This is a genomic window from Mycobacterium sp. PO1 (assembly GCF_017312405.1).
GTDB lineage: Bacteria > Actinomycetota > Actinomycetes > Mycobacteriales > Mycobacteriaceae > Mycobacterium.
Window position 1 is genome coordinate 1 of record NZ_BLTG01000026.1, and the last position, 43580, is coordinate 43580.

Annotated in this window: 39 protein-coding genes and 1 riboswitch; of the genes, 19 read left to right on the forward strand and 20 right to left on the reverse strand. The window is 64.2% G+C overall.

What is annotated here, in order from left to right:
* Positions 1–39: 39 nt before the first annotated feature.
* Entirely contained in the window at positions 40–993 is a 954-nt protein-coding gene (locus J3476_RS11700) for a hypothetical protein (protein WP_207066650.1), read from the forward strand.
* Positions 994–1103: 110 nt separating this feature from the next.
* On the opposite strand, the gene J3476_RS11705 is transcribed toward J3476_RS11700, so the two are convergent.
* Entirely contained in the window at positions 1104–1502 is a 399-nt protein-coding gene (locus J3476_RS11705) for a RidA family protein (protein WP_207066651.1), read from the reverse strand.
* A 68-nt stretch (positions 1503–1570) separates the two neighbouring features.
* Here J3476_RS11705 and J3476_RS11710 point away from each other — a divergent pair, with 68 nt between their 5' ends.
* Positions 1571–2599 carry a TIGR03617 family F420-dependent LLM class oxidoreductase gene (locus tag J3476_RS11710; RefSeq protein WP_207066652.1) on the forward strand — a complete coding sequence of 343 codons (1029 nt, stop codon included), beginning with the start codon at positions 1571–1573 and terminating at the stop codon, positions 2597–2599.
* A gap of 56 nt (positions 2600–2655) precedes the next feature.
* On the opposite strand, the gene J3476_RS11715 is transcribed toward J3476_RS11710, so the two are convergent.
* The gene (locus J3476_RS11715; RefSeq protein WP_207066653.1) at positions 2656–3267 is read right to left on the reverse strand and encodes a TetR/AcrR family transcriptional regulator; all 612 of its coding nucleotides are present in this window, start codon (positions 3265–3267) and stop codon (positions 2656–2658) included.
* An 88-nt stretch (positions 3268–3355) separates the two neighbouring features.
* On the opposite strand from J3476_RS11715, the gene J3476_RS11720 reads away from it, so the two are divergent.
* The gene (locus J3476_RS11720) at positions 3356–4099 is read left to right on the forward strand and encodes an SDR family NAD(P)-dependent oxidoreductase (protein ID WP_207066654.1); all 744 of its coding nucleotides are present in this window, start codon (positions 3356–3358) and stop codon (positions 4097–4099) included.
* A gap of 123 nt (positions 4100–4222) precedes the next feature.
* Complete coding sequence (locus J3476_RS11725; RefSeq protein WP_207066655.1) at positions 4223–5155, forward strand: alpha/beta hydrolase; 933 nt, start codon at positions 4223–4225, stop codon at positions 5153–5155.
* A 46-nt stretch (positions 5156–5201) separates the two neighbouring features.
* On the opposite strand, the gene J3476_RS11730 is transcribed toward J3476_RS11725, so the two are convergent.
* The 3 genes from J3476_RS11730 to J3476_RS11740 all read right to left on the reverse strand — a co-directional run bounded on the left by J3476_RS11730 (position 5202) and on the right by J3476_RS11740 (position 8403).
* The gene (locus tag J3476_RS11730; RefSeq protein ID WP_207066656.1) at positions 5202–6383 is read right to left on the reverse strand and encodes a hypothetical protein; all 1182 of its coding nucleotides are present in this window, start codon (positions 6381–6383) and stop codon (positions 5202–5204) included.
* A 92-nt stretch (positions 6384–6475) separates the two neighbouring features.
* Positions 6476–7468: an AraC family transcriptional regulator gene (locus tag J3476_RS11735; protein ID WP_207066657.1), complete on the reverse strand. Its 993-nt coding sequence runs from the start codon at positions 7466–7468 to the stop codon at positions 6476–6478.
* Complete coding sequence (locus J3476_RS11740) at positions 7465–8403, reverse strand: SDR family NAD(P)-dependent oxidoreductase (protein ID WP_207066658.1); 939 nt, start codon at positions 8401–8403, stop codon at positions 7465–7467. The genes J3476_RS11735 and J3476_RS11740 overlap by 4 nt, the downstream gene beginning before the upstream one ends.
* Before the next feature lie 172 nt (positions 8404–8575).
* Between J3476_RS11740 and J3476_RS11745 the strand changes: the two genes are divergently transcribed.
* Complete coding sequence (locus J3476_RS11745; protein WP_286182918.1) at positions 8576–8884, forward strand: hypothetical protein; 309 nt, start codon at positions 8576–8578, stop codon at positions 8882–8884.
* On the forward strand, positions 8881–9141 hold the full coding sequence (locus tag J3476_RS11750; RefSeq protein ID WP_207066659.1) for a hypothetical protein: 261 nt from the start codon (positions 8881–8883) through the stop codon (positions 9139–9141). The genes J3476_RS11745 and J3476_RS11750 overlap by 4 nt, the downstream gene beginning before the upstream one ends.
* 1 nt (position 9142) lies before the next feature.
* Here J3476_RS11750 and J3476_RS11755 read toward each other — a convergent pair whose 3' ends face one another.
* Positions 9143–9445: a hypothetical protein gene (locus J3476_RS11755; RefSeq protein WP_207066660.1), complete on the reverse strand. Its 303-nt coding sequence runs from the start codon at positions 9443–9445 to the stop codon at positions 9143–9145.
* Positions 9442–9762, reverse strand: a complete 321-nt coding sequence (locus tag J3476_RS11760; RefSeq protein WP_207066661.1) for a hypothetical protein — start codon at positions 9760–9762, stop codon at positions 9442–9444. The genes J3476_RS11755 and J3476_RS11760 overlap by 4 nt, the downstream gene beginning before the upstream one ends.
* 367 nt (positions 9763–10129) lie before the next feature.
* On the opposite strand from J3476_RS11760, the gene J3476_RS27935 reads away from it, so the two are divergent.
* The 4 genes from J3476_RS27935 (at position 10130) to J3476_RS11780 (ending at position 11881) form a co-directional block, all read left to right on the forward strand.
* A complete protein-coding gene (locus J3476_RS27935) occupies positions 10130–10657 on the forward strand; it encodes a hypothetical protein (protein WP_286182920.1) in 528 nt (175 codons plus the stop codon).
* Entirely contained in the window at positions 10650–10913 is a 264-nt protein-coding gene (locus tag J3476_RS11770) for a hypothetical protein (RefSeq protein WP_207066662.1), read from the forward strand. Before J3476_RS27935 ends, J3476_RS11770 begins: the two co-directional genes overlap by 8 nt.
* A gap of 146 nt (positions 10914–11059) precedes the next feature.
* On the forward strand, positions 11060–11422 hold the full coding sequence (locus J3476_RS11775) for a hypothetical protein (protein ID WP_207066663.1): 363 nt from the start codon (positions 11060–11062) through the stop codon (positions 11420–11422).
* Between the two features lie 63 nt (positions 11423–11485).
* Entirely contained in the window at positions 11486–11881 is a 396-nt protein-coding gene (locus tag J3476_RS11780) for a DUF6188 family protein (protein WP_286182923.1), read from the forward strand.
* 48 nt (positions 11882–11929) lie between these two features.
* On the opposite strand, the gene J3476_RS11785 is transcribed toward J3476_RS11780, so the two are convergent.
* Entirely contained in the window at positions 11930–13585 is a 1656-nt protein-coding gene (locus tag J3476_RS11785; RefSeq protein WP_207066664.1) for a nuclease-related domain-containing DEAD/DEAH box helicase, read from the reverse strand.
* A 141-nt stretch (positions 13586–13726) separates the two neighbouring features.
* Here J3476_RS11785 and J3476_RS11790 point away from each other — a divergent pair, with 141 nt between their 5' ends.
* Positions 13727–16258, forward strand: a complete 2532-nt coding sequence (locus tag J3476_RS11790) for an SEC-C metal-binding domain-containing protein (RefSeq protein WP_207066665.1) — start codon at positions 13727–13729, stop codon at positions 16256–16258.
* A 13-nt stretch (positions 16259–16271) separates the two neighbouring features.
* Here J3476_RS11790 and J3476_RS11795 read toward each other — a convergent pair whose 3' ends face one another.
* A complete protein-coding gene (locus J3476_RS11795; protein ID WP_207066666.1) occupies positions 16272–16664 on the reverse strand; it encodes a type II toxin-antitoxin system death-on-curing family toxin in 393 nt (130 codons plus the stop codon).
* Positions 16661–16867 carry an antitoxin Phd gene (locus J3476_RS11800; protein ID WP_307726947.1) on the reverse strand — a complete coding sequence of 69 codons (207 nt, stop codon included), beginning with the start codon at positions 16865–16867 and terminating at the stop codon, positions 16661–16663. The genes J3476_RS11795 and J3476_RS11800 overlap by 4 nt, the downstream gene beginning before the upstream one ends.
* Positions 16868–17406: 539 nt before the next feature.
* Between J3476_RS11800 and J3476_RS11805 the strand changes: the two genes are divergently transcribed.
* Positions 17407–17844: a Uma2 family endonuclease gene (locus J3476_RS11805; RefSeq protein WP_286182926.1), complete on the forward strand. Its 438-nt coding sequence runs from the start codon at positions 17407–17409 to the stop codon at positions 17842–17844.
* Here the strand turns inward: J3476_RS11805 and J3476_RS11810 are convergent.
* On the reverse strand, positions 17841–18212 hold the full coding sequence (locus tag J3476_RS11810; RefSeq protein WP_207066667.1) for a hypothetical protein: 372 nt from the start codon (positions 18210–18212) through the stop codon (positions 17841–17843). The genes J3476_RS11805 and J3476_RS11810 overlap by 4 nt on opposite strands.
* A 214-nt stretch (positions 18213–18426) precedes the next feature.
* Here J3476_RS11810 and J3476_RS11815 point away from each other — a divergent pair, with 214 nt between their 5' ends.
* Together J3476_RS11815 and J3476_RS11820 are read left to right on the forward strand one after the other, a co-directional pair.
* Complete coding sequence (locus J3476_RS11815) at positions 18427–20019, forward strand: MFS transporter (protein ID WP_207066668.1); 1593 nt, start codon at positions 18427–18429, stop codon at positions 20017–20019.
* Positions 20020–20177: 158 nt separating this feature from the next.
* Positions 20178–21104, forward strand: a complete 927-nt coding sequence (locus J3476_RS11820; RefSeq protein WP_207066669.1) for an RNase H family protein — start codon at positions 20178–20180, stop codon at positions 21102–21104.
* Positions 21105–21300: 196 nt separating this feature from the next.
* Here the strand turns inward: J3476_RS11820 and J3476_RS11825 are convergent, their stop codons facing one another.
* Complete coding sequence (locus tag J3476_RS11825; RefSeq protein WP_207066670.1) at positions 21301–21972, reverse strand: SIMPL domain-containing protein; 672 nt, start codon at positions 21970–21972, stop codon at positions 21301–21303.
* A 371-nt stretch (positions 21973–22343) separates the two neighbouring features.
* On the opposite strand from J3476_RS11825, the gene J3476_RS11830 reads away from it, so the two are divergent.
* The 3 genes from J3476_RS11830 to J3476_RS11840 all read left to right on the forward strand — a co-directional run bounded on the left by J3476_RS11830 (position 22344) and on the right by J3476_RS11840 (position 25235).
* Positions 22344–22922 carry a hypothetical protein gene (locus J3476_RS11830; protein ID WP_207066671.1) on the forward strand — a complete coding sequence of 193 codons (579 nt, stop codon included), beginning with the start codon at positions 22344–22346 and terminating at the stop codon, positions 22920–22922.
* Positions 22923–23499: 577 nt separating this feature from the next.
* Positions 23500–24456, forward strand: coding sequence for a metallophosphoesterase (locus tag J3476_RS11835; RefSeq protein ID WP_207066672.1), 957 nt, complete (start codon positions 23500–23502; stop codon positions 24454–24456).
* Between the two features lie 38 nt (positions 24457–24494).
* Positions 24495–24607: riboswitch (SAM riboswitch) on the forward strand.
* A 34-nt stretch (positions 24608–24641) separates the two neighbouring features.
* The gene (locus tag J3476_RS11840; protein WP_207066673.1) at positions 24642–25235 is read left to right on the forward strand and encodes a hypothetical protein; all 594 of its coding nucleotides are present in this window, start codon (positions 24642–24644) and stop codon (positions 25233–25235) included.
* A gap of 7 nt (positions 25236–25242) precedes the next feature.
* Here the strand turns inward: J3476_RS11840 and J3476_RS11845 are convergent, their stop codons facing one another.
* Complete coding sequence (locus tag J3476_RS11845; RefSeq protein ID WP_207066674.1) at positions 25243–25920, reverse strand: NUDIX domain-containing protein; 678 nt, start codon at positions 25918–25920, stop codon at positions 25243–25245.
* A gap of 70 nt (positions 25921–25990) precedes the next feature.
* Between J3476_RS11845 and J3476_RS11850 the strand changes: the two genes are divergently transcribed.
* Positions 25991–27445, forward strand: coding sequence for an ADP-ribosylglycohydrolase family protein (locus tag J3476_RS11850; protein WP_207066675.1), 1455 nt, complete (start codon positions 25991–25993; stop codon positions 27443–27445).
* 224 nt (positions 27446–27669) lie between these two features.
* Positions 27670–28503 carry a zeta toxin family protein gene (locus J3476_RS11855; protein WP_207066676.1) on the forward strand — a complete coding sequence of 278 codons (834 nt, stop codon included), beginning with the start codon at positions 27670–27672 and terminating at the stop codon, positions 28501–28503.
* Positions 28504–28631: 128 nt separating this feature from the next.
* Here the strand turns inward: J3476_RS11855 and J3476_RS11860 are convergent, their stop codons facing one another.
* The 7 genes from J3476_RS11860 to J3476_RS11890 all read right to left on the reverse strand — a co-directional run bounded on the left by J3476_RS11860 (position 28632) and on the right by J3476_RS11890 (position 43509).
* Positions 28632–28913 carry a hypothetical protein gene (locus J3476_RS11860; protein ID WP_286182929.1) on the reverse strand — a complete coding sequence of 94 codons (282 nt, stop codon included), beginning with the start codon at positions 28911–28913 and terminating at the stop codon, positions 28632–28634.
* A gap of 71 nt (positions 28914–28984) precedes the next feature.
* Positions 28985–31402 carry an AAA family ATPase gene (locus J3476_RS11865; RefSeq protein WP_286182930.1) on the reverse strand — a complete coding sequence of 806 codons (2418 nt, stop codon included), beginning with the start codon at positions 31400–31402 and terminating at the stop codon, positions 28985–28987.
* A gap of 531 nt (positions 31403–31933) precedes the next feature.
* A complete protein-coding gene (locus tag J3476_RS11870; protein ID WP_207066678.1) occupies positions 31934–32578 on the reverse strand; it encodes a hypothetical protein in 645 nt (214 codons plus the stop codon).
* Positions 32579–32664: 86 nt separating this feature from the next.
* Complete coding sequence (locus J3476_RS11875) at positions 32665–36048, reverse strand: TM0106 family RecB-like putative nuclease (protein ID WP_207066679.1); 3384 nt, start codon at positions 36046–36048, stop codon at positions 32665–32667.
* Positions 36049–36404: 356 nt separating this feature from the next.
* Positions 36405–38861, reverse strand: a complete 2457-nt coding sequence (gene brxL, locus J3476_RS11880) for a BREX system Lon protease-like protein BrxL (protein WP_207066680.1) — start codon at positions 38859–38861, stop codon at positions 36405–36407.
* Positions 38858–41176 carry a BREX-1 system phosphatase PglZ type B gene (gene pglZ, locus J3476_RS11885; RefSeq protein ID WP_207066681.1) on the reverse strand — a complete coding sequence of 773 codons (2319 nt, stop codon included), beginning with the start codon at positions 41174–41176 and terminating at the stop codon, positions 38858–38860. Before pglZ ends, brxL begins: the two co-directional genes overlap by 4 nt.
* Entirely contained in the window at positions 41173–43509 is a 2337-nt protein-coding gene (locus tag J3476_RS11890; RefSeq protein WP_207066682.1) for a hypothetical protein, read from the reverse strand. The genes pglZ and J3476_RS11890 overlap by 4 nt, the downstream gene beginning before the upstream one ends.
* Positions 43510–43580: the final 71 nt, after the last annotated feature.

Below are 43580 nucleotides of genomic sequence, written 5' to 3' on the forward strand. Positions count from 1 at the left end.
CCAAAGCTAAATGTCGGTGGTCACTCGTACGGTGTGCGCATGGCGGGGCGGGGAGGCTCGGACGGCGGCGGATTCGTCGCCGTCTTCCTGGTGCTACTGGGCATCAGCCTGGTGGTCAAGTACATCTGGTGGTTCGTCGCGGCCGCCGCACTGGTCGGGCTGTTCTTCGCGGGGCGGGCGCTGGCGCGTCACCTCGAGAAGCGACGGGAGCTCGCCGAAGAGGAGGAGTTCGCGTTGCGGCGACGGGCCGACCGTCAGCACCGGTGGATGCTGTCCGGTGACAGCCGCGCCGTGTACGGGCCCGAAGGCGCCGGGGCGATGCGGGCCCTCTCACCGGACGAGGACGACGACGCTCGGCCGCTCGCCGCGATCGCCCGCACCGACGGCGAGATCGCCGCGCTGGTACGGGACAAGCCGCCCTGCTGGGAGCAGGCGCTGTTCGCCTCGGTGCTGCTTCAGCGTCAGGCCCCGCTGCTGCCCCGACTACGCGACAGTGAACTCGGCTTCACTCCGGCGCACACCATCCCGGTGTTCAGCGGCCCGGACCTGGCGAGCCGTCTGTACGGGCTCATCGACGACATGCTGCTGACGGCACAGCAGCTGGAGAGTTTCACAGCGGCGCCGGCGTTCATGGCCGCATTCGGTGAACCCCACGATGAATCCGGCGCCGACCCGGCGGCCATCAAGCACATCGCCAACCGGCTGATGGACTATCACGAACGGCTGCTGGACATTTCCGAGCGATGCCGGGAACTCGCGCCCCCGTCGCAGTACGCCGGTGTGCTCGCCGACTGCGCCCGGCTGCTGGACGCTCCGCTGCAGAGCTACCGCGAGTTCATCACCGAATACGTCGAGATCGTCGAGTCGCTGCCGCGGATCTTCGAGCATGCCAGCGGAACCGTGCACCTGGGGGCCGTCGTGCTGGACATCGATTTCGACGAGCGGTTGCACAAACGGGTGTTCAAACGGTTGGCGGCGATCAGCCGGACCTAGCCGGTGGGCATACCAGGCCGCCAGGCGTAACGGCGTCGAAATTGCCGCCAAGGCGGTGATTTCGCGGGGTTCGCCGCCACCACGGCAATCTCGATGGGATGGCCAGCGAATCAGGGCACCCGCACCACCATCTCGATCTCGATGTGCAACTCCGGGCCCGCGAGCGCCTGCACCCCGATGCCGGTGAGGCTGGGGTAGGCGTCGCCGAAGAACTCGAGCAGCGCCGGGAACGCCTCGTTGAGTCGCTCCGGCGTCAGGTCGACGATGTAGACCCGCGCCATCACGATGTCGTCGCGCGTCGCGCCGACCGAGTCGAGACACACCTGCAGGTTCGCGGTGACCAGCTGCGCCTGCTCGGCCAGCGAGTCCGGCGGCGCGGTGTGCTGTGGACTCCACGCAACCTGTCCGGAAAAGAAGGCCAGCTTGCCGGTTTCGACGATCGTGCCCTGTGAATGGCCGTTCGGCTTGGAGTCGAACAGCTGGGACGGGTTGATGCGCTGGATCGTCACGGCGGCTCCTCGTTGTGGGGGTGTGCAAGTCCACTGTGCCGCAGCAGCGCCTGTCGTAGGGTTCGGCCATGCACGTCGACGTGATGACCACTCCCCAACCGCTGCGGCGTATCGGCGACCTGGCCCAACGGACGCAGGCCGCGCACTTCTCGGGGATGTTGTTCACCGAGACGGGTCGCACCGCCTACCTGAACGCGGCGGTGGCGGCGCAGGCGGCGCCGGGCTTGGAGTTGTCGACGGGTGTGGCGGTGGCTTTTCCGCGCAGCCCGTTCGTGACGGCCGCGGCGGCGTGGGAGCTGCAGGAGGCCACCGGCGGGAACTTCCGGCTCGGGCTGGGCACCCAGGTGCGCACGCATGTGGTACGGCGCTACGGCGCGGAGTTCGAGCGCCCCGGCCCGCGGCTACGCGACTACGTGCAGGCGGTCAAGGCGTGCTTCGCGGCGTTCCGGACCGGCACGCTGGATCATCACGGGGACTTCTACAGCCTGGACTTCATCACGCCGCAGTGGAGCCCGGGACCGATCGACGCACCGGACCCGAAGGTCGACATCGCCGCGGTCAACCCGTGGATGTTGCGAATGGCCGGCGAGGTGGCCGACGGCATCCACGTGCACCCGCTGGGCGAACCGGGCTACATCACACGCCACGTGCTACCGAATCGCGCTGAGGGAGCGGAGAAGTCGGGCCGTTCTGCGTCCGATGTGGCGGTGATCGTGCCGGTGATGACGATCGTCGGCGACACCGACGAGGAGCGTGACCGCGAGCGGGAGCTGGTGCGGGCCAGCATGAGCTTCTACGGCAGCACTCCGAACTACGCGTTCATCTGGGACGAGGCCGGGTTCGAGGGGACGACGGCGCGGATCCGGGAGAAGCAGAAGGCCGGTGACTACGCGGGCATGGCCGCACAGATCACCGACGAGCACATCGCGATGTTCGCCACCGAGTCGACGTGGGACGAGTTGGCCGATGCGCTGATCACCAAGTACGGCGGGGTGGCGGAGCGCGTCGTGTTGTACAACGCGCTGGCCGACCCCGACCGGTTCGAGCGTTACGGCGAGGTGGCGCAACGGATCACGGGGGCTTCACTCTCCGGGTGATTCGCCGCAGGCCGCGCCGGTGATTCACTCAGGCCGCTCCCCGGCCGATGAGGGCCCTATCCCGATTCCCGCGCGAGCACGTTCGCGAGACCGGCCAACGCGACGTCGACGACCGCGTCCAGTTTGGCCTGCGACGCTCCGGCGGCCGCGTCCACGGCCAGCCCTTTTCCGATCGTGACCGCGTATCCCGCCAGGGCATCGGTGTCGATACGGGAGGCATCCTCGGTCGCGGCCAGGGCGGCGGCGACGGCGTCCTCGATTCCGCCGCGGTAGTCGGCAAGCAGCTGGGGTATGCGGGTGTTGTTCGGTGCGCAGGAGAGTCCGCCCTGGATGGACAGACACCCCGGGGCGATCCCGGCACGCACGGCCACCGCGGTGTCCCGGAGATAGGACTCGATCACGTCGTAGGCACTCGGCTGCGACAGCAACGCTTTCAGGTGTTGGTGGTAGCACTCGCCGTAACGTTGGAGGGCACGTTCGAAGAGCTTCTCCTTGCTGCCGTACACGGCGTACAGGCTCGGCTTGTTGATGCCCATGGCCTGCGTGAGCTCGGCCATCGACGCGCCCTCGTAGCCGAGACGCCAGAACGCCTCGATGGCGCCATCGAGCGCCAGGCCCTCGTCGAACTCGCGCGGCCGGCCTCCTGCATTCCGCTGCGCTTCCACCATGCGCACGAGTCTAGCGGCGCCCCTACCGAACGGTACAAAACTGGTAGGGTCGACGCCGCCAACCGATCGGTACAGAAGTGGAGACTTCATGACAGACCTGACGGGAAAGACCGCACTCGTCACGGGAGCAACGTCGGGGATCGGCCTCGCCGCAGCACGGACTCTTGCCCAGCAAGGCGCCTACGTCTTCCTCGTCGGACGCCGCCAGGACGCGCTCGAAAAGGCCGTGGCCGATATCGGTGCAGATCAGGCCAGCTTTGTTCGCGCTGACGTGACCGAGCAGGCCGATCTCGACCGCGTCCGATCCTCTGTCGAAGCCAGTGGTCGCCGCCTCGACGTCGTCTTCGCCAATGCGGGCATCAACGAGTTCGCGACATTGGGCGATATCACGTGGGCACATCACCGCAGGATCTTCGACACCAACGTCGGCGGCATCGTCTTCGCGGTGCAAGCCGCCCTTCCCCTGCTCGGCGAGGGCGCTTCGATCATCCTGTGCGGTTCCAACGGCGACGTGAAGGCCGCCCCTGGAGCGAGCCTGTACGCCGCGTCGAAGGCCGCGATCCGGTCGCTGGCCCGCTCCTGGGCCGCCGAGCTCGTCGACCGCAGGATCCGCGTCAACGTCGTCGCGCCAGGGCTCACCGAGACGCCGGGCCTGGCCGATCTCTTCTCCGGATCCGACGGCGCCCTGGAGGAGCTGACCGCCACCGTCCCTCTGGGACGCCGCGCGCGTCCCGAGGAGATCGCCGGCGTGGTCGCCTTCCTCGCCTCCGACGCCAGTTCCTACATGAACGGATCAGAGATCTACGTCGACGGTGGAGTCAGCCAGTTCTGATTCTGATCCCACGATGTTCAGCCCTGTCAGCCGAGGCGTCGCACCACGTGTTCGTCGTCGCGGTGAATGGATTCACCTGACCCGTGGTTGTACGACGCGGATCGACCCGAAAGGTAACCAGCAGTGACAACCAAGCCCATGAGGATCCCCCGCGGATCGTTCGACCTCGCGGCCGTGCTTCACCTCCCCGACGACGTCGCCGGCGCTCCCCCGCTCCCGGTTGTCGTGCTGTCGACTCCCGGCAGCAGCGTCAAGGAGCAGATCGGAGCGAACTACGCATCCCGGCTTGCCGCACGCGGAATCGCCGCGCTCGTCTTCGATCCCGCCTACCAGGGAGAAAGCGGTGGCGAGCCAAGGGATCTGGAGGACCCGTACCGTCGAGGCGAGGACATCTCCTACGCCATCGACGCGCTGCAGGTGGTCCCCGACGTGGATCCCGAACGTATCGGCGTGCTCGGTATCTGCGCCGGTGGCGGTTATGCGGTGCATACTGCCCGCACCGATCATCGAATCCGGGCGGTCGGCACCGTGGTCGCCGGGAACATGGGAGACTCCTGGCGTTCCGAGGCGTTCGCGCCCGATGGCCCCGCCGCGGCCCTGGACCGTCTGGCCGCCGACCGGACCCGCGAGGTCCGGACCGATGAGCTCGATCGACTCAACTGGCTGCCCGACACCCCCGACGATGCCGCCGCCGCCGGCATCACCGACATCGACAACACTCAGGCCATCGGCTACTACCGCACACCGCGTGGCGGGCACCCGCGTTCCACCAACCGCAGGTTGGCGCGCAGCGACGCACTTCTGTTGGGCTACGACGCCTTTCATCTCGTCGATCCGCTGCTGACCCAGCCCCTTCAGGTCATCCTGGCCGGCCGGCGAGGGGTGACCGGGTCGTATGAGGCGGGTATGAAGCTCTGGCAGCTCGCACCGAACCCGGTCGATCTGATGATCGTCGAGGGTGCCGGCCACTACGAGATGTACGACGTAGCCGAATACGTCGACCAGGCAGTCGATCGGCTGGCCGACTTCTACCAGGAGCACCTTCCCGCGCGGTGACGCTAGGTGAGCCGGCTCGTAGCTTTCGATGCACCGGCCTGGCAGCTCATGGTGAGTCAGTGCGGGACGTTGCTCGTGCGTCGATTGCGGCGAGCGCCTCGGCGGTGAGTGCGTCACGTATTCCACTGCGGGCGTGTGCGAACGGGATGAAGGACTTGAGCAGCTGAGGCGTTTCGAGTATCACCGCGAGCGGCTCGTCGCTGTCGTCGAGGCCGTGGCGGAACAGGCGCTCGATTTTGGTCACACTCCACCGCAGCGGGTCGCCCTCGCTGAGCAGTCCTTCGAGCAGCACTCCGTGCCGACGACGGGTGAACCGGGCACCGTCCTCGGAGGCGAAGAACTCGTCACACAGTTCGCTGAGGTCGCCGGGATCCCACTCCGGCGACTGGTACGGCGTCCCGCCGGCAGGTAGGCGGCGAGTCAGCCAGTGCAGAAGTGGCCGGCAGGCGGGCCAGGTGTCGGATTGGCCGGTGAACACGGGGTGTTGCGACAGTCCGTGCTCGAGCCATGCCCGCGCGTCGGCCGGATCCATGTCCACCAGGCTGATGTCGGGATCGGTGTTGCGCTCTTGCGCCGTCCGGACGACCGTGTCGATCGAATCAGGTATCACGAACGCGTCTTTGACGACGGAGAACGTGTGGTGGTCGATGAACGCGGCGCACGTCAATTCCTCGCCGGTCGACAGCTTGGCGCCGAGGATGATCTCGTCATCGTCACCGAGTACGTGCGCCCTCTGCACGGTCCGGTAGACGTCGATGTCGGCGAGGCCGGCGATCCACGGGGGCATGCTGTGTCGTCGATCCGCGACTTCCTGGCGGCAGCGTTGTTGCATGTCGGGGTCATCGAGGAGTTCACCGAGCACAGCGAGCAGCGCCGTCGTCTCGTCGGTGTGGACATCGATGAAGCTGTCCACCAGGCGGGCCAGGTCAACCGTCTCGCGCTGGGGACGCCCCGGTAGATATGCGAAGGGGTCGGGTGTGGTGGCCTCGATGAGCATGCCTGCCATGCTGAGCATTTCGAGCGGATGACCGTCCAGCGCCTGCCGCACCTCGTCCAACAACGGCGTTTCATCCGTGGCCGTTTCGTCCAACGGCGCTTCCTCCGTCACGGGCACACCAGCCAACGGCCCCTCGGTCTGTGGGTTGTCCTGCGGCTGCCGCGCCCGCGTCCTCCGCTGCGCATCGCGGCGCGCTTGCTTGGCTTTGCGACGCTTGCGTGCCTCGTTCATGGTCGCGACGTTACCCGCGGACAGCGACAGGTCTCACCGGTGTTTTCGGGCTATCCACAGATGCCACTGGCCAGCAGAGAAGTTATCGGATCTCAGCCCGCGGCCTCCCGGACACCCAGCGGCGTGCGCCCCGTCCATTGATTGAACGCCCGGTGGAACGAATTGGCGTTGTCGTAGCCGAGCAGAAACGCGATCTCGGTCAGCGACAGACTGGACTGCGTCAGGTAGTGGTGGGCGAGTTCCTCACGCAGGTCGGCGAGAACCTTCTGAAACGTCACCCCTTCCTCGCCCAGGCGGCGCTGCAGCGTGCGGGTACTGATACCGAGATGCTTGGCGACACCCTGAGCCGTGCCGGAGCCGGCCGGCAGCAGTTCGATCAGCGCGGCGCGGACCTTGGCGCCCAGCGATGCGTCGTCGCCCAGGTCGTTGAGACGACGCCGCAGCTCGGGTTCGAAGAAGTCCCACATGCCGGCGTTCGCGGTGAGGAACGGACGGTGAGCGTCGAGAATCGAGAACCGCACGACGGTCGTGTCACCGCACTCGGTACGGGCGCGGAACCACGTCTCGAGCGCGTCGACCTGCGTTGTCGGCCCGGGCAGCACGACGCGTTGGGGGACGACGAGGGTCCGGGTCCCGAGACGGGCCAGGGCGACCCAGAACGCCACCTCGAACCTGGAGAGTACCGCTGGCACCGGATCTCCTGGCGGCCAGATGATCTCGATGTCCAGGCCGTCGGCGTCGGCGGTGACGCGCAGTCTCAGGGGGCCGAGTAATCGCTTGTGCACGGCGATCCGTTCCGCAGCGACCTGCAGGTTGGGGCTGCACAGCGCGGCGAAGATCGGCGGGTCGAACACCTCGGGACTCAGCTTGTCGGCGATCGCCACCGCGAGGTCGCGGTCACCGACCAGCTGATCCAGCGCTTCGAACAGGGCGTAGTGCTGCCGGGGCGGCAGCAGCGCCTCGTCGCGGGTGAACAAGTCAGCGGGCAGTCCCGCCACGCGCAGCACGTCGGCCGGCCGGATGCCGAGGTCGGCGAGGACCACCCGAACCAACGGCATCGACAGCCGATACGGCGCGATGTTCACGACGTGGCAAGTGCCGCAGCGACATCGACCTTCAAACCGGTTTCACGTTCGGCGACCTGCCACAGCGCCTTGACCGCGGCGTCGCTGCCGGGACGGACGAGCGGCTTGCGCACCGGCGGCCCGTTGGTCACGAACAGCGGGCCGTAGAAGCCGCCGCCGGGTGCCTTGGGGTCGGTGGCCGCGCGCAGCTGGCTCAGCGCGCCGCGTTCGGTCGACATGCCCATCGTCTTGGTCTGCCATTCGAAGAAGGCGCCCATCGGCCCGGCGCCGCCCTCGGCGTGGGTGGTGGTCTGCAGGTCGGAGTTGGTCAGTCCCGGTTGGGCCGACAGTGCCTTGGCGTCGACCCCGGCCCGCTCGAACTGTGCCTGCAGCCCGACCGCGAGGTGGCGCATGGCGAGTTTGGTGTTGCCGTACATGCGCCACGCGTCGAAGTTCTTGCGCAGGTGCGGATCCGCGGGCTCGATGGCCCGGCCCATGTGCTGGGCGGTGCTCGACAGCGTGACGACGCGCGCCCCCGGGGTGGCGACGACGATGGGCAGCAGGTGCGACAGCAGGGCCCAGTGGCCGAGCACATTGGTGCCCATCTGGGTGTCAAAGCCGTCCTCGGTGGTGCCCTGCGGCATGGCCATCACGCCGGCGTTGCACATCAGGATGTCGATGCGCTGGTGCTTGGCGGCGATGGCGTCGGCGGCGGCCTTGACCGATGCGAGCGAGCCGAGGTCGAGCTCGACGATCTCCAGAGACGCGTCCGGGTGCGCGGCCAGGATCTCGTCCCGTGCGCTGGCCGCCTTGGTCTGGTTGCGGGCCGCCATGACGACGTGGGCGCCATGGCCGGCGAGCGCCTTGGCCGAGGCCAGGCCCAGACCGCCGTTGGCGCCGGTGACGACGGCGGTCTTGCCGTGCAGGTCAGGGATGTCTTTGGTGGACCAGCTCATGGTGTTCCTCTGTGGGTGCCGACGGAGTTTGTTGACTCGACCATACGTCGGCGACCGCGCTCAACGGCTCGCAATTCGCGCCAACCGGCTCGCAGTTTGCGCCACGGCGGCCGAGGTGCTGGCGCGCGATTGCCGCGCTCGGGGACGACGGGCAGGGTCCACAATGAGAGACGTGGCAGCGAGCGATGGAGGCGTCCCGACGATGAACTGGACTCGGGCCACCGTCATCGGGGCCTTTGCGGGTGGGACGTTCTGGGCGGTTGCCCTCTACACCCTGCTCGCGTCCGGTGGCGCCACTGCGGCGTGGACGGCCGTCGGCCTCGCGGCGGTGGCGCTGCTGGTAGCCGGTGCGCTCCTCTCGAGAACCACGTCGGGCAGCAGCTGGGGAGTTGGGCTGATCCTGGCTCCGCTGACAGGGGTGGTGCCGGTAGCGGTGTTCGTCGCGGCCGGGGTGGCGGCAGACGTGGGGACGTCTCTGTGACGAGTCGGGCAACCGTTGTGGGTCCTGGGGTGTTGTTGGCGGGGTTCTTCGTCGGCTTCGCCTCGGTCTCATTGACGTTCGGCGTGTACTGGCCGTTCGCTGCCCTCTTTCCCGCACTCGTCGCCGGGGTGGCCGCGATCGTCCCGGTCAAGCGACATCTCGAGTTCGCGAAGGGCGCGCTCATCGCGGCGATGGGCGTCGTGGTCTTCGAGTTCGTGTTCGTCGTCGTGATGTTCGCGGCGGCTGCGCTGCACTGAGTCAGACCAGGCCGAACGCTTGCGCGAGGAAGAAGCCCGGCAGGAACACCACCAATGTGGCTGGCGCCGCAATCAATCCGATCAGCATCCCCCGGCCGACCTGCGACAGGGTTCCGCTACGCGACGTCAGGATCGCGGCCACCACGACGTCGACGACGACGACGAGCAGAGGCACCACGAAGACCGCCAGCGCGATCCACGGCACGGTCAGCCACAGGGCGACTTCGACGATCAGGATGTTGACGAGCGCAGCCACGAAGGTGGCTGGTCCGTAGCTGACCGGTTGGGGCCGCGCGTCGTTCACCATGGGAGCATCCAGATTCCGTAGAGCGTCGCGCCGACGAGCACGACGACATAGGACCCCGCCACGCTCAGGGCCATCCCGCGCGCCCGCGACGACGTCGATCTGATCAAGACAAACGTCGCGACGGCGCAGAGCACGAAGACACCGATGGCACTTGCTGCGAAAAGTGGCAGAGCCGGACCAGGAAACCATTTCCCGAGCAGCCACGCTGACGCGATCAGGAGCGCGAGGATGAGCTGGGTGACCAGGGGCGCCGACCATGTCGCCGTCGCCCAGGCACGCTCGTCCAGGCTGCCCGCATTCCCCTGTACTGCCACAAAGACTCCCTTCAACCCGCGATGGCGACAGTAGCGGGCTGCTGACCGTCGAAGGTACGAGCATGACCGGAACGACAGGCCTGTCATGTTCGCCGCCCGGCTCAAATCCATGAGGCGACCCTCCCCGTGAGCCGTCGCCGAGGGCCTGGGCGTCGATGCCCGCGCCTTTCAGGAGACGCGCTCTCCGGAGGTCGAATACATCGTTCGTGACCTCGAGGAGCTGCAACAAGCGACGAGGTCCGTCCTGGACGGATGTGCTGAGCTAGCCCAGTCGTGCGCCGACTACAAGACGGCGCTCGACGATCTCCGAACAAGCCTGGAAGGGATCCTGGAGGATCTCGCTGTCGAACTGGCTACCACCGCTGCGGTGGGTGTCGCCGCGTCGTTCGTGTCGTTCGGCGCAGGGGCGGTCGCAGCGACGGCGAAGGCTGCGCATTCAGTCACCAAGTACGCACGCATCATCGCGGAGGCGGTGAGCGCCTGGAAGATCTCGAAGAACATCAGCAAGGGAGTCAAGAGCGCCCATGACGTTGTCGGTGTTCGGCACAGACTGCAGCGCATCAAGAACCTGGGACGGAAGCACAAGCCGGAGGAGAAGCCGCCGCGTCCCGAGGTCAAGATCCCCGATACAGCTCCAAGAGCGATCAACGGCTACACAAAGCACGCCGAGGATCAGATCGCGGGACGCGACGGCGGAATTGGGGTCAATAGACAGGCTCTAGAGAACGCCTTCAATAACCCTGTTCGGGACGTCGAACGACTCGTCGACGGCCAAGGACGGGTCAGCTACAACTACTTCGGAGAGGAAGCAACCGTCGTCGTCAACGAACAAGGCAGAGTGATAACCGGATGGGGCAACAAAGCGAGCGGAACGGGAGGAGCCAGTGGTGGATAGCAGTTTCGATTTTCTCAGTGACGCCGAATCGGAGATGCTCCGCGCGATTGTCTCTCGGCGCAAGCCGGCTGTTTACGAGCACCTTCGGCTTGGCACCGCGGTGTCGCGAGCTGACGCCGAAGAGATAGTAAATGCGCTCGGCGATGAGCTGACCAACAACCTGGATGACGATTGGGAGCCGACCGAATACGGGCTCGCGGTGAGTGCACTACTCGGGCGATTCAACGCTGCCCGCATTGCCAGATGGCCTTCGTAGTCCGATTCGCCGCGAAGCGGGGCTCGTGGGTTGCATTACGACACAAGGCCTGAGCATTTGGATCATGTAGTCGCATAAGGGCGCAAGCAGGACGGCGTTGTTCACAGTTGAGGAGACCTAAGAATCTACGATCTCGCATTCATTCCATGACAACACGTGATTGGCGACCAATAGCGCCCCACGAGTCGGCGACGGTGCGGGCCATTGTGTCCGCCCCGAGCATCGCCGACGGCGACCTGCTTCTCCGCGACCTGAAAGGTGCGTTTGTGAGGAACTCGGCAGCCTGGATACTCGACGTTAAGGCGATGACATCTGACACACCTGGCGCCGGTATCCCTGACAGACCGTTCCCCCTACGTGCCTTCGTGTCGAACAAGGGTAGCTATCAAGGCGAAATCATCGTCTGGATTACCGCGGGTCGCGTCTCGGGTTTGGAGATCGCATGGGTGAGTGATGCACCATCCTACGGATGGCCGCAGCCAGAAGAAATAAATATCGAGGTGCAATGATTGCCGGACGGTGGATCACCGAATGACTCATCCCCCGGCGTGTTACGTCTATTAGCGGAGGCGATGACAGACTTGCTGGACTTAGGGCTGAATGGCACAACTGTGAAATCCGTGTTGATCGAGTACACCGTCATAATGCAGATGTCGGACCTGTCGGTGATAGTCATCGAATCGCCCATCACGATCAAATCTGATGGCATCGCGTCTTTCTCGCCGGATTCAGATTGCGAGGAAGCTTTCGACCCCGTACGCCGACTGGTGGGCAAATCCATCGAGCACAGTGTCGCGGAAGGCCCGGGCGGCCTTCGCGTCGGCTTCACCGATGGGACCTGCCTGCACGTCCACCCCGACGAAGCATACGAAGCGTGGACGGTTTCTCGGCCGGACGGCAGGCTGTTTGTCTGTTTACCCGGTGGAGAAATTGCACGCTGGAATGCGTCACCGCACCCGCACTCGTGACCCTCGATTGCGGCGGGATCCGGCTATTCGTGTCCGCGTGAGCAGCGACTAAACCCGGATGTTCAGCCGCCGAGCCAGATCCGGCCCCCCGACCTCCCGGATGAACTCCGGATCGCCGCAGACGACGAGTTGGTCGCGGGCCCGCGACAGCCCGACGTAAAGCCGTTCCCGCGAGCGGTCGAACGCCGACTCCTCGTTGACGACGAGCACGACCGCGCGCCGCTCCAGACCCTTGAACCCGAGGACGTGGCCGTAGAACACCTGCTCGGCGTCCCAGAAGCTGTCCCAGTAAGCAGAGCTGCCGGCGGCCTGGCGTTCGCGCTGTTCGGGATGTCGGCTGCCGGTGGTCAGCAGCGCGACGTCCTCCGGGCGCCACCCATCGTCGAGGAGGCGCTCGACTTCGTCGTCGCCGACATTCATCGCGGCCTCGCGTGGGCAGGCGACGTACCGCACCGCGGGTCCCTCGCCGCCGAGGAAGCGCATCGGATGATCGACCAACGGCTGGAACGCGTTGGCGATCTGGCGGGTGTTGCGCAGGTTGTGGTCGAGGATCAGCGGCACCAGGGGTACCGGCGGCGAGCCATACCGATTGAACACCCGCTGCCCCTCGTCGGTGAACACGTAGATCGCGCCGGTCTCCTCGTCGGCCAACGCGGCCAGCAGCGGATCCCACCACGCGTCGGCGAAGTCCTGCGCTTCGTCGACGACGATCGCGTCGAAGCGGTGTCCCGGCTCCAAACCCGCTGCCAGATCGGCCATCTGGGCGGGCAGGTCATGCTCCCAGAACTGCACCGTCGCATCGGTTCGCAGCGACTCGTCAGGTCCTTCCGGCGCACCCCATTTCTTGCCGAGGTCGTGGAACTCCCCCACGTAGGCGGGTTGCTGACGACGGTTCCAGGTTGCGGTGATGCGCTCGAGGTAGGACGCCAGGCCGTGCGAGTAGCAGACCAGCGCCACCCGCTTGCCGTCGCGGGTGAGCCTGCGGGCCTGCTCCATCGCCAGGAACGTCTTGCCGCTGCCGGCGCCGCCGCGGATCTCGACGCGGTTGAGCAGCTTGATCGCATCGAGGATGACCGACTGATGCTCGGTGAGAATGTCTGCGGCGTCCTCGTTTTCGAGGGCGCGGGCGACGACGCTGCGCTGCGGCAGACCGCGACCGCTCAGCGCGTCGGCCAGCTGCTCGATGCCGTCGCGTGTCAGCAGGGGCCGGTCCAGTTCCTGGCCGAGCAAGACCTGGCGCAGCTTGGCGACGATGTCGGGCAGCTCGGCGCGGTCGATCACCTTCCAGCGCGGGCAATCCGGCAGCGCGAAATCGTCGGCGAGGTCAGTGTTGGGCAGCACGACGACGTGGTCCCAGCGCAACCGGCCCTGGCTCCAGCGCGGGTCCTTCTCGACGAAGTCGCGCAGCGCGTAGCAGGCCTCGCGGGCCTGCCGGACCGGGTCCATCTTGTGCTCGTGGCCCCGGCGCTTGATCCACCACGTCTCGCCGTCGTGCCACACCTCGCCGCCCTTGACCTCCACGCAGACGATGCCCGCGCCCTCGATCGCGACGAAGAAGTCGACCTCGTGGTCCTTGAGGTGGTCGGTGACGCGCTTGCCGGGGATGACGAGGTCACCGGGTTCGAGCTGGTCGATCAGCGCCTGCCACACCTTGCGCTCGGCGCCGTTGGCCAGCCGCGGCGTCTCGGCGACAGTGATGGTCATCCGACGTCCTCCCCTCCGTCCCTGGGATGGTATCGGCAAGCATGGACATCCCGGCCACTGCAGCCACGGCGGCAGAATCGCCGGAAATCCCGCCGCCAGCGCAGCCTGAACGCCGGAACCGACGCGCGTAGGGTGCCAACCGTGGCAGATGACGACGTCACCGACGTAGCGCGGATCCTCATCGAGGATGGCCCGCTGAGCAAAGACGACATCGTCGCGCGACTGCAGGCCGAGGGCGTCCCAGACGCCGTGAAGGTCGCGACCGCGGGGCTCGCCGAAACGGACCACCCGGTAGTGGATTTGAACGACGGGCGCTGGGTGTGGCAGCCATACGTGGTCCTCGGCCGGATACTCACCCACCGCGTGGACGCCGAAGAGGTCACCGCCGACGCACTCGTCGTCGACCCGGACCTGGATCCCATTACTGGGTTGTGCCACCACAGCCGTTTTCAGCGCCTCGCCGACGGTTCGGCCGTGAGCCTGGCGATGCCCGGCTGGGACGACGATCTCCTGCTCGAGCGGGGTATCTCCCCCGAGTCCGTCCCTGAGTCGGGCGTGCTTCTCTTGAAGCCTGGGACCCTGCGTGCGCTGAAAATCGCCGACGGGGATCTGGTCGGCGTGCGGCTCTCCGCTGCCGGCGTGTCGCTGGAACGCGTCGAGACGACGCGGCCGGCGACCGACGTGGGCGCGACGCTGGCGGAGTCCCTGCCCGCCGACGAGCCGTCGTTCCTGGGCTCCACGGTCTTGGAACTCTGTGTCGCGAACCCGTTGCTGTTCACCGAGCCGATGCCCCCGCTGACCGACATTGTCGAAAGTCAAGGCCTGGTGCGCCGCTACGGCATGGTGGCACGGCCCGACTTCGATTTCGATCAATGGCGCTTCGAGCGCGACTGCGACCGGCTGGCCCTGCGCCATGACATCGAGCCCGACGATGCACTGGCGCTGCGGACCCTCATGACGATCTACGACCAGATGTCGGACATGCTGACCCAGCTCGTGGAAGTTCCCGATGAACCTGTCGAGGACGACGCGCCCACCGCGGATGACAGCGGTTACGGCGACTTGATCGCCGAGTTCGGTGCAGCACTGGCCGAGCCGCTGCTCGCCGAGCTGTTCCGCAACGAGACCGTGGGTCACGGGGGATCTCCCGCCGCGTTGGGGTTGTTCGCCGAGACACTCGAGCCACAGGTGCCGCGCAGCGCACGGGTGGCGTTGCGGTGGTTGCGCGCCGTCGCGCTGGAGCTCACCGGCCAGATCGAGGAGGCCGAGCAGGAGTACCTGGCCGCCGAGTCGATGGACACCGAATGGCCGCTGACGTTGTTCGACCTGGCCCGGTTCGCCTCGGACCGCGGTGACGCCGAGCGGGCGTTGGCTCTGTTGCGCCGGGCCGGCACCGAGCCGGATCATCCCTTGACACAGCTTCTCGAACAACACCGCCCCGCCCCGCGAGATGACCTCGGACGCAACGACACCTGCTGGTGCGGTTCGGGACGAAAGTACAAGAAATGCCACCTGGGCCGTGAACAGCTGCCGCTGGCCGATCGCGTGGGTTGGCTGTATTTCAAAGCGTGCCAATATGTTTTCGTGACGCCGTGGCGTGAGCTGTTCATAGACGTCGCCGACGTGCGGGACGCCTACTTGGGCGAGGACGACGAACTTCCGGAAGATCCCCTCTTCATCGACGCGGTCCTGTTCGAAGGCGGCGCGTTCGCGGACTTCCTGGCCACCCGCGGTGTGCTGCTGCCCGACGACGAGCGGCTGCTCGCCGAGCAATGGCAGTTGTCACCACGCTCGTTGTTCGAGGTGCAGGAGGTGGAGTCCGGGCGTCGGGTCCAGGTGCGCGACGTCCGCACCGGCGATGTGTACGACGTCCACGAGCGGACCGCCAGCCGACAGCTGCGGCCCGGGCAGCTGATCTGCACCCGGGTGGCACCGGCACCAGAAACCTATGAATTCTTCGGCGGGATAGAGCCTGTCGCGCTTCACGAGCGCGACCAGCTGATCGACGTGCTCGACTCCGACCCCGACCCGGTGGACCTGGTTGAATTCTTGAGCCGTCGCTTCGCCCCGCCGACGATGGTCAACACCGAGGGTGATCTGCTGACGCTCTGCGAAGCGACCGTGCGTGTCAACGCCGATATCGAACCCCTGCTCGACAACGCGTACGACCGGGTCGAGGAGGACACCCCGGCGTGGCTTGACCACGTCATGACCCACGGGAACAGCCACATCAGCGCCACGCTGACCCTCGATGGGGACAGGCTTGCCGTGCAGACCAACAGCGAGCGGCGGATGGACCGCGTGCTCGCGGCGATCGCAGATCTCGACCCGTCGATGACTGTGCTCGACGATGTCCGCCGGCCGCTGAGCGACACCGCGGACGTCGCCGAACTGGCGAGCACCATGCCCGGCTCGGCGCCGTCCGGGGTCGATCGTGACGATCCGGCCGTCGTCGCGGCAATGGACGAGGCCATCCGCCGGTACGAGGCGGCGTGGCTCGACGAGCCCATACCGGCGCTGGACGGCTACACCCCGCGGCAGGCGGCTGACGACCCGACCCGGCGCGGCGACCTGATCGCCCTGCTCGACACCTTCCCGGTTCTGGAGGGCGCCGTCGGGATGGACGCGGAGCGGCTGCGCGCCGCGTTGGGGCTGGCGGAGCCGGGTCCATGACAGCCTCGTGATGTCACGGCGATTTGTCGGCTGCGAAGTCCTGGAGTGCCCGGGCGAGTTCGACGAGCTCCAGATCCCGTTGGGTGGCCACGGAATTCATGAAGTCCTCGGCGTGATCGATATCGAAATCGGGCGGGAGTTCGATGCCGTTGATGAACAGGAACGTCCACGCCGCGGCCCATGCTGTTCGCTTGTTTCCGTCGACCAGCGCGTGGTTGCGGGCGAGTGACTGCAGAAGCGCAGCAGCCTTGGTGAACAGATCGGGGTAGGCGTCGAGCCCGAACGCGGTCGCCTGCGGCCGTGCCACGGCAGCGTCGAGCAATCCGTAGTCGGCGACACGCACCTCGATGCCCACGGCCGCGGCTCCGGCCATCAGAACGTCTTCCCGATCGAGGTACTCGGTCACGCCAGGCGGCGGTTGAGTTCGGCGCTCCGTTCGGCGACGATGCGGGCGGCCGCGCGGACCCGACGTTTGTGGTCACTGGCAGCATCCAACGCAGCTCGGTGCACAAAAGCTCGCAATGACAGCTCCCCCGACGCGGCAGCGGTGCGTAGCTGCTCCATCTCTTCGTCGGTGAAATTGACATTCAAAGCCGGCATGCCAGCCATGGTACCAAGATCAGTACTGATTCAGGTACCGCCAGCCGAGCGGCGCCGGCTTCTCACCTCGCTATGTCGATAGCGGTCAGGCCGACCTGGCGTTGGCTCCCCGCAGCCGACCACACTCAGCGACGAACCTCGCCCACTCGGGGGCCGTGGCGCGGACCGCACAGTTCAACACGGCGTCCTCGCCGACCACCATCCCGGGCGCGTGGGGCGCCAGATTCCAGCGAGTTTGACGATCTGTCCGGCCGGACTGTCCTCGAAGCGTTGGAACACCCGCTTGCCGACCCAGTCCGGGACATTGTCGATTCCGGCCGCCACATCCAATTCAGGGACGCGCAGTGTCGATCTACGCGTCGAGCATGCGACAACCCGCCCAATGCGACTAATTCAGCTGCCAGTCCTGGTCTTTGACGATGACGAAGTTCGCCCTGTTGCCCATGTCGGCCCCCATCTGTCGTGTGCGCGACTGGGGTCGCACCCGTATCAGTTGAGCGTCCGTCGCGGGTAATCTGCACTGAACGAAGTGCGAAAGGAGGTGCGCGATGTCTGACATCGCCCACGTCCCTCCTGGGCTGCTGATCTGCCCCACGGTTTCGAAGCGCTTCCTGAGATCGAGGTCATCACCCGCGCGGCGTTCCCACCAAGTGTGCGCGACCTCGACATCGTCGTGGTTCCGGACCGGGTCTTCGGAAAATCGTCCCGCCCGGGTCGCAGCGACGGACGTCGTCCTCGTCGTCGAGATCGTCTCACCGGGCTCACGCGGCACCGATCACGTGATGAAGCTGCACGAGTACGCGGCGGCCGGCATCGCGCACTATTGGATCGTCGACCCCGACGCGCCGGCCGACGACCGCTTCCTCGCCTACCGACTCGACGGCGACATCTACCGCCGAGTGAGGGCGCTCGACGCAGGCAGAGTACGCCTGAACGAGCCGGTGACGATGGACTTCCTCCTCGAGGACCTGACGGGTCGCAGCTAGCTTTCTCCCAACTCGGTGCCGGTGGTCTCCCGCAGCTCGAAACCGACATCGTCGCCCGCGGCGGTGGCCTTCTTCTCAGCGACGATCTCCTGGATCCGCCGGCCGGAGGCTCGCCACCCCTTGACCTTCTCGCGGGCGACCTCGTCCCCGTCGCGTTCGGTGACCACCTTCCACGGCACTCCGCACAGCTTGGCGAGCAGCCAGATCGGCCACGCAGCCAGCAGCGGCAGCGCGAGCAGGAACAGCACCACGCCGAAGGTGCTGCTGCCATGGGACGCCATGTCGATGGCGCCCAGCAGTGGCCACTGGGCGCGACGCACCCGCCACGTCACTCCATCCGAGTCGCGGAATTCCGGCCACCGGATCATTCTGCCGACCCGCCTGATGGTGTGCAGGTCTGCCCTGTCGTGGCCACATCGACTCCACGGCTGCGTGTCGGCGGTATGCCGGTGTGCTGGCAGCCTCTGCGTCGATCTGGGCAACAGCACCAACGAAGAATGGAGCTCGCCGCACCGCTCGGCCCCGCATCTGCAGGCCTCGACGCCGATAGATTGACCGGGTGACGTTGTCCGCGGGAGCACCATGACCACCACCCAGCCCGTGTCGACGTGGGCGCCGCTGCAGTCCCCGGTGTTCCGCGCGCTGTGGATCGCGCAGTTCGTCTCCAACCTGGGCACCTGGATGCAGACCGTGGGTGCGCAGTGGATGCTGGTCGACGATCCGCGCGCGGCGGTGCTGGTGCCGCTGGTGCAGACCGCGACGACGCTGCCGGTGATGCTGCTGGCGCTGCCGTCGGGGGTGTTGGCCGACCTGATCGACCGGCGCCGGCTGCTGATCGCCACCCAGGGTGCGATGGCGGCGTCGGTGGGGCTGCTCGCCGTGCTGACCGGGGCGGGGCTGACCACGCCGACGGTGCTGTTGCTGCTGTTGTTCGTCATCGGCTGCGGGCAGGCGCTCACCGCGCCGGCATGGCAGGCCATCCAGCCTGATCTTGTTCCGCCGGCGCAGATTCCGGCGGCCGCCGCACTGGGCAGCATGAGCATGAACGGCGCGCGGGCGATCGGGCCGGCGATCGCCGGGGCGCTGGTGTCGCTGTCGGGGCCGACGGTGGTGTTCGCGCTCAACGCGGTGTCGTTCGTGGGCATTGTCATCGTGCTGGTGTGGTGGCGCCGGCCCGCCAACGAGACCAACTTCCCGTCGGAGCGGGCGCTGTCTGCGTTGAGCGCCGGGGGCCGGTTCATCCGCAGCTCACCGATCGTGCGGCGGATCCTGCTGCGCACGGCGTTGTTCATCGCCCCGGCCAGCGCGCTGTGGGGTCTGCTGCCGGTGGTCGCCGACCGCCAGCTGGGGTTGACGGCCTCCGGGTACGGGTTGCTGCTGGGCGCGCTCGGGGTGGGCGCGGTGCTCGGGGCGTTCGGGTTGTCGCGGCTGCGGTCCCGGTTCGAGGAGAACACGCTGCTGTTGATGGCCGCCGCGGGGTTCGCGATCGCGACGGCGGTGCTGGCGCTGGTGCACGTGTTCGCGATCGTGCTCACCGCGCTGGTGCTCGGCGGGACGGCATGGCTGCTGTGTCTGTCGACGCTCAACGCCGCGATGCAACTGAGCCTGCCGGGCTGGGTCCGCGCCCGCGGGCTGTCGGTGTATCAGCTGATCTTCATGGGCGGCCAGGCGCTGGGCTCGCTGCTGTGGGGGGTGCTCGCCGGGGCGACGTCGCCGGTGACCAGCCTGCTGGTCAGCGTCGCGATGCTCGGGGTGTGCGCGCTGTCGCTGCTGTGGTGGCCGCTGCACGCCAAGACCGGCGCCATCGACCTGACGCCGTCGTCGCACTGGCCGGAGCCGACACTGCTGTTCGAGCCCGAACCGCTCGACGGGCCGGTGTTGGTGATGACCGACTACCGCGTCGACCCCGAACACGAGGAGGAGTTCCTGGCCGCGATGGCCGTGCTGGGACGGTCCCGGCAACGCACCGGAGCCGCGCGGTGGCGGCTCTACCGCAGCGTGGAACGCGAGCACACCTTCGTCGAGACGTTCGTCGTGCGGTCCTGGGGCGAGCACCTGCAGCAGCACTACACCCGGCTCACCGGGCAGGACCTACTCATCGAGCAGACCGTCGAACGGATCGTCGGGGGCATGCCGGTGTCGCATCATCTGATTGCGGTGAACAAGGGGCGGTAGCAGGTGCGTTCAGACTGCAGCCACGGCGGGGATACCGCCCGAAACGCCGCCGCCGGCACAGTCTGAACGGACCCAGCCGCTCGCGCTGAGGGGCCCGGACTTGTCGGGCCTGCCGAATACAGTGCCGTCACACCTATCCACCTGGGGAGGAGACGGATATGGCACCCAAGCCCAAGGCCACTTCGCGGCCGATCGACATCGTGCCGGCGCGGCGACGTCCGATGCTCTCGGTTGCGATTGCCGTCGCCGAGCAGGGGGCCTCGCAGTACCGCTACTCGGCGCGGGGTGGCGAACAGCGCTGGACTGGGATGCTCGAGGCTGAGAACCGAGACAGCGCGCTGCTCGACGTGATCAGTCGAATCCGTGAGACCTGCGACGTGGAGCGGATCCGGTTCGTGGTGCAACTGTCCCCGCGCAGCATGCTGTGGGCCATGCGCGACGAGATCGCGCTGCTGATGCCCGGGGTGTGGATCGAGCGGCCGAGGCTGTCCGACGAGACGCTCATCCGGCAGGCCTGCATGGGGCTGCGTGAGGCGGCGCCGGTCCCGACAGGTCCGGTCTGGGTCGCCACCGACGGCTCGGTACGGGGCAGGTTCACCGGCTACGGGTGGCTCGCCTCATCGGGTGAGTATGGGCTGCAGGGCTTTCGGCATTCGGTCAAACTCATCGGCCCCAAAGTGGTTCTTGTGGCCGAGCTGCGCGCGATCGGATCTGCGGTGCAGAAGCTGCGGGGACGCGACATCACGGTGCTCAGCGACAGCAAGCACGCCATCGCCATGGTGCATCGGTGGATGGCCGGCCATGACGTCCTGCCCGAGGGCTACGCCACCTACCGGGAAAGTGGACGCACACCGGGGCTGGTTCGCGCACGGGAGATAATCCATCAGGAGCGTGACCGACTCACCCTGGTCTGGGTGAAGGGCCACCGAGGGGAGCCGCTCAACGAGGGCGCCGACGCGCTGGCCCGGCTGGCGTCACGGTATGCGTTGGGCGGCAGTGGCCTTGACAGCGCTGAGTATCGCCGCCGTGCCGACGATCTCGCGGCGACGTTCTCGCGGGAGTTCAATCGCCAGCGGACGGCCTGACGGGAGTTGATCTGCGAGCCTCGAATGGATAGCGATCTGGCGTGGTGAAGCCGATCATCGAGCCGCTGGGTCGGTTAGCACTGCTTCGGCCTGGAGTGCCGTTCGGGTCCGACCGCTAGAACATGCCTCGGCCGGTTCGGTGAGGTCGCTTCTAGAGCTGATGGGTCGTCGTGCCACACCTTGGTACTTGGAGTGCCTAGGAGGGGGGTGCGATGAATCGCGCATCAACTGTCGCCGACACGCTGATGTCTTTCGGTGCGAGCTCAACGTCCGGGCGGCCGGCAGATGACCCCGGTGCCGCGTCCATGTACGCCATCCCGTCGCCACCGTGGGACTGCGCTTGGGACCCGAGCATCCCAGGATCGGCGATCGCGACGGCACGAACTTTTCCGAGATCGAGGGCGTCGGCGTACAGCTGCGCGCGGGCTGCCGCATCCTGTACGGCCCGGCTACGAACTTCCGCGACCAGTCGGTCCCGGCTTTCTGTGGTGAGCACCCACTTCACATGCGAGAGCTCGAAACCTTCGGTTCCGGTGATGTGCCCTCCAACCCATTGCGACAGTGCGATGAAGTCGCAGAACTGCACCTCTACGCCGACGCTGGCGACATGGACGAGCGGGAGTTGTTCACCTTCCTCATTTCTGGGCCGATGAGACCACGTACGCAACTGTGCCGCCGACCACTCCGTGACGGCACCGGCGTCCTCGAGCCGGGAGATCGATTCCTTGACGACGGCGAGGTCACGCGCCACCTGGTCGTAGACCCAGTCCTTCTCGGGGCCGTGATAGCTGATAGATGCGTGCACGGTTCCCCGCTCGGGCGGCCGGAAGGCAGAGAACGAACCCCGGACTGTGATCTCAGTTGACATTCGGGCAACGCTAGTGGGAGGCACCGACACCGTCGTGCAGAACTGATGGCGTAGACGTCCGACCAGGACTCGATCCGTCGCTGCAACACCGAATTGGCGAGAGGTGTTGTTCCATGGGCTTTCGTGCGCATTGTTTCAACAAGGTGCCCGAGTGGGCTCTTAGGTTTTTTGAGGCGCTGAGCTTGGGTTTGCCATGTTCGCGCAGTTCAGGCGTCGAATCCGCACAACGAGGTATCAGGACGAAAGACACTTGCATCCGACGTCGGCGGGATAACGTCGGCGAGGACCAGGCAAACATGGTGATTGCGCACTTACTCCAACATCAACCGCAGGGGTGGGGTGAAGTTCCGCCCAGAACCGAAAGGATTGCAGTGCCTCTGAACAAAGAGGGCGACAAGGTTTCGATGCAGGAGGCGTTCGACGCATGGCAGCCTCACGCGGTGGCGCTGCTGATAGAAACCGCCAAGCGGTACAACGGCTTTGTGACGTACTCACAGCTGGCTGAGTTTGTCCAAGCACAGACCGGCATCACGCACAGAGGGCTCGTGATGAACTGGATCGGCGACGTCCTCGGCGGGGTCATTTCTGTATGTGCGAGCAACGGTTGGCCGCAGCTGACGTCATTGTGTGTGACTTCAGATGGAACTGTCGGGGCTGGATACAGGTTTGCAGTTCTCGCTGCGGCAGGCACGGACTCCAGCAAGGAGCATGCGGGGGATCCACAGAGCCTCGACGATCTCGACGAACACGCCGCCCGCATGCGCCTGGAGTGCTACAGGTTCTTCGGAGCTGACCTCCCACCGGACGGTGGCAAGCCAACACTGACGCCAAAAGCACACGCGAAGAAGGAGTACAAGAAAGCTCAGGCCAAGCTGGATGCACCGTTGAACTTCTGCTCCAAGTGCAACGAGGCACTACCTATGACAGGGCAGTGCGACAACTGCGACTGAGCCACGGACCGTTCGCCCGCTGAGGGAGCCGAAGTAGAGGCGTGCCGTGAAGCATGTGGCCTCGAAGGTCGGTCATCAGTACCTTGCGTGAATGATGATTATTGGCGAAGCTCGCAAGTCGAGCTACTCATCCACGAATCGACCGACGGCTTCGACTACTGGTTCAGGTACGGCGCAGCAAATCTCGAATGAGTGCTGGCATTGAGAACGAGACTTTCAACGCGCTCGCGTGGGCATTGAGCGCAGCGTCGATGGTTCGGCCCTCGATTTTCCCGCGGCATGCGTTAGCCGATTCACGGAGCGAAGAATCGGCGAACCGCGCTACCACCTCGGCCGCTGAGTCCGCATCGTCGTAAATTACCGTCCTGCGGCTACTGAACGCCCCACTACAGACGATGAACTCGGCCGCTTCGTCATCCGGGCCACCCATCAACATGCGTTTGGCGCGTCATCCAGGCAGAGCTTGGCGACGGCGTCTCTTGAAGCTGCCCGAACAACCGATCGGCAGCCTGATCACCTTCCGAGCCAAGTAACGACTTTCGGTCAAGGTGTCATACCCCAGTGCGATGATCGGTTCATGGAGGGTTACGACGTCATCGGGGACATCCACGGCAGCGCGACGAAGCTCGAGGTGCTGCTCAACAAGCTCGATTATGAGTTGGACGAGGTGACGGACGCCTACCGACACCCGCAGCGCACCGTCATCTTTGTCGGTGACCTAATCGACCGAGGCCGCGAGCAGCTACGCGTTCTCGAGATCGCCAAGGCCATGGCCGACGCCGGCACCGCCCAACTGGTGATGGGTAATCACGAGTTCAATGCGATCGCGTACGCCACCGAGTGGCCCGCCCGCAGCGGGAAGTTCCTGCGACCACGCACCGAGAAGAACGACCATCAACACCACGCCTTCCTCGAGCAAGTCACCGGGCCGCGGTACGCGCAATACATCAGCTGGTTCCGCTCGCTCCCGCTGTGGCTGGAACTGGACGGGCTTCGTGTCGTGCATGCCTGCTGGCATCAACCGTCGATGGACATCGTGACAACCGCGCTCGGCGGGAACCGCTTCACCAGCGACGATCAACTGGCACGAGCATCCGACCCCAACGATCCGCTGTTCACCGCAGTCGAGGTCCTGTTGAAGGGGCCCGAGGTCAGCCTGGTCGACCACGGCCAGCCCGCCTACCTCGACAAGGACGGAGTCGCGCGCGAACGCGCACGCATCCGGTGGTGGGCCGCCGACGCCACCACGCTCAGGGATGTCGCGATGCTGGATCGCACCTTCACCACGGCGGACGGCAGTGCCTATCCCGACCTGCCGCATCTCCCGGTGCGGGCCGAGTCACGGTCCTACGTCTACGACGGTGACGTGCCCGTGCTTTTCGGACATTACTGGCGCACAGGCACTCCCGCCCACCTCGAGGACTGGACGGCGCGCACCGCATGCCTGGACTTCAGCGCGGTCAGGGACGGCGACCTGACCGCGTACCGCTGGTCCGGCGAGCCCGAGCTCCGCGAGGAGAACTTCGTTCAGTAGCCGCCGCACTGTCGGTGCCCGGGGTTATCCTGAACTCGGCTCAAGAGCGGACGGCTGTTCGGGTACCTGGCCCGCCGTCCCGGCAACCGCGTGACCACCACACGGTGCCCCGGGGGAAGAGCAGGCACGCCCCGGCGTGCAAGCGGTGGGCACCCGAACGCGGTGTCGCCAGAAATGGCGGAAAGATGACCGAACACGATCTCAGTCCAACCGATGCGGCGCTGCGCGAACGCATCATCGTCCTGTCGGTACACATTCCGTGCGGCGGTATTCGGGGGCCGATTCAGCGGGCGACGCAGCGCAAGTTCGCGATCTGGCAATCCTGCAGCTGCGAAGACGAACCGGAGAAGTGGGACTGGGTCGACGTCTCCCGCCTGTACGACCTGTGCAGGATCTGCCTGCGCGCCACGGCGGGCGGCGTTTCACGCTTCTCCTGGATCGCTTGCGAAGACTGCCGGGCCATCAACTCCGCCGTCCACAACGCCTGGGGCTTCCGGCCCTTCGCACTCGGCCGGCACAGCCTCATGAACGGCATCGGTGTTCAAGGCGGCGCTCCACGGCAACTCCAAGAAGAACAACTCGCACGGTTGACGGAGTTCGCGCGGGGAGACAGCCGCCTATGGGAGTGGCGGCAAACCGAATATCGGCGGCTGGCAGCGCACTTCGATCCGCTGGCCGATGTGAAGCTGCGCATCTGGCAGGAGGTGCATCCGCCCAGTCGCGAGGCGTCCCGGGATGCGTTCGCCCGGTTGGTCGGGCCAGGCTTTCCACTCGACTGACGGGTGGCTAGCCGCGCGTGCCGGCTCCCGCGGTGCCGCGACGACGAAAAAGTTCGGCGGGACGACCGCGGGTGCCGGTAGCCATCAACCCGGTCGGCTCCAGTTGCGGGTCCATGGTGCGGCGGAACCAGTCCCGCTGCATGGCCCGACCCGTGATCCGCTCATGGGCAAGCCGCAGCTGCAGGATGGTGAACTCGTCACCGAGCAGTCCGTCGGGGTCGGGGCGGTCGGAGTAGCGCGCCCGTAGGTAGTCGACTGCCCGTTCGATAATGTCGGCGTGGTCGTAGGGCAGCCGGCCGGGCCGCTCGACCGGCATCAGACGGGTGGTCGACGGGGCGCGGGACTGGATCCGTTCGGGTCGGACGACGTCGACGTGCCCGACGGACAGGACCCACCCGCGGTCGTCACGGTCGGGAGCGTCGAACACATGCAGCTGTCGAGGGTTCAACCCGCTCACGCCGGCCTTCACGTCGAGAGAACGCCGCACCGCGTCCGCCAGGGTCTCCCCTTCATGCAGGAACGTGCCGGGCAACCCCCAGCCGGCGCCGTTGGTCCGCCGCACCTCGAGAACCACCAAGCCGACTTGCTCATCGAGAGTCAGTACGGCGGTGTCGACCGCGACCGACGGTCGTGGATAGTCGGCCAGTGTGCGGCCGCTGCTGTCGCGGTATGGGTTGGTGTTCATGTCGGAAGCAGATGCTACTCTGGTATCAGTTAGATCATATTTGCGCTAATTCAACGGAATGGGGGTTTCGATGACAGCGAAGCAGGATCGAATCGAAGGTGTACTACTCGGCACAGCCGCGGGCGACGCGCTGGGTGCACCGTATGAGTTCCAACCACCACGGGGCCCGGAGCTCGAGGTCGTGATGAACGGGGGCGGGCCGTGGGCGCCCGGTGAGTGGACCGACGACACCGCCATGGCCATCGCGATTGCCGAGGTCGCCGCGACGGCCGTCGATCTCCGCGACGAGTTGGCACAGGACCGCATTGTGCTGCGCTGGCGTGAGTGGAGCCTCGGCGCGAAGGACGTCGGGATCCAAACGCGTCAGGTACTGGGCGAGGCATCGCGGCGGGGTGCCACCACCGCCGAACGTGCTCGCGCAGAATCCGCTCGGCACCATGAGCGGACCGGCCGCAGCGCCGGCAACGGGTCATTGATGCGGACGGCTCCGGTGGCGTTGGCGTACCTGCACGACGAGGACGCGTTGACCGAGGCTGCCCGCGCGATCAGCGGACTCACCCACTTCGATGCCGACGCCGGCGACGCATGCGTGCTGTGGTGCACCGCCATCCGCCACGCAGTGCTCACCGGCGGACTCGACGTCCGAGTCGGGTTGCGGCACCTCGCTTCCGACCGGCAACAGGTATGGAGCGAACGCATCGATGAAGCCGAGAACGCCCCGCCGACAGCGTTCCCGAAGAACGGCTGGGTGGTGCAGGCGCTGCAGGCCGCCTGGTCGGCGATTACGGCGGCACGGAGTGCCGACGACGTGGCGTTCCCGGCCGATCGGTTTCGCCGCGGCATCGATGCGGCGGTGCGGGCGGGGTTCGACACCGACACCGTGGCGGCGATCGCCGGCGGTCTGTTGGGGGCTGTGTACGGAGCGTCCGCGGTGCCGTGGGAGTGGAGAAGCAGGCTGCATGGTTGGCCGGACCTCACCGCGCATGACCTCGCCGGTTTGGCCGGCAGGATCGCGAGCCGCGGGCGGGCGGCCAGCTTCGACCCGATGTACCGCGGCTACCGCATCGACGCGCTGGCACCGCACCCCTACGACGATCGGGTTCTGCTGGGCGGCATCGGAGCCCTGCACAACCTGCCCAGCGAGGTCGACGCCGTGGTGTCGCTGTGCCGAATCGGGGACGACCACGTCCGACTGGACATCCCGCACGTCGAAGTCCGGCTCATCGACAGGGCCGATCCCGACGAGAACCCGCACCTGGAATTCGTGCTGCTGGAGGCGGCCCGCGCCGTCGAACAATTGCGGCGCGACGGCAGGACGGTCCTGCTGCATTGCGTAGAGGGTGTCAGCCGCACGCCGACAGTCGCAGCGCTGTACGGCGCGTGGGTACGTGGGGTGGGTACCGAGGAAGCGCTGAATGCTGTCATCGAAGCACTGCCCCGCGCGGTGCCCAATACCCGGTTCCGGCAGGCGCTCGCCGATCTCGACACCAATAACGCGGGTGTGACCACTGAGGAGGTTCGGTGACAGCAGCCTTCAGCTTCACTGACGACGAGTATCGCGAACACATCGCAGTGCTCGAGAATCAGCTGAACCTGTTGCGGAGCAGAGACATCGACTCCCGAACGCTGTACGGCGTCACGACCCGCGGATGGGTGCTGTGGTCCGCGGAGCGCCGTGACGCGCATCGGCGCCTGTTACGGGATCTATGGAACCAACATGCCGTGACCATCCCCCGAGAGGCAGGAGCCATGTTGGTGGCGGGGGTAGACGGCGCCGGGAAGACGACAATGCGGAGCAACCCGGACAACGGGTTAGGCGCCGACCAGTACTTCGTCATCGACCCCGATGAAATCGAGGAAGCGATGGCGCAGCGAGGAATGATTCCGCATATCGACGGGCTCTCCCCGCTGGAGGCGAGTCCGCTGGTGCACGAGGAAGCGTGGGAGATCGCCGAACGATTGGCGCAACTCGCATACCGCGAACGGTGCAACGTGCTGTGGGAGATCCCAATGAACAGCCCGGATGCGGGACATCGGATCGCCGAGCTGAGCGCGATCGGTTACGAAGTCAACGGCGGGTTCGTCGATGTGCCGGTCGATGTCGCGCGCGAGCGCGCGGTTCTTCGACATCGTCACAACGAGGATGCGTACCGCAACGGGAGCGGGTACGGAGGTCGGCTGCTTCCTATGTTGGTTCATGAATCCTGTCGGCCGTCGACTGAATCGGAGCCTCAGCAGGCTGCTCCGCGCGTGTCGGCTTCGCCTGTCGACGCGGTGCGCGCGCTCATCGATCGGCATGAACGTCGGGTGCTGGACTTCGAATCACTGGTCGCGGGCGTGATGCGCCGTTGGCAACACCGGGACGACGTCGAGCAGACACCCGCCGAATGGCCTGATGTCTACCGACGTTGCGAGGAGGTTCCCGATGACGACGACGTCTTCTGGGTCAGCGTGGCGGAAGACCGCGGATCGCTGACTGTCGGGCAGACCGAGAAGGTGTTTACTGCGCTCGAGACGGTTCTCAGCACCAACGACGATCAGGAGCGGCGAAGCGGGACGCAGCGGGACGGTATTCATCCCTAGGTGTTGGATGTCTTGGTGACGTTCGTCCGGGCCACGTCGCGCAGCTGGATGCACATCGACTTGCACGCCACCGAAATGAGCGCGCTATGTGTCCGATCGGCGGGCGACGGTCGCGAGCCGGAAGTGCTTCATGATTCCAGAGCATCAGGAACCCGCAGCAGGGACGCGACGAGCCCGCACAGATGCTGAACTTCGGCGGCGGAGGGCTGTAGCTCGAACGCGTGCACGTGACACGCACTGCTGAGCCGGTTCCAGGCGATCGCCGCAGAGTCGGCAGCCTCCTCATCATCCAAAGAGCGCAATACCGCCAGTTTGGTGCGCATGCTCGCCCAGGCTGCTGGCGCCCCTAGATCGGTACATCGTTCGTCCACGATCACTTCTAGCGCCTGGCGCGCGAGGAATGCGGCCATTCTGGAGGACAGACCATCGCGTCGCGGTTCCCTAATGACGCGTTGCGCATGCCCCAAGAGCGTCACTGCGCTCATCGCGGCCCCACTAGATCCTCGACCGTTCGTTCAAGGTCGCGCACATCTTCCTTCGACAACTCTCCGACCTGCCCATGAGCACCAGCATTTCCGATCTGCAGCACGTTCATTCGACGCTTCTGGGCCCCTAACCAATCGGTTACGTCCGCTTTCTCGTCGCCCAGGACGGCAAGCGCCAGACGTTGGCGTGTGGTCTTCGCCGACTGCCATTGTCTCTCGGCGACTGAACGTGCTGTTCCCGCAATCGACTGGCGCGCGTAGTGCGATTGGCGAGCAGCAGTTTCCAGCGCCATGCGGAACAGATTCGGCGCAACGCGGCCCTTCACCTCGTCGGCGAGGTTCTTGTCCTGGATCATCGCGAAGGCATCGTCGATGAGCCGACGAGCCGGGTCGATATTCAGGCGTGTCCTAACCTTGGATCCCGAGTCGCGAACCACTTCGATGAGCCGGGCGTCCACGCCGGTTTCTCGGATGACGGACGCCAGCCGGTCATCATGGGAGAAAACGACGATTTGGTGGGTGCGCGCGATCTCGGTCAGCACGCGGACGAAGCCGTCGATCTTCGACGGATCCATGGCCTGGATCGGATCATCAAGCACCACGAACCGAAAGGGACTCTTCACCGATGTCGCACGTGGGAGGAACAGCGCCAGCGCGACGGCGTTCTGCTCACCCTGGCTCATCACGGACAACGCCTGGGTGGGTTCCCCATCCACGGAGCCGCTGAGCACCGCCTTCCGTTTCGTCGCAGTCCCGGTGAGCGTGATATCCCCGAGATCGACGTTGCTTTCCTGGCGCAGTTCGCTCCAGATCTGACGTGCCTGCGCTGCGATCGGCTTAAGTCGCAAATTCCGAAAGTCAGTACCCTGTTTCGTGGCCCAACTACGGGCGGCATTGATTGCTTTGTACTGAGCGTCTAACTGCTGCGCCCGTCGCTCCTGCGGTATCCACGCCGCGACTTGTGCCGCCAACGGACCCCAGGCGTCCTCCCGTTCGGCCATCGCTGCGCCTGCTTCCCCGCGCAGTGTCTCCGCGACTCCGATCGTGTCCAAGACGGCGTCTTCAAGGTGGCTAACGCAGGCGTCGTGCTCAGCAGGCACCCCGCGGGCACGCTCAACTGCCCTGTTGTAAGCATCGAGCGAGGGCAACTCGATACCGGCCACCGCGGATATCGAATGCAGACCGCCGACCAGAGCATTAGCCTCGGCGCGCGCCGATTTCAGTTCGTCGGAGGCTGCGCGGTATTCGGCGACTGACGCCTCCCCTTCGGCGACGCTGGCACGTGCTCTTTCCGCCCATGCGGAATCGAGACGCCCCTCACCGCACACTGGACAGTCGGCGTCGCTAGACCGCGCGTGATACAGCAATGCGCTGTGCAGCAGATCAATCCGTTCCGAGGTCAGCGCCACCATGCCCATCTCGCTGCGCCGTGCGGCGTCAACCGCCGAACGCAACCTTGTCGCGCAGGCTTCGATATCGGCAACGGACGGCAGTTTCAGCTCGCTGATCGCTGCGAGTGCGCGGACAACGTCCAGACCGCTGTCTGCGGCACCGGTCACCACCGCCTGGATCTCCTCAACAGGCCGCACGTGCTTTTTTAGCAGCTTCACCAACCCGACGGCACGCTCATCGGTTGAGGATGTCAACGTCGTGATCGCCTGCTTCCGCGCGTTATCGGCCGCATCACGTACCACTTTGACATCCCGCAAATCAGCGGCGAGCTTTCTCTCTACCGCGGACAGAATCTCCAGCCCAAGCAGTTTGGCGAGAGCGTCGTACAGGGCCGACGGTCCGCCGTCGAAGAGCCGGCCGAGCTCCTCATAGGTCAGCACGGGCCGATGCAGCTCGAGCGGTTTCGCCCAACCCAGGCTGTCGAGTCCTTCGGTGGACGTCTCCCCCAGCCGCTGTGTCCAGAGGGTGCGATCGGCCAACTCGGCGTCGGCGTCCCAATCCACGCCGACTTTGACGACGCCCTGGCGCTCCTGCGCGAATTCGACGCGAAGCGCGCAGGGATTCGGCTTGTGCAAGTTGCGCCACGATTCCGACCACAGCGCTTGCTTGTCGCGCCAACGGTAGCTGGTGCCGGTCAGCGCCAGTTCGACCGCCTCGGCGAAGCTGGATTTCCCGGAGCCGTTGCGACCACTAATCACGGTCAGGCCCGGGGCGGGGTGCAAGTCGAGTTTCGTGGTCGACCCGATGCCGCGGAAGCCGGACACCGTGATGTTGGTCAGGTACGTCGGCGACCAGTCGGTTCCTGCGTCGTCGTCGGACTCATCCACGACGTCGGCGAGCGCCCCCAACACCAGCTCGCGGGCCGCCTCATCCAATGCGCTGTCGGCATCGAGCAACTGCAGGATTGCGTCCTGAACGGACTGCTCGGCACTGTCTACATCCCCGTGTTCAGTCTCCTCCACGAGTTGATTGAACTACGGAACACCGACATCCGGGTTCGGATTTGTTTTGGTCGCGGTTGATAACCAGCGCGATGGTGTGTTTGTACTTGGCTCGGGTGACAGCAAGTTCGGGACTTACCGCATGAGACGATCGCCCCACTGCTGGCTCGGTCAGCGGGTGGATGCGGTCCTAAAGACTGGCCAGCGGACCGCAAACGTACAAGCTGGCCTGATGGCCCTCATCGAGCGCTGCATCGAGAACCTTCCCGAGGATCCTGGCGACACGGTGCGCGTGCCCGGAGTTGCCTCACCGAGTTTTGGAGGCCTACTAGCGACAGGTCCGGCCATTCGACGGGCACGAGCTTCGCCAGTCGACGCAACCGCGCACCCAAATTCATCGTCACCGCCCAGTCGCGCGCCAGCGGGCCGAGCTGAGTCGGTGGAGATCGTCGCGTATGCACGTGCCTGCCGAGTACCAGACCGCGATCTACGGGATTGTCTTGTGCCCGACGTAGAAGCCGCTAAGACGTCACAGCATCGCGACCCTGTCAGTTACTGCTGCTCAATGGTGTACTTGCCGGCAGCCACTCGGTCGTCGAGCCAGGTCTGGAAGTCCTCTGACGCCTTGCCCGCACCATTGCCGGAGAGGAATTCGCGCAACAGGTCATCAATGTCAACGCTCCACCCGTCCGCGTCGTAATACGGCGTGGACCGCCTTGATCCGGAGCCTAGATCGAGTAGCACGAACTGCAACAGCGCTTCGGCGAGGTGAAGCCACGCCTTGGGATGGGTTGGGTCACCGCCCAGCGTCGGCGCCATTTCGGGGAGTACGGCATGTCCTTCTAGTTCGAGATCACTCCATGTGAACGTCAGCATTACGTCTTTGCCGTCCGGCCATGCCATCACACCGCGCACCGGTGAACTTGACATCACCGACAACCCTTCCGTGGTCGAGCTGATGTCCTCATACCAGTCGGCGGTAGTTCCACCGCTCCACTTGAAGGAGACATCGTGGGCTACCGGGTCGCCACCCAGGGCTGCGGTCCATAGAGTCAGCTCTATTCGTCCAGGTTCGACGACCTCCTGGAGCTGCGCTGCCGGATCTTCCTCCCATGGTTCGACGTAATGTTCGGCCTCGTCCGTTTCCTCTTGCGCGACCACACGATCAGGTATCGCGTCTGCCGATTCATCCCCCACTCTGGCTCCTTTGTCGTGGGTTCATTCTGCACAATGCCGGCCGCCTCAAGCGGCCAATGTTCGCTCCCATGAATGCATCCTCTTGTTCATCTGGTATCTGCGTACTCAACGAAGGCGTTGAGGCTCGAGATCAACCGCATGTCCTCCACCGAGCGAGCCCGTGCGCGCAGCAATTCCTCGGTACATACGACGTATGCGAGGCATCGAGCACGGCTGAGTGCAACGTTTAACCGGTTGCGAGAGAACAAGAAGTCCGCACCGCGAGTCATGTCCGCTGAACTCGATGTCGTCATGCTGTAGAACACGACAGCGGCCTCGCGTCCTTGGAATTTGTCGACAGTGCCAACCGGCACATCGCACAGCCGGCCATCGGTTCCGAGCCGCTCGCGGATCAGACGCACCTGGTCGTTATACGGCGCAACCACCATGAAGTCGCCTGGCCCAAGTTGCGACGTTTCACCGTGATGATTCGTCCATGGCGTGCCCATCAAGTCAGCGATTCGATCGACAATCAGATCGGCTTCCTGCTGCGATGACGTCTTATTCCCCACGTGGTCAGCGAGGATCCAACGCAGACCGGTGCCCTGGGCCGTCGATTGCCCTTCGCAGGAAGCGTGGCTCCCGAGCCGGCCGTCATAGAACTGCTGCGAGATGAACGCGGTCACATCAGGATGCATACGTCTGGTCTCAGGGAGGAACACGCCGCGGTCGGCACTCAATGTCGCGTGCTCGCCGATCACATGATCGAGAACGCTGACGCCAGAACTGTTGGGATGTATTGCTTGAGCTACTTGCGGGAGTTGCTGCGGGTCGCCGAGCAGGATCAGGTTCCGTGCTGCAGTCGACGCCGCAAGGGCATCAGCCAGCGCCATCTGGCCAGCCTCGTCGATGAACAGGATATCGACTGGCGCTGCCCGCATGTCCGGGGAAGAGAACAGCCACGCTGTTCCGGCGACGAGGTTGTAGTCACCGCCCGCACACCCGGGATTGTTAGCGCAGTGTGTGACGTAGGGAAGGGAAGCCGCACCTTCGCTGGGCTTGCGCACCGCACGGAGGGCTTCGATGTCGCCGCACTCCTCAAAGGCTTCAACAACAGCTTCAAGTAGGTTGCCAATCGCATGATGGCTGGTGGCTGTGATCCCGACCCGCGCACCCGCGACGACAAGCGCATGGATCAACTGAGCCGCGGTATACGTCTTCCCAGCACCTGGTGGCCCCTGTACGGCGACGTAGGACCGGTCCAGTCGGGTGGCCCATTCCCGCATGTCTGCGAGATCGGCTGAGAAGAGACCCCCAGCTGGTCCCGCTCCGATGAACTTCGGCAGATCGCGCCGAAGCAGGGCCATCGTCACTTCGTTCGGTGGCCGCCGATCGAGGATGTCATCCGTGAACGCTTGCAGAGCAAATGCCTTCGGTTTCGCGTCGACCCACTCGTAGAGCACAACCGATCGGGGCGTCATCTCGGCTTGCTGCAGCTTCTCACCCCAGACGAGCTCGACGGCATGCTCTTCACGGTCCAGCCGAGCGACGGACAACATCCATGTATTCGCTTCAGGGCCGAGCATGGCGACCGTCCCGCCATCGCGGGGAAAGCGTTCCAGGTTCTGCGGGGGGAAGAGGAAGCGCATAGTAGGCGTGATCGGCGTACCTTTGGCACCGAGCCGCTCGACGAGACCTACTGGCTGAAGCCCGGCGATGCTATCCGGGTCGTCAATCACCTCCTCGATCTCCTGCTGCAACCTCGCCTTGATCGGCGTGTGATACGCCATGTACTCGCGCCACCAATAGCCGAGAAGATCGCCAAGGAAGCGTTCAACGCTGCCGGCCGGGTAGGCATGCAACTTGGGCACACGCTCGTCAAGCGCAGGGATGCCAGGTGGCGGTTCAAGATGCGAGTCACGCCATTCGAGGTCGGGCGACCTTTGGTCGACCAACCAGTCGCGTAGCGCCATCGTCGCACGTACGTCGTCTTCGTTGTAGGCGGCGATGGGGGTGAGAATCGATGCGTCACCGTCGCGCATGTACTCCTCGTACTGGACGACGGCGCCGGCGCCCTTGTCGATGTCATGACTACGCCGAAAATCGGTGAGTCGCTCCAAGTGCTTGAGTCCATACGACTCGGTACCCACCTGAATGCTATTGCGTGCAACAAGATACAGGTCGACGAAGGTACCCGTCCTGATGAGCTCCGACAGAACCTCTTCGCCGACACCGTGTGTCTCGGCCATCGTCCTGAGTGCTGTCCGTTCGGTGTGGTTGTAGTGGTAGACGTGCATGTTCGGGAATCGCACGCGACGCTGAGACAGGTGGTCAATCAGCTGCTGAGCTGCCGCCGCTTCCTGCGGCAGGTCGTGTGCCCACCACGTTCGATAAACCCAATCTGCTTTCTCGTCTCGTTCGATCAGACCGAAGAGGAAGAACAATCCAGTGTCGGCTCGCCAGAACGGGTGTCCTTCGAAATCGAGGAAGACATCCCCGTCGTCGGGAGAGGGCATCTCTTCGAAACCGTGTCCCCACACTGGATCGTCGGACGGGGTGACGACCTCGTATGGCGGAACATCCTGTAGACGTGCCTGCACTTGAAGTTCCGCCTGACGGATCAGGCGATTCAATCGCTCGGCTCGAAGTCCGTCCGGCCTGGGCGGCCGCGCCGCCAGGTCTGTCAGCGTGGTGGTGCCCGACCCGACGAGGGTGTCCACCTCGGTCTGCAGGATGCCGGCAATGTAGATAAGCGAGTCCGCGGCGCGCAACTCGTGCTCACACATAGCGTTAAACTCACAAAAGGGGCAGTGGTTGCATCGACGCGGTGTGGTTTCGGCCGACGGGCTCGCTGCCAGCGCTTCGAATAGTTGGCTGCGGAGTCGTCGCCAGTACGGTTGGAATTCGTCGACCGGCAACGACTCACGGCAACCCGATCCGAGCCAGATGTGCATCTGCTCCGGGACGGCACCGGTGAGATGAGCGATCGCTTCCGCGTAGAAGCACAGTTGCAGCACGTGGCCGGGCTTCGCTTCTGTTCGGGTGAGCTTCGCATCGACAGGCTCGAAAGATGTATGACCGTCGGGCGTAGTTACACGTTCTACGAAGTCGGCGATACCTCGAATGCCGTCGTGGACAAATGGCATCTGATAGACCACGTCGTAGTCCATCGCGAGCGGATTCCCGATGCGCTTGACCCAGGCGGTAAAGGTTTCACGCTCACGGCGAGGCGGTACCTCGAACACTGTCTTGTCTCGGCGGCGATATTCGTCGAGGCACTGTTGCTCGTGAACGAGCCCCTTATCCGCGAGGAGTTGGGCGAAGCTACCGAATGTCGGAGTAGGCCGGTCCAGCAGACCCTCGTCGACTCGGCTCGTGAGCGTTATGTAATGCGGGCACTCAAGCCAGGCGCTGACCTTGGAAGGCGTCACCACCCGCTCAACCGCCGGCGACAACGTCTTCTTCGCCCCCTCGACCTCTCCCCCTTGCATCAGCACCACTGTAGGCGCCGGAGGTGACAGGAGCGAAGACTAGGTTTCGAGATTCGAAGTCACAGGTCTTCCGCGGCCGCGGAAGTCGGCCCGCGGAAGTCACCGTTCTTCAACTGACCGCCAAGCCACGACGATGATCGGTGATAACAGCATGTCAGCCGCGTGACATGGCTTTCTGAAGCGTCCTGGGCTGGTGCACATCAAGGTCTCTACCCAGGCCAGGACGGTTCAGACCTCCACGGCCAGAAGCGCGCCACTCAGACCAAGGCGATCCGGAAGGTAGCTGCCACGTCACTCAAATTGAATGTATGCACGCGCGAACGCATCGATCCTCGAAGAGAGGCCCTCCGATACTCCTACAACCATGACCTCGCGGTTTCGAGGGCAGCCTTCATTTCCGCGGCCGTTTGAAAGCGTTGCCGTCGATCCGACCCGCACGCTTTCAGTAGGAAGTCTGCTACCGAGGGCGGGAGGTCTGCGCGAAACTGTCGTGGATCAGTTGGTTCGACGCCACCCATTGGCCGTGCACCAGGATAGGGGTGCTGGCCATCGCAGAGGAGTTCGTAGAGGGTGACTCCGACGGCGAACAAGTCGGTGGTGACATCCCAGCGCGTCAGGTCAGCGTCCGGAGGTTGGTAAGGCGGAGTGCCCGATACCGTGTAAACAGGGTCACCCACGCGGGAGGCGATATTGAAGTCCAGAAGCTTTGCGCCTGATCTGGTGAGCATGATGTTCTGCGGCTTAATGTCGCGATGCACCAGCGCCTTTTCGCTGAGGCTCATCAGCTCCTCGTACTCCGCAGCTGACAGCTCGTCCTCCCGCTTCTTGAGATCGAGTTCATCAAGCCGTGCGCTGTCTGGGTGAATTGCAATGAGTGCGTTAAGTACGTCAAGTGCGACATCGATCGCTTCACGGTCTCGCAACTGCTTTTTCCCAGTCGCATAGTCAGCGAGCAATTCCCCGTTGACGTACTCCATCACGAGATACCACTCGCCCTGATCTGTGCTGTCTGCCCAGATGACCTTAACGATGTTCGGGTGCTGGGCCTTTCGGAGGGCGCCGATCTCTCGCCGAACGGCGTCATATCCGGCTGCCGTTTCGAACAACTTGAGTGCTCGCTGCTCGCCTTCAACGGTGTCGAGAACACGGTAAACCTTCGAAAATCCGCCGCTTCCGAGAACTTCTTCAACCTCGAAGCGGCCACCAATGCGGTCGCCGACCTGGTAATCCCGCGCCGCGACACGCGCCGAGACTTCGTTCGCGTCAGGTTCCGGAAGAGCTTCACGGCCTGAAGCGTCGTTACTTTCCTGTGCGGCTCCACTCTCGAGGCGCAGCCGGTGCTTAACGGACTCGTCGCAATACACCACGGTCTCTGGCGTGTCACCGACGCGATAGCTGAGGTCTACCTTTCCGAACTCGGCTGCACCGATGAATGCCTGTTGCTCTTTGACCCGTCTACGCATCTCGAGCGCCAATTCCGCCGCCCAATCCAGTGCGTCGTCGGGCACCTGCATGGTTGGGTCGGGCCACAGCAATTTGAGAAGGCCATTCACGGTATTGTTAGCCGCTTTTCGATCACGGCCGCTCAACTGACTTCCCCACTCGAGTCGGCCCTGCGTGGCTTCAAGGCGCGAAGTTCGACGGAGCTGACTCCAGCACTCGGCCAGGAAGTCGCTGACGAAGCCGAAGTGCTTGGTGAAGTATGAGGGATCAAGTTTGGGGACATCCCATCCCGGCAGATAGGCGTGGATTCGATCATGGAAGGCGGTGTCGTTGCGCATCTCCTTGGGCATGGGCCCGAACAGGTGACCGCGCCGAAGTTCTTCCAGGACGTCGACATCGAAGTTGCCGACCATCACGATGCCACCCTCCGCACGGATGCTTTCTTTTCCGCGGCTGAATTCTCCGGACTCCATGTAGCCCTTGAGGATGTTGACACCCTCCTTTGTGTCGAACGACACGCCGGACACCTCGTCGAAACAGATGACGTCGTACTGCGCGACGAGACCGCGCCGACCGGTTGCATTGTTGACGAACATGTTCGCGATGGTCGCCTTGCCGCCCGAGACCAAGTGTGCGTATGGCGAGATCTGTTGGTAGAGATGCGACTTCCCGGTTCCCCGCGGCCCCAACTCCACTGCGTTGTAGTTCGGGACGACGAAAGGAACCATCCGCGCAAGGAGGACGTCTTGTTCTCGGGTCGAGAATCGAGCGGGTTCGAACCCCACACTGCGCAACAGCAAGCCCCGCCATTGGTCGAGGGTGAAGTGCTTGCGCCCATCAATTAAGGTGTCGACCGCATCGCGTGTAGACATTTGAATTGGACGCACTGACTCTACGCGGAACGGCTGCCCACCGGGATCTCGGCCCAGAGCGGCAATATACTCGAGCGATACTTCGGCGTAGAAGCCGCCCGTTAGCATACGGTCGTGTTCGTTGACCAATTCATCGGCAATATGGATGTCACTCAGCTGCAAGCTCGGCAGCTCGGCCTTGTAGGAGTCAGATCTCGCATCTAACCGCGCCCGAAGTAAGTCGATGATCTTTACGCGTCCCTTTTCCCGCGCGCGTGACTTGAACAATTCCTCTTCGCCCGCGCGGACAGTCCGCTCTTTCATCGACCGTTCGACGATTGCCAAACCCTCGGCGATCTCGTCGGGGTCGGTGGTGGCACAGTATCTTCCGAGCAGAAACTCGCCCACATAAGTCGGGACCGGATACTGGCCCCGAAACTGCTGGGCCAGATCTTTCCGGACGAGGTAACCTTCGAAAACCCTCGCCGCCAGGGAGTCGAGGTCATCAACGGCACTCATCGATTTTGCCCAACTCTGACCTCGCGCTGCGCAAGCACTTGACCGTCGGGGGTGGCGAGGACAACGAATGCTCGCTCGCCTTCGTGATCCTCATCGGGAACCACCAGGGAGATCCGGCCGGGCCCTACTGTCTCCTTTGCCTTTTCCGCGATACTTGTATTGGCAGCACCGGGTAAGGCGCGGATGTCCGCAACTAGCCCGTGCGCGAAACCGCCTACGTCGATTCGGCACAGCTGGCCGAGCCACCTAACCATCGTAATCTCAGGACTACCGGCTGCGGCGGTCGTACTACTACCCGCCCGCACCGAGAGCCTAGGAGCAAAGCACTCCTGCGGGCTAACCCCACCATGCTCATACTCCTTGCCCGCTTCGAAACAAGACACACCCGGAGCCAACGCAATGCGGACGTCCGGATCCCAGAACCATGGCACGGTAGGGGCATCCACGACCGCGCCATCTTTAAGTCGGGCGCATCTGCCCTTCTTCACCTCCGTCGCTGATTTAGGCAGCTCCGCCTTCTCCAATCCACCCGGTAAGAGAATCCAGCCGTGGTCGGTGACGATCTCAACCCGCTGCCAACCCGCGTCGAGTAGCTCGCGCGTCCGGTTGGCGATGCGTTGGATTTCTTCATTGAGATAGTCGACTATGCGAACCCCAACGTCATGTCCACGATGATCAATGTCGCCCGTTTCGGTCCAAGCTGACCCCGCGGGGTCACCCTTGTCGACTGGACCGAGAGTCTGAATGCCGGCCGCTTGCATAAGTGCTCGAAGCACTTGGATCGTCGCTCTCGTTCCGGTCGACGCATCTGCGGCGCAGAGATCAGGACCTGGACCAAGCGCACCGGCCGCGACCGGTACAAGGGCTGCCTTAGCCGTTGGCGTGACTGTCGGCAAGGCAGCGAGACTCGTCTGAATATCGGCCTCGAGTCCGAAATCAGTCAATCGATCGTGCACCCGTCTCGCGACATCGAGCCGTAAGCCGTCAATGAAAACCATGACAACACCGGGCTCTGGGGTGATCGCCGTCTGCGGCACATACGTTCCGGCATTGACCATTGGGCCGATGGCCTTCTGAAGGGCTTTGGCATTCCGGTCCAGCCAGGGGTGATAAATTGTGCGTACTGCGGTGCTTACGGCAGCCCGGTCGGCATCGGTTGATGCGGTCGAGAGGGCATGTACTACTGCCGCATCCGCTCGCCATCCTCGGTTCTCGTAATCAGAGCGCAAGGGGTCAAGCTTCTCGGCGACATCACTACTGGACACGATTTCGACGAGAGCCACGAGTTGTTCGAGCGCAAACGCTACCGGCGCTTGATCAAGAGTTGCCCAGACCGTAGCGCGCCGCCATGCATGAGACGCCTCCAGCTCCGTGACTTTGCTCCACGCCTCAGAAGCGGTGAAGGCGGCGAACTTGTTAAAGGCGTTCCGCAGCTCCGTTTCCGCAGCCTCGTTTTCTTGCGGCCACACATCACGGTCATCAACGAATAGCTCGTCCGGCCGCGCTCTCCTCAACTGCTCAGGGATTCCCGGATACCTCTCGGGTGTATCCGCGAAACGCTTCCACACCTTCGACCAGGCGCCGATACGCGAGGCGAGTTTCCGTGCCGCGATAATTTCGCCGTCGGACGTAGGGTCGAATCCCAGATCAGCCTTGCACTGTTGGGTGAAAGCGAGGAACCTCGGCTCGTCGAAGCGCTCACGATAGCTGCTCGGATCATCGAGCCAATCCAAAACGCTTCGCACAGGGTCAGGGTTGACGAGCTGATTGAAGTAATCGACATCGAGCACCTGCCGCTTCACTCGGTCCATCGGTTCGTCCAACAAGAGCTTGAGCGCAAGTATCAACGCCGATCCGGTTTCGGCGTCCTCAGCGATCTGAAGGCCAATGCCCCGCGTAGCGTGCGCCAACAGGGCCCGCGGGGTCCAGTCACGTGAGTTGGGATGGGAGAACCATTGGCTCCGGTACTGCAACTCGGCAATCGGCTTAAGCGAGGGTGGACAAGATTCGACCGCGCGCAGTGAATTGCGTCCCACTCCAGGCAAATACAGAATCGGCACACCGTCCGGAAGTGCAAGCGGATAGGTGCCGGCGATTACGCATCGCATCCAGTAGCCCGGTCCACGCCGGCGATCAACATCAAAATCACCGAGCGAGATGACCGGCAGCCGTTCGCCGATTCGCTCGATGATGGTTGCCCATGCCCTTGTCTCATCGGGCCACAGCACAGCAACCGGTGGGGACTGAGCGTTATGGTTGTAGTCGGAGGCCGCATCCAGACATGACACCAGTGCGTCGAAAACGGTCTCACTCATACGCGCCCTTCCGACCGCCGTGCGTTGTCCTTGTCGGCGAGGGTGAGATGAATATCGTTGTGCCGCTCGGTGCCGTCGGGGTTCTTGCCTCGGTCTTTGCGCCAGTGGATGTTGAACGCTGAGCGCAGCACTCCGGCCTCGACGAACGGACGAATGTTCAGACGCACGCCATCGTTGAGGTCGGGTTCCCAACCGATCGGTTGTCCGTGCGTTTCTTTCCATCTGACGTAGATGTCGTAAGGGGCTTCTCCCTCCAGGATCAGCTCCAGTCGACGCTGCAAGTCCGTCGCCGCGGCCAAACGGGCCTCGGCCCCGGCGACTTCGTCTCTAACCTCGGCCTTTTGTCGCTCCACCCAATCGGTTCCCAGGTAGGTGTAGGTCAGCTTTTCAAGCGTTTTGCGATCCAACTTGTGGTAGTTCACCAACGCAGAGAAACCGTCCCGCTGTCCGTCCCAAATATGCCAAACGAACGGCCGATTCCCGAACACTGCACAGTGCTGTTTGAAGAAATCATCGCGAAGCCAATCTGCGATGCTCTTTTTCTTGCTACCCGCTCGCTGCAACTCTTGCGTAATCACCGACGGAGACCACCGATCCCCGTATGCAGCAGCCAACAACTGTTGCAGCCGATCTGCTGCCGGCGCTTCACCGGCGACTGAAGGCAAACACACAATTCCATCCGCATCCGGAAACGCTTCTAAATCATCTGATTCCGCTTGTTCCGGCCACCGATATCCCACCAACCGAGCCACCGCCACCTGCAATGGTGTATTCGAAACCTCCGGACGACCCTCGAATAACCACTGCGTCGGATCATCCGACCACGGTTCCGGCAATCCATCCGGGAATCTCTGCTTAGCGACCGAATTCCAGTAGCCTGGATCGAACGGCACCTTCAGGAGAGTTTGGTTCGTTACCTTTAAGGACCGGTCAAGAAGTCGCACGCTCGTGCTGTAGCTAGGGTCGGAAATAAAGCACCACAGAGCCGGCAAAAGTGCTTCATCATGAGGCCACACCACTGCGCAGTTGTTATCGAACGACTCACCGGTGTATCGCGTAACAGGCAAATCGCCCATAAGCGATACGACAATGCCGCCTTTGCCCCAAGCACCTTCTCCTTGGAGACTCGCTATCCCTGCTTTCGCCAATTCTGCAAGGACTCCATCGCCGCTTTCCCAAAATAAAACGCTTTCTCGACCGGAAAAGTGATTCGTCTCCAATGTCGTGCCCTGATGATATCTCCATTCACTACCAATGCTGCCCAGTTCCCAAAAGTAGCGAATTAGACGAGCGCCATCTCCAGTACGCAGACCATACAGACTGGACGCCTTTTCCGACATCAACGGCCCTGAGGGTAGATCGACCGCAAGAATGCGCGCATCGGGATTCTCGAGAGATTTCGTTTGCTTGTGTGCCACACCTTCAGCTTTAGTCAGGCGTTCAACTTTTTCAGCGATAGTTCTTTGAGAACTTACATCGAACGCTACCCATGAGTCATCGTATCCATATTTCTGCGGCTCACCGAGCCATAGGATCACATTGACGACTTCGCCTGAGATGGATCCAAAAGCTCCGGCGCCGAGAAAAGCTATGATCTTGATCGACCAATTGCGAAGAAGTTCACTCCGCAACGATTTATAACGGGAAAGTTGAGTCCATCCTTGTGGCAGAACCGTCGCTGCCGTGCCCTGGCGACTGAGGCCTCCGATCCGTTCCAGCATCACCGTCGCCAGATCGTGCTTCGATAGAGGATATAGACGGTCGCAAAATGACCGCAAAATGTCCGATTGATTACTGCGCGACAAATAAGGAACATTGGTAGCTACGAGCGTGTAGCGGCGGGAGAGGTAGTCAGCTGCGCGCACGATGCCTGCAGCGTCGGCGCCGAGGACTGCAGTGACGGGGTCGGCCACCTCGGTCTCGACGGCCTTTTCAAGTATTGGCGCAAGGTCGTCCCACTCGACATCTTCAAACGAATGCTGAAGCCCAGAGGGGTCGGTGAGTTCCGCAGCTTGTTTGGGATCAATGAGACTACCGAGGGTGTCGGCATCGCGGAACAAAATGTGCAACCGCACCAAGGCGTTTTCCAGCCGCTCATCGCCACCGGCAAGCTTTGTCCACTCCGCCACTGACGCTTTCACCGGAATCCCCGAACAGGCGACGTTCGGCACCGGCACCTGACGCCATCCACCGCCGGCCTTCCACGCTTGAAACGCCAAAGCGAACATCGCAATCTGCACACACCGTGGATCCAGTTCAAGACCGAACAAGTTGTCCCGCAGCACCGCGTCCTGCGCCTCGACTGGATCTATTCCCTCTTCTTCGGCGCGCATCCGCCACAACATCGCAAATGCCTCGACTAGAAAATGCCCCGACCCACAACACGTTATGCGCTGTATTTGGG

What these genes read in the sequence shown, in the direction of transcription:
- J3476_RS11815 (WP_207066668.1), top strand. Translation starts at nt 18,427, where the DNA reads ATGACCACCACCCAGCCCGTGTCGACGTGGGCGCCGCTGCAGTCCCCG.
- J3476_RS11875 (WP_207066679.1), bottom strand. Translation starts at nt 36,048, where the DNA reads ATGCAAGGGGGAGAGGTCGAGGGGGCGAAGAAGACGTTGTCGCCGGCG.
- J3476_RS11715 (WP_207066653.1), bottom strand. Translation starts at nt 3,267, where the DNA reads ATGGTGGAAGCGCAGCGGAATGCAGGAGGCCGGCCGCGCGAGTTCGAC.
- J3476_RS11800 (WP_307726947.1), bottom strand. Translation starts at nt 16,867, where the DNA reads ATGGCTGGCATGCCGGCTTTGAATGTCAATTTCACCGACGAAGAGATG.
- J3476_RS11860 (WP_286182929.1), bottom strand. Translation starts at nt 28,913, where the DNA reads ATGGCCGCATTCCTCGCGCGCCAGGCGCTAGAAGTGATCGTGGACGAA.
- J3476_RS11775 (WP_207066663.1), top strand. Translation starts at nt 11,060, where the DNA reads ATGACAACACGTGATTGGCGACCAATAGCGCCCCACGAGTCGGCGACG.
- J3476_RS11825 (WP_207066670.1), bottom strand. Translation starts at nt 21,972, where the DNA reads ATGTCAACTGAGATCACAGTCCGGGGTTCGTTCTCTGCCTTCCGGCCG.
- J3476_RS11840 (WP_207066673.1), top strand. Translation starts at nt 24,642, where the DNA reads ATGACCGAACACGATCTCAGTCCAACCGATGCGGCGCTGCGCGAACGC.
- J3476_RS11845 (WP_207066674.1), bottom strand. Translation starts at nt 25,920, where the DNA reads ATGAACACCAACCCATACCGCGACAGCAGCGGCCGCACACTGGCCGAC.
- pglZ (WP_207066681.1), bottom strand. Translation starts at nt 41,176, where the DNA reads ATGAGTGAGACCGTTTTCGACGCACTGGTGTCATGTCTGGATGCGGCC.
- J3476_RS11700 (WP_207066650.1), top strand. Translation starts at nt 40, where the DNA reads ATGGCGGGGCGGGGAGGCTCGGACGGCGGCGGATTCGTCGCCGTCTTC.
- J3476_RS11890 (WP_207066682.1), bottom strand. Translation starts at nt 43,509, where the DNA reads ATGCGCGCCGAAGAAGAGGGAATAGATCCAGTCGAGGCGCAGGACGCG.
- J3476_RS11780 (WP_286182923.1), top strand. Translation starts at nt 11,486, where the DNA reads ATGACAGACTTGCTGGACTTAGGGCTGAATGGCACAACTGTGAAATCC.
- J3476_RS11740 (WP_207066658.1), bottom strand. Translation starts at nt 8,403, where the DNA reads ATGAGCTGGTCCACCAAAGACATCCCTGACCTGCACGGCAAGACCGCC.
- J3476_RS11710 (WP_207066652.1), top strand. Translation starts at nt 1,571, where the DNA reads ATGCACGTCGACGTGATGACCACTCCCCAACCGCTGCGGCGTATCGGC.
- J3476_RS11855 (WP_207066676.1), top strand. Translation starts at nt 27,670, where the DNA reads ATGTTGGTGGCGGGGGTAGACGGCGCCGGGAAGACGACAATGCGGAGC.
- J3476_RS11820 (WP_207066669.1), top strand. Translation starts at nt 20,178, where the DNA reads ATGGCACCCAAGCCCAAGGCCACTTCGCGGCCGATCGACATCGTGCCG.
- J3476_RS11730 (WP_207066656.1), bottom strand. Translation starts at nt 6,383, where the DNA reads ATGAACGAGGCACGCAAGCGTCGCAAAGCCAAGCAAGCGCGCCGCGAT.
- J3476_RS11810 (WP_207066667.1), bottom strand. Translation starts at nt 18,212, where the DNA reads ATGATCCGGTGGCCGGAATTCCGCGACTCGGATGGAGTGACGTGGCGG.
- J3476_RS11805 (WP_286182926.1), top strand. Translation starts at nt 17,407, where the DNA reads ATGTCTGACATCGCCCACGTCCCTCCTGGGCTGCTGATCTGCCCCACG.
- brxL (WP_207066680.1), bottom strand. Translation starts at nt 38,861, where the DNA reads ATGAGTGCCGTTGATGACCTCGACTCCCTGGCGGCGAGGGTTTTCGAA.
- J3476_RS11720 (WP_207066654.1), top strand. Translation starts at nt 3,356, where the DNA reads ATGACAGACCTGACGGGAAAGACCGCACTCGTCACGGGAGCAACGTCG.
- J3476_RS11835 (WP_207066672.1), top strand. Translation starts at nt 23,500, where the DNA reads ATGGAGGGTTACGACGTCATCGGGGACATCCACGGCAGCGCGACGAAG.
- J3476_RS11850 (WP_207066675.1), top strand. Translation starts at nt 25,991, where the DNA reads ATGACAGCGAAGCAGGATCGAATCGAAGGTGTACTACTCGGCACAGCC.
- J3476_RS11785 (WP_207066664.1), bottom strand. Translation starts at nt 13,585, where the DNA reads ATGACCATCACTGTCGCCGAGACGCCGCGGCTGGCCAACGGCGCCGAG.